Raw genomic sequence first — 57,671 nt, 5'->3', positions numbered from 1 at the left:
CGAAGTTTGATATTATTGAATGGGAAGACATTACACTTCAACTTAGAGAATTCTTAAAATCTTATGTTGAAGACGGTAAAACAATTCTAAACGATGATGCTCCAAAACAGTTGAAAAAGACAGAAGAAGCCATTGAGCAAAAATTTGAAGCTTTAGACGACACCTCCAAAAACATCGTCAATATTCTTGAAGAATATATAAAACCTGCCGTAGAAAGTGATGGTGGTAATATAGAATTCAAATCTTATGATGCTACGACAAAAAAGGTAGAAGTATTACTACAAGGTGCATGTAGTGGCTGTCCTTCATCTACATTTACTTTAAAAAATGGTATTGAAACGATGTTAAAAGACATGTTAAATGACAATTCTATTACAGTAGATGCTATAAATGGCTGACATATATTAACATTATAGTGACAAAATTAAATTTTATGTGTTTGATTTTCAGAATCTGAATATTTTTTTTTATATATTTAGAACATAAACCCTAACCCTAAAAATTTTGAAACTAAATAGATATTATATTCTTGCACTAACTTTCTGTTTAATAATTACAGAAGCAAATTACGCACAAACAACGAGACGAAGTACTGAGGGCCAGACTCTATCGAGTAGAATTGATAAAGTTCAGCATAATATGTTACTTAACGGCGCAAATTTAGCAAATGCCAATGGTTCACCGTTTATAAATGATGAATTTGAACTTGTAAAATTTAAAAAACTTGGTAACAGGGTTTTTCTAGCCCGTTATAATGCAAATCTAGGGGAAATGCAGCTCAAGCGAGAAAACGACACCATTGCTCTTGATAATACTAAAAATTTAGAATTAACATTTACACAAAGTAATAAAGTATATAAAACACATAGTTATACAAACAAGGAAAATATTTCTAAATGCGGTTTTCTTGTAGTATTAATGGAAAATGACTCATTGGCTCTTTTAAAAGAAGAGCTCGTTAAATTCTATGATAGAAAGCCACCATCTAATAGTTATGAAAAAATAAAACCTGCAGAGTTTAAAAGGTTAAGTGATGTTTATTATTACAGACAAGGAGATAAAGTGTCTTTATTACCTCAGAAACGAAAAGATTTTTTAAAATTATTCCCTCAACATTCTAGTGAATTAAAAGATTATATCAAGGAAAATAAAATTAGTCTCAAAAAGGATGAAGATTTAATTACTTTATTTGAGTATATCAACACATTATAATCTACATAATTAAAAACAGAATTAAATTCTGCTACAATTAAATAAATTCTAATAAAATAATCTGCTTAGACATCTAAAATATGTTTTCGCAGGTTATTTTTTAGTCGTAATAATACCATTAGAATATTATTTTTCACTGGTTATTTACTTCAATTTATAACAACAGATGCAAAATGGTTATAGTAAAGCAATTCCAGCACTACACATGCTCTAAATGGTTAAAAATTCATTAACTTTATAGAGATACTTAATTTCAATTAGGTGTTATTATTGTCTTTATTAACAAGTCAAAACTAAAACCTTAATTATGAAAAAGTGTTTAATAAAATTTTTGATTGCATTTATCTGTTTAGGGGCATCTAATATGGTTGTTTCTCAAAATCAAGGTTTAAATTTGGCCGAAATAGATTTAAACATTAAAAATCGAAGTAAAACCGTTGAAGCAGAAGGCTCACCTTATATCACCGAAGAGTTTCTAGCCTTAAGATTAGAAAATTTTAAAAACAAAATATATAGCGGAAGATACAATGCGTATAATGGAGAAATGGAAATAAAACTGGGTGAAGATAAAATCATTGCTTTAGACAATAATACAGATTATACCATAACATTTATTGCAAGTCTTAAAAAATATAAACCGTATACATATAAAGATGAAAACTTGGATCTTCAACGCGGTTTTTTAGTTGTTGTAAAAGAAGATTCAAGTTTTACTCTATTAAAAAAAGAACAGATAAAGTTTCAAGATAAAGTGAAGCCAAGATCGTCTTATGAAAAAGAAAAAGCTGCTAAATTCATAAAAGAAAGTGACACCTATTATCTAAATTTTAATAATGAAACTAAAATTTTACCTCAAAATAAAAAACAATTTCTAAACTCCTTTCCAGAGTATGAGGTTAAGCTAAAATCTTACATTAAAAAAAATAAGTTAAGTCTTAAAAATGAAAATGACTTAATAACGATTGCCTCCTACTTATCTTCTATTTCTAAAGAATAAAGCTTTTTTTATAAAGACATACTTCATTACACAAGTTCAAATTAACATTCATGTTTTCAATTCTATTTACAACCGTAAATAGCGTAAAAGCATTGTGAATGTTAAATCCATTACTGAAATTTAATAAATGGTTAAATTTTATTAGTTTCGCTAACTCGTTATTTTTTCTAAAAATTTAAGCCTATTATTTTTAGCAATAAAAGTTAATTAAATGTTAACTAAATCACAAAAAACAGAGAACATTATAATAAAAGAGTCCATAAAACGATAATAATATTATATTGGCCTAAGTGTAAGAAAAACACTATAATTTACATTAGAAATATTATTGAATTTAACCTGAATTAAAAAAATAAAATCTTAAAATAAACCATGATACGTATTAAACACCTACTTCCTATAATTTTAATTAGTCTAATTTCTTCTGAAATAAGTTATGCACAATTCCAAAACACCAACGAGACAACGTTACAAAGCAGTCTAGATGGTGTACAATTTGCTGTTAAACATAATAATGATAAATCATTTTATGCCATAGGTTCTCCTTTTATAGATGAATCATTTCAAGTTGTAAAACTTGATAAATTTGGAAACCACCTTTTTGCTGCGAGATATAATGCAAATTTAGGTGAAATGCAGATTCAACGTCAAAATGACACTATTGCATTAAATAATTATGAAGACCTCAAAGTTACATTTGCTTTAAACAATAAAGTTTATCAAACACATAGTTACATCAATAAAGAAGGGGTTTCAAAGCAAGGGTTTCTTGTTGTATTAAAAGAGACTGATTCATTAGCTGTTTTAAAAGAAGAAATTGTAAAATTCTATGAAAAAAAACCAGCAGTTACAGGTTATGACAAAGAAAAGCCTGCAGAATACAAAAGACTAAATGATGTTTATTATTACAGACAAGGAGATAAAGTGTCTTTATTACCTCAGAAACGAAAAGATTTTTTAAAATTATTCCCTCAACATTCTAGTGAATTAAAAGATTATATCAAGGAAAATAAAATTAGTCTCAAAAAGGATGAAGATTTAATTACTTTATTTGAGTATATCAACACATTATAATCTACATAATTAAAAACAGAATTAAATTCTGCTACAATTAAATAAATTCTAATAAAATAACCTGCTTAGACATCTAAAATATGTTTTTGTAGGTTATTTTTTTAGTCGTAATAATCCCATCGGAATATTGATTTTGTATTGGTTGTTTACTCCACATTTAAAACAACAGATGCAAAACAGTTGTAGTAAGTACGCTTAAATAGTATTTAGAGCAATTCCAGCACTACACATGCTCTAAATGGTTAAAAATTCATTAACTTTAAGATTATTAAAAGTTGTAAAGAACAAAAGTCTCATATTGTTCTGACATTTGTTTGTTTTGCACTCAATTCTACATTTTGAGTATCTAAAAATTCTAGATAATAGAATTTGCTTTATTTATCCTTGATCTACATGTACTGTACATTAAAATGGACTAAAAGGCACACAAAACGATGACACTATTAACCGCTAATGCTATTTATAGCTAAATTTCATTGATTTTAAAGTGACTATTTTAAAAAAACAGTTTCTAAAAAATATAAACCTTATAAAACAAATATAAATTATGGCAGTATTAAAAGTTATAGAAGTATTATCTAATTCAGATAAAAGTTGGGAAGACGCAACTAAAAAAGCAGTAAAAGAAGCATCAAAAACAGTAAAAAACATTAAATCTGTTTATGTGCAAGATCAAAGTGCAATTGTTAAAGACAATAATGTTACAGAATTTAGAGTGAACTTAAAGTTAACTTTTGAAGTAAAATAAACGTATTAATCGGTATAAAGTTAACCGACTTTTTTTTAACATAAATTAATTAAACCAACATGGAAACACAAAAATGGATTGACGCAGGCTACAATTTTATTATTGAGTTTGGCCCTAAAGTTATTGGAGCTATACTTATATGGATTATTGGTAGCTGGGTAATTAAAATGCTCTTAAAAGGTGCTACTAAAGCAATGAACAAAGGCAACTATGACGAAAGCCTAAAAAAATTCTTAGTAAATCTTATTAATTGGATTTTAAAAATTCTTCTCATTATTGTTGTATTAAGCACAGTGGGTGTTGAAACAACGTCATTTGCTGCTATTATTGCCGCTGCTGGTTTAGCTATTGGTTTAGCCTTACAAGGTTCTTTAGCAAACTTTGCTGGTGGAGTTTTAATTATGATTTTTAAGCCCATTAAAATTGGAGATTTAATAGAAGCTCAAGGAGAAATTGGAGTGGTTAAAGAAATTGAAATCTTTACGACCAAATTGATTGGTCTTTCTAATAAAGAAATCATTATTCCTAATGGATCGCTTTCTAACGGCAACATTGTAAACTACACAACACAAGGTACAAGAAGAGTCGATTTAGTATTTGGTGTAAGTTATGATGCAGATATCAAACAAACAAAAGACGTATTCAGCAAAGTATTAGCGGCACATCCTTTAATATTAAAAGATCCTGCGCCAACAATTGCTTTATCTGAATTAGCAGATAGCTCAATTAACTTTGTGGTAAGACCTTGGTGTAAGACTGAAGATTACTGGACTGTTTACTTTGAAGTAACCGAAAGCGTAAAAGAAGCATTAGATGCGGCGGGTATTGAAATACCTTATCCACATCAAGTAGAAATACATAAAGAAGCTTAAGCTTTCTTTTTTAAAGCTACAAAATCCTTTAAGTAATAAGGTTCAAAATAAGCGACATCTTCGGTGTCGCTTTTTTTGTATTTAATTTCAGCTAAAGATGACATCTCATTAGCAGAAGGCAATTTTCCATCAATAAAAACAGCATTGGGATGCTGAATTAAAGCTTTTGTTTTTGTTACACCACTACCTATAAAATAAACTTTATTCGTCTCAAGAAGTGACATATAGCTTTCTTCTGTGAGAATTTCAGCCTTAATTTCTCTCTCTAGTTCTAAATTTGAATTATATATAGCAGCATACACTTCCATACGCCTAGCATCTAACATAGGAATTATAAACCCGTCATCTATTTTCACTTGACAGGCTAAACTTTCTAAAGTTGAAATGGCAATCAAAGGTTTATTAAGTGCAAAACACAAACCTTTTGCCGAGGATACACCTATGCGCAAACCTGTATAAGAACCAGGTCCTTTACTCACAGCCACAGCATCAATTTCTGAAGGTTTAATTTTTGCAATTTTAAAAACCTCATCAATAAATAGGTGTAATGTTTCTGCATGAGAATAGCCTAAACTATTATCTTCTTTTAAAACTAAAGTCTCTCCATCTTTAGACAGAGAGACCGAACAATTTGTTGTTGCTGTTTCTATATTTAGCACTAATGCCATTGTCAAATATCTATTAAACTATTCTTCTGTACTGTCTGAAGAAGCTGAGTTTTTATTCTTTTCCTCTATTAAATCACCTGCATTAAGCATTTTAGAAACCATATTATAGGGTCCTGTAATGATTTTATCATCTTTGTTTAAGCCTGAAATAATTTCGATATTAGTATCATCTTGAATTCCTGTCTTAACAACTCTTAATTTTGCCTTACCATTTTCATTAACAAAGACACACTCAAACTTCTTTTCTTCCTCTTCTGTATTTTCATCTTCAACAACACGCTTACTATAAGGCTTCTTAGTAGAACTGGTATCTGTTTTAATTACAATTGCGCTAATAGGCACAGAAATAGCATCTTTACGCATTTTTGTAATTATATCTACAGTTGCTGTCATTCCTGGTCTAAAAGGCGAATAGGACTCTGGTTTTCCTTCTGTTAAATCTCTATAAGACTCTTCAATTATTCTAACTTTTACTTTAAAATTTGTGACTTGGTCTGCCGCTAGAGTTCCTGCTGCTGAGTTAGCGATCTCTGTAACAACACCTTTAAACTTTTTCTTTAAATAGGCATCTACTTCAACAATGGTAGAATCTCCAATATTAACTTTTACAATATCATTTTCATTAACATCTACCTCAACTTCCATATTATTAAGGTTAGCTACACGTAAAATCTCAGTACCAGCCATTTGCTGCGTTCCAACAACACGTTCTCCCAATTCTACACTTAGAAGTGAAATTGTTCCACTCATTGGCGCATAAATTGTTGTTCTGTTTAAATTATCCTTAGCTTCATTTACTGTAGCTGCTGCACTTTGCACATTGTAGTATGCTGAGTTTTTTCCTGCAACGGCACTTTCATACGTCGCAATAGATTTATCCCAATCTGCCTTAGAAATAACTCCCTTATCAAAAAGAATTTTACTTCTATCGTAATCTGCTTTAGCTTGTTTTAAATTAGCTTCTGCCTGTTCTAAACCTGCTCTAACATTTTGATAAGATGCTTGCGAACGACTCACTGCAGACTGAATTAAATCTGGATTTACTCTAACTAACAAGTCTCCTTTTTTAACTTCTTCTCCTTCTTTAAAAGGTAATTCTAATATTTCTCCAGAAACTTCCGAAGATATTTTCACCTCTATTTCTGGTTGAATTTTCCCAGTAGCAGATACCGTTTCTACAATATCTTTTAAAGTTACCTCCTTAACAATTACACTTTTGAAATTTCCCTTTTTACCAAACCATCCCATTTTAGATCCTGCTACTAAAAGAACAAGGGCAAGAATGAAAATTCCAATGATAATTTTTAATGTTTTACTCATTTTATTCTAATTTAAATCTGTTATTGGTAAACCGAAATAAAATTCTAAAATTTTAAGTCTAAAAATATAATCATATTTTGTACGCACAACATCTGATTGAGAGTTCTCGTAAGTTGCTCTAGATTGATTAAAATCAAAAGCATTTGACAAACCAACATCATAACGTTCTTTTGCGTATTCAAAAGCTAAACGACGCGCTTCTTCGGTTTGTAATGCTGCTTCATATGCCTTTTTAGAGTTTTTAGCATCGTTATAGGCTTGATAAACCGTAGATTCTAAATCTATTTCTGTTTGTTCTAATTGGTATTTTAAACGCTCTACATTTACTTTGCTACGTTTTACATTATTACGCACGTTAAATCTATTAAAAATAGGAACATTTAACTGTAATCCTACAGACGTACCATCAAATATATATAACTGGTCTACAAAAGGAATATCTCCTCCTGTAAGAGGGTCTATTTGTGTACTTGCCCAACGTGTATTGTAACCTAAAAACCCAGAAAGAGTAGGATAATAACTGGTTCTTGCCAATTCTAAATCTTTTTGTGCTAATTCAAAACTGGTTTGAGCAATCTTAATGTCATTAACCTCTTCTTTTGCTTTTGCAACAATTTCAGAAGCATCTTTATCTAAAATATCTGCTGGCACCAAACCATAATCATCATCTGCAATGTCAAAACTTTCATAATCTTTTAATTGCAGTGTTTGCGCGAGTCCCAACTTAGATAAAAATAGTGCATTCTCAGCTGCTATAATTTGCTGAGCTTGTGTGGCATCTGTAGCTCTTATCTCTAACAAATCACCTTGTGGTAAAACACCTGCATTAACTAATTCTTGCGTGTTCTCAAGATTTTCTTTTGTCAATTTGTTTTGAGATTGTAATACTTTTAGCTGCTCTCTATTAGCTAAAATTTGTAAAAATGAATTCGCTACAATTAATGAAATATCATCTTTCATTTTCTCTAAACGATACTCTGAAGCAATTTTATTAATTTTTGCTCTTTGAAGTGTTTTCCAATTAGATAATCCAGAAAATATATTAATACTTGAATTTAGACCACTAGAAGCTGATTTAAATGTATTGTTTTCAAATTGATTTGTTGCAGGATTAATGTTTGCACCAGTATTTATATTGTAGGAAACATTAGAGTTAAGATTAGGCAAAAAATTGGAAGATGCCTGTTTCTTGTCAATGTCTGCTAAATCAACATCTAAATCTGATTGCTTAATGGAAATGTTATTTTCTAATGCATAATTAACACACTCAAGAAGTGTCCATTTCTTATTTTGTGCTTGTGCTATAACTCCTAAAAAGAGGAATATTATTATGATTTGTTTTTTCATGATGCCTATTTGTCTATGTAAATCTTAAAGTGTTACACTAAATGTTAAAAATTATTATTGTGCATATTTAGGGATTCCTTGTACTTGGTTCCAAATTTTTATTTTGTCGGTTTTTGAAACACCACTTTTAACTTCAACAAAAATACCATCGCTAATCCCTAACTCTATATCTTTTCTTTCAAATTTCTGATCACCAACCTCTACCTCTACGTAAGGTTTTTTGGTTTCGTTATCATATTGCACTAAAGCTTCTTTGATTGCCAAAACTTTTTCTGCTTTTTCTAAAATAATAGAAGCATTGGCACTTAAACCTGCTCTAATAAATGTAGAATCCATTTTTTTAAGTGACCCTTTTATTTCAAATTGAATGGCACCATTTTCTGCCACTCCTTTTGGAGCAATATAATCTAACACTGCATCAAACTTTTTATCTTCAATAGCACCAACAGTAATTTCTAATGGTAAGCCTTCTTTAATTTTGCCAACTTCACTCTCATCTACTTTGCCTTCAAAAATCATTTGCTTTACATCTGCTAATGATGCAATTGACGTTCCTTCATTAAAATTATTAGCTTCAATAACCTGATTTCCCGCTTTTACAGGAACGTCTAAAACCATACCTGAAACAGTTGCTCTTACTTGTGTTTGTGCAATATTTCCTAAACCAGATGTGGTACCCGTTTTAATAATATCATAGTTTTGTGATGCTGAATTTAAATTAATTTTTGCTTGCTCTACACTTTGCTTTGCTTGCAAATAAGCATTATTGATACCTTCAAAATCATTTGCAGAAATCACTCCTTTTTCGAACAATGCCTTTTGTCTATCGTAATTAGATTGCTGAGTTTGTAAGTTTATTTTTGCTGTTTGAAGTGCTGTTTGATTACTAGCAATACTGTTTTTTGCACTTGTTAAAGACGAAGCATTTGGTATTACCTTTATTTGCGCTATAAGATCACCTTGCTCTACATACTCACCTGCTTCAATAAACACTTCTTCTATAACACCTGATATATTGGGCTTAATTAAAATTTCTTCTTTTGGCACAATACTTCCAGTAGCTACAGTTTTAACAATAATAGTTTCTTCTGTTGGAGATTCTGAAGTGTAAGTTATAGGATCTTCTTGATTCTTTTGCCACAAATAAAAGAGAGAGATTCCAAATACAGCTACAATGGCGATTAGTATAATTACGGTTTTAGTTCTTTTCATGATTATGATTGATATAATTTTATTCTTTTCTTAAAGCGTCTACAGGTTTCATTTTTGTGGCACTATTTGCTGGAATTAACCCCGCTAAAACACCGGAAACTATTAGTATGATTAAAGCTGTAAATACGACCTGCATACTTACACTTGGATTTGCAAAATTGTCTACTGGGCCAGCATTATCTAAAATAATATTCATCACCCAAATGACAAACGCTGCAAATGAAATCCCAACCATACCAGACAGTATTGTTAAGATAAGACTTTCTTGTAAAATTTGTGATTTTATACTCCATGGACTTGCCCCTAAAGCACGCCTTACTCCAATTTCTTTGGTACGTTCCTTTACTACAATAAGCATAATATTACTAATACCAATGATACCAGACATTAAAACTAAGGCTCCTACAAAATACCCAACTAAACTTAGTATTGAAAACAACCCGTTAATACGCTCAAATTGTTCTGACAAATCAAAATGACCAATAGCTCGTTCGTCTGTTGGATCTACCTTGTGTCTAAATTTCATTAAATCGAAAACTTGTTGTTTTAGCGATGTAATACTTACACCATCAACTGCTGTTATTGCCATCCAACCTACATTTTCGCCTCTATTAAATGCTTGACCAAAGGTTGTAAATGGTATGTATATAGTGCTTGCGTCTTGCTCTCCATCCCCTTGACTATTACTCATTTTAAAAGTGCCAACAACTAAAAAATTAACACCATTGACTTTAATATAAGTTCCTAAAACCTCTTCTTCTTTATCATACAGTCCTTTTACAACACCAGTACCTATAACACATACTTTTCGTTTGGCCTCTATATCTGAATAACTAATAAAACGTCCTTGAAGAATGTCCATAGGCTGCTGTTTAATAAACTCTGGATAATCTCCATAAATTTCAAATGCACCTGTTTTTGTACCTCTAGTAACGTTATTAGCACCATTATATCCTCCTAATTGATTTCTAGGAGACACATATTTTAAATTAGGAATCTCAGATTTTATTGCGGCAACATCTCCTATTTTGTAACTAAAATAACGTCCTTTTGGCAATCCTTTATAAGGTTTAGAGGTGCCTTGAGTCCACATAAACATAGAATTGGTTGCAAAATCACCAAAATCTGCAGTTACACCATTTTTAAGCCCATTGGTTAAAGCCAACAACAGTACTAAGATTGTGATGCCCCAGAACACGCCAAACGCCGTTAGAAACGTTCTAAATTTATTAGCGTTTAAAGCTTCAAGTATTTCATCCCAACGGTCTCTACTAAACATATTATTCGTCTCTAAGTGCTACAATGGGTTTAATTTTTGCCGCTCTATATGCCGGAATAAATCCAGCTAAAGCACCTGCAAATACTAACAAAAACACTGTGGTTATTGCAATATTAAAATCTACTTGTGGGTATTTAATAAAGTCACTTTCTATTAATGGTCCTACAAGTTCTAGCAATCCGAGTCCAAAAATTAACCCAAACAAACCAGCAAACATTGTTACAAAAACAGCCTCTTGTAATATCATTCCAACAATAGACATTGGCAAAGCCCCTAAAGCTTTTCGGATTCCGATTTCTTTAGTTCGTTCTTTTACGATAATAAGCATAATATTACCAACACCAACAATACCAGCGATGATTGTACCAATACCTACAAACCAAAATACAGCTTGTATAGTTGCTACTAAAGAATAGATTTTTTCGGCCTGTTCTAGAGTGTTATTTACTCTAACGGCACTTACGTCATCTGGAGCAACTGTATGAATTTCTTTAATTTTTCTTTCTATACCTAAAGCAATAGCATTAGACATGGCTACAGCTTCATCAAAATCATCTGCCATCTTCACAGTAAAGGCCATATTTCTAATGTTATCTCCAGCATTAAAAACTTTTTGAGCCGTACTAACAGGAATGTAAACCTGACCTTCTTCTCGATCTCCACCTGGATCAAAAAAAACACCTACGACTTTAAAGTTCATTCCGAAAATTTGAACATTTTGATTTATTGGATCTTCACCTTTAAAAAGGTCTTGTTTTATTTTGTTCCCAATAACAGCCACTTTTTTGCTTTCATTGATGTCTGATTGATTAATAAATCTCCCTGATCCAATATCTGCATTTTCAATAAATTGATTGTCGGGTAAGGTACCTCGAACTCTGTAGTTGCCTGTTTCGTTATTATAAGATATGGTTCCGCCCCAAATCATATAATCTTTTGTTCGGTAATCTAAATAATCATCATATTCATTTACAACGGCATCAAAACTTGAGTTTTTAAGTTGAATATAGCGTCCAGGGTTTAAGCCCTTGTAACCTTTTGTTGTAACACCTGTCCAAACAGAAACTCTGTTGGTTGCATCTTGTTCAAACTGTGATTTTACACCGTTTGCAATGCCCTGACTAAAACCAAGAAGTATAACTAAAATAAAAATACCAGAAGCAACAGATAAACCTGTTAAAAACGTTCGCAATTTATTTTTGCTTAACGTTTCAAAGATTTCTTGCCAACGTTCTAAATCAAACATGTGCTGATGCTCTAATTTGTTCTACTGGACTATCATCAATGATTAAACCATCCTTAAGATTAACGATGCGTTTAGTCATATGTGCAATATCGTCTTCATGAGTGACGACTAATATTGTTTTCCCTTCGTCATTAATTCCTTGAATAAGCTCCATAACCTCATAAGACGTTTTGGTATCTAAAGCTCCGGTTGGCTCATCTGCTAACAATACTTTAGGATCACTAGCCAATGCTCTCGCAATAGCAACACGTTGTTTCTGACCACCAGAGAGTTCGCTTGGTAAATGGTGAGACCATTGTGCTAAACCTACCTTTTCAAGGTAATGCATAGCTCTTTCGGTACGTTCTTTTCGCTTAACACCTTTGTAGTATAACGGCATAGATACATTATCTAATGCGCTTTTATAATTGATAAGATTAAATGACTGAAAGATAAAACCTAGAAATTCATTTCTATATTTGGCCGCTATTTTTTCATTAAGATTTTTAATAGGAACATTATCTAGAATATACTCACCTTCATCGGCCTCATCTAGCATCCCAAGAATATTCAACAATGTAGATTTACCTGAGCCTGACGACCCCATTATAGAAACGAGTTCTCCTTCTTTTACATCAAAATTAATACCTTTTAAAACGTGAAGCGAATTGCTTCCCATATGGTAAGATTTATGTAAATCCTTAATTTGAATCATAATTATGGTTAGTTAGCGAGTGTAATTTTAAGAAAATTCATTAGGCTTTTATGCCAATAAACTGTTAATACATATACATGTACTTACAGCTAAGACTCTTAAAAAGGTAATATGTTACAGAGTTTCCTCTGTATTTTTTGCTTTTTGTGGTTTATTAAATTTTCTGTAAATAATAAAACCAATTGTCCCAACCAAAATATAAGGCACAGCCATTAAAAAGACAATTCCATCGTTAATACCTTCTGCTGCAGATTGATCTTCACCACTTTCTAAAACAGCTCTACACATAGCACATTGCGCATTAGTTCTTAGAAAGAAAAATAAAGAAAATATGAGAAATATAATTTTACGTTGCATAATTATATATAATAAGGCGAAATCATTAAATATACTATAACGCCTGTTACAGCGACGTATAACCACAATGGAAATGTGATTTTTGCGATTTTTTTATGTCGCTCTATATTATTAGTTATTGCCCTAACATAGGTAATTAACACAAAAGGAATCACAACGATTGAAAGTACAATGTGTGTAATTAATATAAAATAATAAATGTATTTAATAACACCTTCTCCTCCAAATTTTGTAGAATCGCTCGTCATATGATAAGCAACGTAAAGCACTAAGAAAATAACGGAACTCCAAATAGCGGTAGTCATTAAGTTTTCATGAAGTACTATATTTTTATTTTTTACAGCAAAAAAAGCTAAGATTAAAATTATTGCAGTTAAACCATTTATAGTAGCGTAAATTGGAGGTAAAATTGTTAACGGCTCTACATCAAAACCAAGTTTACGGAGATTAACACCAAATAAGGCTGCAACCACTAATGGAATAACGATGGATAATACAACAATCCATTTATTATACTTTTTTTCTTTTTCTATATCTACAGAACTCATAACTACTCTTTTAACAGTTTAGCAATATCTTCTTTTAAAATACTTATTTCTTGCCCAATGCCATCTTCATCAACGCCAACTGCTTCAGGAACTAATCCATTATAAAAGATTAAAGGGTTTCCAAAATTATCTTTTCTTGATCTTATAAAGCCTTCTTTATCTATTAAAGCAAAGTTTCCTGAATGTTCAAAGCCACCTTCTACACTCTCGTCTTTTGCAGTGTATAAATTAAACCCTTCGTTGGCTAGTTTGTATATAGCAACTTCACTACCTGTTAGAAAATTCCAGTTTGGATTTGAGATATCGTATTTTTCTGCATAAGCCTTTAAAACTTCTGGTGTATCAATATCTGGTGTGATTGTAAAAGAGGCCACACCGAAATCTTTAAAGTCTTTAAATTCATTTTGAACTTCTACTAAATTTCTGTTCATTATAGGGCAAATGGTTGGACATGTGGTAAAAAAGAACTCTACGACATAAACTTTTCCTAAATAATCTTCATTGGTAATGATTTTACCATCTTGATTTATAAAACTAAATGCTGGCACTTTTTTGGGTTGCCCATTAATTTCTAAATAGCTTAAATCACTTTTATTTTGCTTTGTGTTTTTTTCTTCTGTAGTAGCGTTTGAAACATTTTTACTCCGACTTTCGTCTCTGGTAATATCACCTTCGCTAATACGGTCTATTATTTTTGGAACAAAGATAATTCCAAAAACTAAAATAATAAATGCAATACCTATGTATGAATAATTAGTTTTTTTACTCATTGTCTTTTTTTATTTCTTTACTTCTTCTTGTATTAGAATCATCAAATTTACCTTCGCGTTTTTGACGGTATTCTGTAAATAGAACTCTAACATCGTCACTCATCATATTCTTAATTTCGGAAACCTCAATGGTATTATAAGAATAAACACTAAATGCTGGTTTCTTATCTTCTATTTCCCTTTCTGTCCTCCCATCAATTCTACCACGCTGATTTAAGTCTTTATCTATGATAAACACATTGTTTGTTGATAAATCTTCAGATAATCTTTCTTTTGATTTCAAGGTATTAAAGAGCATTTTTATTTCGCCTTCAGTGCCAAATGCGTAATGCCAAAACTTTAAATCTTCGTAAGTATTAATTTCTTTTTTTAATGCTTTTACATCCTCTTCTGTACCTTCTGGAACAACAATTACAATTTGGAAGTTCTTAAAGCCTTTAAATTTATCATACACTAATTCTTTTAGGTTTGATGCCGAAATCATTTTATCTAAAGGGCTTTTACCTAAAAAACCTAGAACAGTAATATGATTTTTTAATACAATAGAATCTGCTCTATCTGTGTAGAACCCTTTAGTATCAGAAACCTTTTCGTTTACAACATTTAAAGGCTCGTAATTGTGTTTAGCGGGGTAGAGCATCAATAAAAATGCAACTGGTAAAAAGAATAATATACCAAGAACTATATTGCGTTTTACTTTGTCTGCTTTCATTTTTTGAAGAATAAAATCCTAGTTCTTAAGTGCTTTTATCAACTGCAGAATTAACCTTAGTTTAGCATAAACTATTAGATTGCAAAAATAAAAAAGGTGGTTTAGAAAAACCACCTTTTAATTGTATTTAACACTTTGATTTATCTTAGTGTATAAACTTTATTTTGTTTTAAAAATCTCTCTTAATTAAACTATCTGTTCCATTGTATACTTCAAAGACATAACCTCCTTCTTGTAACAAAATAAAAATTAAATAACAGATAAGAAAAACACCTGTCCATACAACCATTTTTCTCATACTACCAGTTTCATCTCTCATGTGCATGAAATCCCAAGTAATGTAATATGCTTTTACAATGGTTAATAATATGAAGATAAGGTTTAACGGTTTCATGTAAACGATTGGTGAAAACAGTATATTACCTAATGTAGCAAAGAATCCACCTTCAAAAGGGCTCATCCAAGTATGCATCAAAACATCTGGTTTATAAATCCCTAATACAACTTCTATTAAGGTTACAAAAGTTAAGAATCCTAAAACTCCCCAAATTTTTTGTGTGTTAGATTTAAACTTCCAACGTCCTCTAAATATTTCTAATTTATGCTCGTGTGCCATAATTTAATCTTAATTTCTTTTTATACTAAATAGAAGAATGTGAATACAAATACCCATACTAAATCTACGAAGTGCCAATATAATCCAACTTTTTCAACCATCTCATAACTTCCTCGACGCTCATACGTTCCTAAAACAACGTTGAAGAAAATAATAATGTTGATTATCACTCCTGATAGTACGTGGAAACCGTGAAAACCAGTTATGAAGAAAAAGAAATCAGCAAATAACGTTGTACCATATTCATTGACTTGTAAGTTAGCTCCTTTTACAACAAGCTTACCATTCTCTTTTATTTGTTTCAATGATTCTGCTCTAGACAATACTGTTTTATGACCATTCTCATCAAGTAGTTGATTTCTAACTAAAACATTTTCGTTAGCCATTAAACCAGCATAAATTTCATTTACAGAATAAGGCGGTAATGTAGCTTCATCTACAAACCAAAGTCCGTTTTTACGCTCATGTGCAGCACGATCACTTTCTTGTGCTATGGCAATATCGTCGATTGAAACTCGTTTGAATTTCTGTTCACCATCAACTGTTACATATTCACCAAACTGTAAGATATTCCCACCTTTTGTTTGTACAGCACCATAATCTCCTTGAATAAAGGTTGCCCATTCCCAAGCTTGAGAACCAACGAATATAGCTCCACCAATAATGGTAAGAAACATATATATGGTTACTTTGGCTTTGTTCATGTGGTGACCAGCATCAACGGCTAACACCATAGTTACTGAAGACATGATAAGTATAAAGGTCATAAATGCCACATAAATCATTGGCAATTCTTGACCATGTAAAAAAGGTACGTGAGTAAACACCTCATCTGCAATAGGCCATTCGTTAATGAACTTAAATCTCGAAAAACCATACGCTGCCAAGAAACCTGAAAATGTTAATGCATCAGATACAATGAAGAACCACATCATCATTTTTCCGTAACTTGCTTTAAGTGGCTCATTGCCTCCTCCCCAAGTTTTTTCTTCTGTACCAGTAGCTACTGTAGAATCCATAGAATTTATTTAAATTTTAAGATTGGACAAAAATAATCAAATTATATATCTAAAAAAATATAAAAACAAAAAGAGCACAAGCCAAAGCATATCTACGAAATGCCAAAAATTGGCTGCGAGTTCAAAACCCAACATATTGTTGGAGTTATACTTTTGTTTAAAATGATTATAAATTACAACAATGATACATATTAAACCAGCAATGACGTGCGCTATGTGCAATACTGCAATAATATAAATGTAAGACATTGTAATATTACTTGTTGGTCCTGTAAAATTATATCCTGTTGCAATAATCTCACTAAAACCAGCAAATTGACTGTAAACAAATGCAACACCTAAGCCTAATGTTACTAATAACCAAAGTGTTACCATTTGCATATTATTTTGTTTAAGTGCTTTTTTACCTAAGATAAATGTTAAACTACTTAGTAAAATAAGAATCAAACTGATTAAAAATGCATTAGGCAACTCATAGTTAACCAACCAGTCTTCATTTAATCGTTGTTTGCTACTTACAATAAATGCACTTACTAATCCGGCAAAGGACATTATTAAAGAGCCAATACCAAACCATAGCATCATCTTTTTAGATCTTGCTCTTTTTTCTTGTTGTGTTCCTTGTGTTAAATCCATTATCTCAAAAATTTATCAGCAACATATATAATTTGCAGTAGTGTAATGTAAAACACGCTTGATAGCATGAGTTGTTTTGCTGTTTTTACAGAACGATCTTTAAACAACTTGAAGGCATATACCAACATTATTAAACCAATTAGAAATACCAAAACAGCTCCAACAACAGACAATTTTAAATCTCCTGTAAATCCAAATACAGGTATTATTGATGCAATAATTGTCCAAACGCTATACATTATAATTTGCACGGCTGTTCCCTTATCTGGTTTTCCTGTTGGCAACATATGAAAACCTCCTTTTTTATAATCTTCGTGTAAAAACCATCCTATAGCCCAAAAATGCGGGAATTGCCAAAAAAATTGAATCGCAAATAAAGTTCCTGGCTCTATTCCAAAACTATTTCTAGCAGCAACCCAACCTAACATAAAAGGAATAGCGCCTGGCAAAGCACCAACAAAAACAGCTAAAGACGTTTTTGTTTTTAAAGGCGTATATACACTTGTATATAAAAATATAGAAATAGCACCATACATTGCCGTTTTTGGGTTAATAATGTACAATGTAACTATACCTAAAATAGTAAAAGCTGTTGCTATTATAAATGCGGTATTTACGGTCATTCGACCAGCAGGAATAGGCCTGTTTTTGGTTCTATCCATAAGCGCATCTAAATCGCGCTCAATAATTTGATTATATGCATTAGAAGCACCAACCATAAAATAACCACCAAAAGCCAATAAAAGAAGTGTTGTAAAATTTATAGTTTCGGCACCCAAAAAATAACCCGCAATAGATGAAAAGACGACACTTAAGGACAAACCCATTTTGGTTATTTCCTTAAAATCTGTTACAACAGAAGCTGTTGCTATCGAAGATTTTGTACTGCTCAAACTCTATTTTTTTTGTTCTTTTAAAAGCGACTGCAAAGATAGTCTGAAAATTGATTCTAACCAACGCAAAAACCTAGTTTTATCTAGCTAATCTTCAAGCCTATGCTTTATGAAGAAGCTTAGCTTGTTCTAGTTTTAAAAAAAATTGTCACTAAAAATCATTATACCAATTAAACAAGTCTGTTCTAAAACCTAGACTAAACCAAACCGAACCAGAACGTACCGTAGAAGCATTGACTGCATCTGGATTAAAATCTCTATAGATAATATTAGCAAACATCTTAAGATTTGTTTCCGGATTTAACAAATAACCAGCCTGCAACTCTGCCATAAAACTATTGGTTTTGTTGCCTTGTCCAATTTCTATTCCTGTATTGGCATTACGATCATTATAATCTCTATAAATATCACCTCCATAAGACACACTATCATCTGTAGTATTATAATCTAACCCTCGCTGCCCTATTATCATTTTAGCATCGCCAAACCATCGCTTATAGTTATAACGTCCAATTAATACAAATTCTCTAAAGTTTGCTCCCCAAAGATGCGCCATTGGCTGATTAAAATGTCCATAATTTAAAACTTGAGTATTATGAGAATAAGTATAAGGTCTCACTTGGTTATACTCTGCTTGAATTAATAGATCATCTACATTAAAAGCATTAAAATATTTAGCACCTACCTGAAATCCGAATTTATTTTTCCAACTTTTTTCACCAGCTTTTACATCTGCTAAAGAGAATTCATCTAAGACAAACTGCCCATATAAATTTACTTTATTGTTCCATTTATATTTTGAACTTAGTCCTAAAATTGCATTTCCAGCACCTTGACCAGTTTGAAACTCTATGGCTCTAAAAAAGATAATTGGGTTTAAATAATTAACATCAAAACCTCTACCATTGGTATCTGCCCACATTACAGATTCAAACAGTCCAAGATTTAATCGTTCTGATACATTCCAACTCAAATAATGATTTGCCATGTATTTGGTTAGAAAAGCATCATCAACCACAACTTCATCTCTAACATCCTTTAACCACATCCATGTACTCGTATATTTTAATTTCCAAAAAGTCGCATTCAATTTTAAAAATGGATAAGGACTAGCAACATCACTTTGCAACAACGATCTGTAACCATCTCCTATAAAGTTTTTACCATGACCAAATTGAATATTCAGAAAATCAGCAGGAGTATAGGATAAATAAGCTTCTGCTACAGGGTAATCATAAGAATTATCTTTAAAACGCTTGGCTATTCCACGTCCAGGAATAATAGCAGGATCTGGCCCATAAGCTTTCAAACTTTCAGCATATCTATTGTAATAATCTGCAAAACGACCTTGACTTTCATAAACTGAAGCCGTAAGATTAAAACGTTTACCTAAACCTGCTTGTATATAAATTCCTCGTGTATTATTATATGTAGAACTAAAATCGGCCTCACTATCTTTTCCCACTTGTAAATCTAAAATAGGATCAACCGTAAACCAATAATCCTCTCCTTGGACCTCTACTAAATGTTCATTAAACAGTTTTCTTCCTAACCACGAATCGGTATCTTTTGCTAAACTTTCCTTTTTAGCTTTAATATCGTAGTACCTAGCAACATCACTATACACAAATGGTTTTGCTGCCGTATGACTATTGGTACCAATAGCATTCATTTCTGCATCAAAACGCGCATAATAAGAGTGCGTAAAAGGTACATTTAACTCACTGCTGTATTCTAATTTTTCATAAGGTTTTAATCCTTCTACAAGCACATCAAACTCATCAGACAATGTTGCATTAAGGCTATCTTTTTTTGTGAGTTGGTTTATTTCTTCTGGAGAATCAATTTTTCTAACTGGCTTTGTTAATGGTATTGCTATAGATATGCTATACTGTACAAATGTTGGATTGCCATTATAGGTTGCAGGTTTTATCTTTGGAAGAGAATCGAATACACGTTGACTTTCAGCTTTTAACTCTTCATAAATAGCATCAGAATAAATAACTTTAAATTCACCTTCACGGCTAACTTCAAACAAAATTTGAACCTCTCCTTTATAAGATTCATCTAAAACAATTTGTGGTGTTTTAAAATTCTCATAGATAAACGTATTTAGCGTAAAATTGAAGCATGATTTTAATTGATTTACATCTTCGGAATTACATTCACTAAAAACAGGAGGTTTTTCGTAAGTTACTATGGATTGAGCATAACCAAAAGTGGTCGTTAAAAGAACAGCAAATAGCACAATGCGCTTCATAAAGGACTAATTTTTAATGTGCGAAAGATACTTAATTTTTTTAGTAACCTAGAAACCAAATGCCGTATAAAAAAACCGTTATTCTAAGAATAACGGCTATAACATATTACTAACAACTTGTTTTACTAATTTCTAGCATCAAAAACTATAGGCAATGTATAGATAACACCTACAGGAACTTGGCGTTGTAAACCAGGTTGCATTTTTGGAATTTTATTGATTACACGTTTTGCTTCACTTTCTAAAGCGTGATGTGGCCCTCTTATTTTAACATCGGTAACGTTACCATTTTTATCTATGGTAAATTGTGTTGTAATTTTTTGTCTTCCAGAAATACCATAATCAGATCCAATATCTGTATTGAATTTGCTACCGACTAACTTTGATATTTTATCCGACATACATTTTTTTCGCTCACTATTTGTTTTCTTTCTTTCGCACCCTGGATACACTGGTACTTTTTCAATTAAAGCAAATGGAACAAAAACCTCATCTACAGGGTCATCATCACTAGTATGAATATCTTCAATATTTACTATTGGTTGATCTGTTACCTTTGGTTCTTCTGGTGTTTTAATAATAGTTTCTACAACTGGAGTGTCATCTTCTACTTCCTTGTACACATCAGTTAAATCTTCGGTTGGTGCAGGTTCAGGAGCTTTGGGCTCTACAACCTCTACAATAAAAGGCTCTACATAATCTATAGAAATAGGCTCTGCTTTGGCCGTATCTTCTACAAGATTAAATTTCTTTTCTTGAAACTGCATTTCAAAAAGTGCATAGGTTCCTAGCAAACAAAGTATCAGCCCTATTTGGAAATAAAGGGTTGAATTTTTTTGTAAATTTGCCTCATGCTTTTGTGACTTCTTTGCTTCAGTAGTGCTCTGACCAGCAGTACCGAAGTCTTTTTTAGAATTTTTCATAATATCTATGATTTAAATGTTAATATTATGTAAAAGTCACAATAAGCATACCAAAACGAAAATCCCGTCCAATTAATTTTGAACGGGATTTTTATATTTGATAGTATTTTATCTACTACTTAGTCTTGTACTTGGAATACAATTGGTATAGAGAATGGCATTACCACTGGCTTACCTCTTTGTTTCCCTGGTTGCATTTTAGGCAACAAACTAATAACACGCTTTGCTTCTTTCTCTAATCCTGGATGCGGACCACGAGCACCGATACTAGTTATATTACCTGATTTATCTACTTTAAACTGCACAAAGATTCTTTTTTTACCTGGAGGTAAACCTAAATCACCAGCTAAATCTGTATTAAACTTTTTACCGATAAATTTATTGACCTTTTCATTCATACAGGCTTTTTTAGCTGCATTCCCTTTTTTCTTTTCACAGCCAGGAAAAACAGCCACATTTTCAATAACTGAGAATGGTACCTCTAAATCTTCTTCAACCTCTACAACTTCTACCTCTTCAACTTCAACAATTTCTGTTTCCATTTCTGTTTCTGTAGATTCTATAACTGTTTCCTCTACTTCTACTTCATCTTCAACAACTTCAATAATTTCTGGCGCAGCTGGTGGTGGTGGAGGTGGTGGTGGAGGTGTAACTATTTGTTCTGTAATTGGTACTTCCTCTTCTAATTCATCATCTAAATTAAGTGAGTCTGCAACAACACCAGATGGATCATACGTTTTATAATTGATTGCCATATAGGTAATACCTAGCATTAAGGCAAGACCAACAGCAAAGTATAATGAGCTATTACGACTTACATCTGATTTCGGATTCTTTTTAAGTTCCATAGTGTTTTTGTTTATTATAACGTTGCTAATTTAACTAAATAATAGTAAAAAAAACAAGGCTTTATGTTATTTTAACTTATATATATTTAATTGACTCGCAATTAACGTACCAAAAATAGCTCCTATACTATTGGCAACCATATCATAAGTCTCATAAGTTCTGTTTGGATTTAAGAGATATTGCAACAATTCTAATATAAACCCTAAAAAAGCTGCTGCTAAGACAATTATAAAAGGAATGTATTTTGCTTTAAAGGGTTTAAAATAAAATACCCATAAAAAAGCCAAACCTAAGTAGGCTAAGATATGATAAATTTTATCATCAAATGAAAACCCCAAACTAGGTACTCCATTTAAACTGATTAAACTCATAATAATTAATGTCAACGTATAAGCAATTGACACTAACAAAAGCATTTTTTTAACCACTTATAAGTGCTTTATAATCTTCTGCAGATAATAAGTTCTCTATTTGTGAAGCGTCTGAGAATTTTAATTTAATCATCCAACCGTCTCCATAAGGATCTGTATTTACGTTTTCTGGTTGATCTTCTAAACCTTCGTTAAATTCTACGATTTCGCCAGATAACGGTAAAAATAAATCTGAAACTGTTTTTACAGCTTCAACGGTACCAAAAACCTCTTCGGCATCTAAAGTTTCGTCTAAGGTATCTACTTCTACATAAACAATATCACCTAATTCGCTTTGTGCAAAGTCTGTAATACCGATAATAGCTGTATCGCCATCGATTTTAATCCATTCGTGATCTTTAGTGTACTTTAATTCTGATGGTATATTCATTTTAATGTGTATAATATTATTGAAACAAATGTAATTTTTTAATTGCTTTCATTCAACATTAATTACCAAAATTATATCTTAAGGTAAATCCAGACCTTATAGATGTTTGTGGGAATGATGTTGAAATTGCAAAATCTGAGAACGAATAATCAAAATAGAAAATAGCCGTTAAGTTTTTGCTAAAGGCGTAATCTGCGGTATATTTTAACCCCCAAATGGTTTGTCCTGCAGTAATTTGATTATTCTCTAAATCTAAATATCTAATAATAGTTTTATTATCTCTTACTGAGATATCTGCTCGCATGTTTAAATCGCTCTTAATAATTTGTTTTGGTCCTGCAAGTGCCGAACGAATTCTCAAATCCTTAAAACGATATCCTAAACCAAGTGTATATTCTTTACCTTGAATTTCGGTCATTAAGTTATTATCAAAACTTAGAGATAATGTTCTATCTGTTTTTACTTCTGCTAAGACTTTAATTGAATTTTTCATTTCAAAATCTAAACGAATTAAAGGACTAAACTGTTCTTCTAAGTTAATATTACTGAATAATATTTCATTTTTAAAATTCCCAGATTGATCAACAGCTTCAGTGTTTTCAACTTCATCTGCTCTAAAATTATAATTAGGTGAAACATAGTCTAAATTAGTTCTAAACTGGTTTATAGTATAATTAGATCTATAGCCATGCTGAACAGAGAAACGTCTAAACGTTTTCTTAAACCATGGAATTTTCATTAGGCCTGTATATTTTAATGTCCAGTTTGGAATTGGAATATCTCTAAACGCATCAGTACTCACCTTTTCTGGATTAGTACCTTGATAAGCTGATAAAAATGCTGGTAATAAGACACGCTGACTATTTTTACCAAATCCTAAAGGATAACCTTCTGCATCTAAATTTGCACTATCATTAATATTTATTCCTGCTTGTTTTGCTAGTCTGTTTGCTATAATTAGCCTATTAGCTCTAAAATCGTCAAAGGCTGCAGATTGGTTTTCGTCACTTTTACTGAACGCTGTTTTTATTATAGCTGTAGAAATGTTAAAGTTTCCAAAGGTGTTTGGTGTTAATGGTCTGTAATCTCTAATTCCATCTCCTAATTCACCGTTCTCCACATCCACAATATTTCCGGATGCATCTAAATAATCTTCAACTCTAAAGTTTTCAGTATAATTTTCAGCGTAAGTTCTATTTCCGGTTAAATCTATTTTTAAATCGCGCATAGGCTCAATATTAACCGCATAGTCTAAGCTTTTATTTTGCACCTCTGTATATTGCTGATTAAAATCTGGGAAATTTGTTAACCAACCATTTCTAGCGGCCAAACTTCTAATATCGCTTTGACTTCCAAAAGTATATCCTACAGTAGGCTTAAGTGTACCAATAAAACCAGGTGTTGGCATATAACCAGGAAGGAAAGTACCATTATTTTCTGAATAGTTAAACTGAATACGTTTTACCATGGTAACGACATCAATCATAGTATTATATGCCTTTTTCCCCACACTTAACTTGTTAGGATCTTTACCATCTTCATTGTCTGAAGCAGCGTTACTTGGTGATATAGAACGTCTGTTTGCTGCTGTACTCCTACCTCTTCCTGCACTTTTTGATTTCCCTTTTCTTACCAAACCTAACGTTTTGTATAGGGTTTCCATATTTAAGGTAGAGTTAATGTTGTGTGTGTTAGAATTCTGAATTGAATTTCCTAGGTTGTATGTATTAAAAACCCCTGGATTATCTATATCTTCTACTTGTAAACCTTCATTAAGATCTGATCCTTTTTGCCATTGAAATGCTCCATTATAAGCATAGGTGGCTTTTAAAAAGCTTAAGGCTGGAATTTTATACAACGGCAATTCATAATTAACTTGAAGCTGTTGTGTTTGAAAGTTTGGATCTCCAAAATCGAAGAAACCATCCCAAACATTAAGATCTGGATCTTGAAGTCCATTAATACGATCATCTACAAAGTAATTACGTACAATATTAGTATTAGCTGCTGTGAAATTTAAACTTAGCGCATCTGTTAAGTTATAATTGATAGCGTATTGAAAATCGAACGTATAATTTCTTCTAAATAATTCTTCAATACCTATATTATTGCCTCCTAATTCTACTTCTCTAAACTTTTGCTTGCTAAACTGTCTATTAATATCTGTATTAACTGAAAAATTAGATGGTAATAAATTAAGATTAAAATCTTTTAATATCTTCCAATGTTTACCAGTAAATAGGGAATCGTTTTTCTTAAATGGTTCTACTTTTAAAGGCTCAAAAGAATAGTTATAATTAGCTCCAGCTCTCACGGTTTGATCTAAAGCGTTTTCGATTTCAAAATCGCGATGTTGGACCTTATTATAAGAGTAATTAAACGTTAGATTTTCTACATCATAAAACCGTTTTTTCGCATCTCCTGTTTTTTGTTTTCTTACACCAATAAAGTTGATACTCTGTCGTTTTGTATAATCTTCAGATTGCTCTCTAATACGGTCTTCTTCTGATCTAGAATCTGCTGCATCTAAGCGCGACTCTAAAGTTAAATCATTATAAAATTGATCAAATTTTGGTGTTACCAATTCTTCACTTTGTGCGTAATTAAACGGAATTTGCACTCCCCATTTCTTGGGTAATAATTGACCTAGTTGTATGTTTGTCACAACATCGTATTGTTGAACGTCTTCTAAACTACGTTCACTTGGACCTTGCTCAACACCACCAAAACCAATAGTACTTCGTCTTCCTGTGGCACTAATACTTGCAAAATCCGCAATTTGAGTATCCATACTAGCTACAGCTGCCCAACCGCCTTCATTGTCCATGTCAGACATACGTAATTCGTTAAACCAAACTTCGCCACAAGCATTATCCATTGAATCGCCAAGGTTGCCATTTTTAACACCAATCATTAATACTCTAATGTCTCCAAAATTTGGATTTCCTTTAATAGCAATACGTTGTTGACTTGTATTTATCTCTACATCATCATAAGGCATCTCTTCTGGATTGTTAAATCCGTTTTCATCTAACACTCCATCAACAACATTATAAAACATAGGGTCTGGGTCACTTAAAGTCCCTTGAGAAATACCAAGAGCTTTAATTTTTTGTAAAAACTCTAAAGGAATGTTTATTTCATTCTGGCTTGGCCAGATTTCTTCAGCAGTTGGATTTGCACTTAAATTAGCAGATTTTAATAAAGGAACTTCTATTTGATAATAATTTTGTGTAAAATCATTACCCATTCTTATAAAACCAACTAATTCTCCAGAATCTAGCTGAGATCCTTCTTGTGCTCTGGCATGTAAAAACATACGTAGTTTTTTATACTGACGCATATCTACATTAATATTTTTAAATACACCACGAGAATCTGCAGGCTCTAAGTCACAAGCTTGTATTACTAAAGACTGTTCGTTTTGTCTAATTATACTGTTATTATTGTTAAGTTCTTCTTGTGTTACTCCAGGAGGAGTTTTATAACTTGGATTATCTTGCACACTAACAACTCCTACACTAAACTCAGTTGGTTCATTTTCATGATCTGCAACAGAGTCATCATCTAAAGGCAGTTGATAACGTCTCCAATCACTACGTACTAAATCTAAAGAAGCGAAACGCATAACTGTCTTTTCTGTGAAATTTGACACATATAAACGTGCAAAACGAACAGAGCGTATATCTGAAATACCACCAACACGCTTGGTTTCTTCGTTAATAGGAATTCTAAATTGATACCATTTTACATCACTTCTTACGTCTCCATTAGGTAGTGTTACTGAAAAACCTTGTTTTATATCATTAATATAAGGGTTACCTATATTTAAACTTGAAGGTGTAATATCCAATTCATACTCAAAATAACTATCAATAGTATTCATGGTATTATCTCTATTGATATCCTCTACGTCTGGCTGGGTTGTAGACCCTCTATTGGTATCTGTAAAGACATCTGGTGTATTTCCTTCTAAACCATTGTACTTTTTGTAACGTTCAAAAATGTCTCCATCAGTATTTAAATAGTATGTATAATTATCATTTGAAGGGTCGTCACCAAACTGTCCTCCAAATTCAGCTATTTCTTCTGCATCATTAAATCCATCATAACCAACATCCTGATTTGCACGTTCTGTTCCTGTAGTTCCAAACGTATAAATTAGTGATTGATTTTGTGGTACCACACCTCCAAAGGACGTTCGTGTTAACGTAGAAACATCTCCATCTTCTGGTAAACCATTTTCATATTGTTTTTTACCATCTTTTAAAACATCTTCCGAAATATTACCAAGATTTATAAATAATTTACCTCCAGAATTGGTTGGGTTGTCTAAAAAGGGATCTTGCACCCAAAATTCGATATATTCGACATTAGCTTGTTCAAAATCGGTTGATGTAATAGGTCTCATTATACCTGCCCAACTATCGGCAGGATTATCTATCACATTATCTGCTGCAGCTGGGTCGAAGTTATAAGGACCACGTTCTCTAGGATAATATGCTAAATCTAAAGTATTAATTACTGATGTTTGTCCTTGTACAATATCTTGATTGAAAATTTCGTCAATAAAAACACGACGTGTATATAAATCTGAAATGTCATCATCTGTAATGCCACCTGGACGTTGATTACTATAGAAAATAGGATCAATGGTGTACCAATTTAAAAGTGCTCTTCCGAAACCATTTTCAATTCTCTTATCATTAATTGGATCATTTTCATCTACTCCATTAACCGTAAGTGGCCTACTAGATAAAGACCAAGATAAAGGGCTTAACAAATCTATGGCTCCTTGTGTACCCTCAAAATCATCTATATAAGCGGTGGCTTCTCCATTAAAATCTGCACCATTTGAAGCTCCTGGTAATAAGTAAGCAAATTCACCTCTTAAAGACAAATTAGAAGGGACATCTGTATCTATATTTGGCAATTTATTTACCATACGTGTTAGAAATGGAACTTCTGTTGAGTAATTTCCATTAAAACCAAAAATGGTATTATTAATAGGCTCTGAATTAAAATTGGCTTTTTGTGTTATTGGTCGTTCATTAAGATTTAATAAAGTCGCACCTAAAACAAAGTTTTCGTTGAATTGGTGCTCTACATTAATTCCTGTAAAACGTTTTGTTTGTTGTCCAAAAACGGCATTATTTTCAACCGAAACATTAATTGGTGTGTTTGATGCTTTTAAAGCTTCATCTAAAATCTCTACACGTCCTAATTGATAATTCACTGTATAATCAACCCCCTCAACAAGTTGACGTCCACCTGCAGTTACTCTAACCGAACCTCTTGGCACATTAAAAGCACCAATAGGAATACCACTATCTCCACCACTGCTTTTAAAACGTCCTTTTATTTGAAATTTATTCTTTTCAGCTTCATCTAAGGCTTGCGTCTTTGTGGTCTTATAAAGTAAATCGTAAACGTATTTTTCTTGATTTGGATTGGTATAGGTTGCTGCGTCATAATCTCCTGGGTTTGAAGGATCATCTAATACATCAAATAAATAACGACCAAAAGGTTCTGTTTTTGTAAAAATAATTTTTCCGTTCTGAGATAATACAGTAATTCCTTCTACATAATCAAAGAAACCATCTCCTCGTTCTTGTGGATCATTGTTAAAGTTTAATCGGTCTAAATGAAACAATCGAATTAAAGGTGTTTCTTCAATTACAGTATCATCATCAGGAATATTGGATGTATTATTATCAAAGAGAGGAAACGTGGTCTCATCTATTGGTTTTATATAATTTAATGCTGAAGATTCTGTATAAAAAATATTAAGTTTAAAATCTTCTTGACTGAGTTGAAATGCTCCAGTATCATAAATATTTTTCATCATTAAATCCCAAATTGGCTCATTTACAGATGTAACTGCACTTTTCAACATTTTTAAGATTAAACTTTGATTATTTACAACTTGATTTCCTGAGGTATTTTCATCTACTACTGTAGCCTCTACACCATCGTTTGCAAATTCACCTACCTGATATACTTGTCCTCCAATTGTATATTGAAATGCTACTGCTAAAACTTCATCATTTTGTAAACGTTGATTTAAAGAGATATACCCTAATTCGGTATTTAAAAAATACTCTTGTCCTTCTTGTAATTTTCTTGCAGATTCTAATTTACCGTAATCAAAACCTTCATTTACGTTAACTGTATTTACACCACTTTCTACATTAGTAATATTTCTAACAGCTTCCGTTAAAAAAGAACCTGCGCCTCCTATATTTGTTGGATCAAACGCATTATTTTTATTGTTAGGTCTTGCTCCTGGATTGGTTACAAAATTCGCTGGATATGAGTCAAGCCCTATGTTTTCAATAGTAGATTCACCTAAATCTTGAAATGCAACAATATTTCTAACATTGTCGGTTTGGTTATTTCTATTGGTTACCCATACTTCTGCTCTTGTTATTTGAAGTCCTTGATTATCTATAAAAGGGTATTGTCTTAAGGCTTTATCGTAGTTTTCTCTAAAGTATTGTGCTAAGAAAAAGTGTCTGTTTTCGTCGTAATCTCTTGCAAAAAATTCAAATTCTTCAACAGTACCACCTCCTTCTGCTACTACAGATTTTGACTGTGATTGTTGCTCAGAAAACACTGCTGTAACTCTAGTTTTACCAAATTGCAATTCGGTTTTAACACCAAATAAACTTTGCGCGCCCGTAATTAAAGAACTATTTAATGGCATATTAACGTTACCAACTTCAATTTTTCTAATGATATCGTCTTCTGTTGGAGTGTATTCTAATTTTACAACTTGTTGAAAATCGAAAGTTGCTTCAGTATCATAGTTTGCTGTTACTTGAAGCCTCGTTCCTACTTTACCTAATAAACTTAAACTAATTCTCTGATCAAAATCGAATGTAAAGTTAGTTCTGTTTCTTGGCGAAAAGGATGGATTATCTTGTTTAGAAAACAGCACACCTAAATCAACTTCAACCGAACCTTGAGGTACTACATTTATTGTATTACCACCAAATATTGTTTCAAACAATCCTGAATTCACATAAAACTCTGGTAATAAATTCTTTTGATCTTCTTCTGAACCTTCTTTTTGTCCAGCTTTAGCATCAGCCATTTTCTTGTAATAGGCTTTTAATTTTTCTTGTAAAACCAGCTTTTGAAATTCATCTGGAGTTAGAATTAATGGGTAATTGATGTTAAACGCGCCTATTTTTTCAGTGTATATATAACGATCTAAAATGGGATCGTAAGTATATTTTGCAACAATACTATTTGGGTTAGGCATGTTAAGCTTACCTAAAGCGTATGTTGTTTTAGTTGAATCTTGTTCTGTTTCTGTTTCCGTTTCTTGTGCTAAAACTGAATTACCTATTAGCAACATAAAAGCTAATACGCAATAAAATTGGATGGAAAGTGGTTGCTTATGGATAGTAGTATTCAATTGCATTATAAGTTTTTAAGAGCTTCTTTAATAATTTGCTCTACAAGGGCTTCTGGTTGGGCTTGTAAAATTCTATCAACAACTTTTTCGGATTGTTTTTTATTAAATCCTAAAACGTCTAAAGCAGATAACGCTTCATCTTTGTGCGTATTGTTTGGCTTTAAAGAAAGTTCGTCTATACCATACACTTTTAACACTTTATCCTTTAAGTCTATGATAACACGTTGAGCCGTTTTTGCACCAATTCCTTTTACACTTTGAATTAATGCTACGTCTCCTCCTGCAATACCGTCTTTAACTTGGTCTGGAGTTAGTGACGACAACATTGTACGTGCTATATTAGCTCCAATTCCACTAACAGAAATTAATAGTTTAAAAATTTCACGTTCTGTTTTAGACGAAAAACCATAAAGACTGTGTGAATCTTCGCGAACTTGAAGATACGTATAAAGTCTTAAGTGTTCTTTATCTGGAATCTGAGAAAATGTATGAAGCGATATATTAATAAAATACCCTACTCCATTGCAATCTATAACAACATCTGTCGGATTTTTTTCAACAAGTTTGCCTTCTATCTGTGTAATCATTTATAACGAAAAGTTAAAAAACCAAATGTAATAAAATTATTTTCATTTAGAGGACAAGATTAGCTACTAAGAAAATGTCTATTTCTGCTGTCTTCGCTCTCGTTCTTGAGCATCTACAACTGCAATAGCGGTCATATTTACAATTTCGTCAACACTTGCTCCTAATTGTAAAATATGCACTGGTTTTCGCATTCCCATCATAATCGGACCAATAGACTCTGATTTATTAAGTTCTTTTAATAGTTTATAAGTAATATTTGCAGCATCCAAATTTGGAAAAATAAGTGTATTCACTTTACGACCTGCTAATTTTGAAAACGGAAAAATATCTTGAAGCATTTTAGCATTTAAAGCAAAATCGGTTTGTAATTCTCCATCTACCACCATTTCTGGGTAAGCTTTATGTAAATAAGCTACGGCTTCTTTTACTTTTTCTGCTCGTGGATTTTCTGAAGATCCAAAATTAGAATATGAAATCATAGCCGTTACAGGTTCTATACCAAACATTTTTGTAACTCTAGCTGTCATACGTGCAATCTTAGCCAAATCTTGTGCTGTAGGATCTATATTAATTGATGTATCACTTAAAAACATTGGACCACGTTGCGTCATCATTAGGTTTGTAGTGGCAACCCTTGTTACGCCATCTGCCATACCAATTAACTCTAGCATAGGCTTTACTACCGATGGATAATTACGTGAATACCCCGTAATTAATGCGTCTGCATCTCCTACATTAACCATCATGGCTGCAAAATAGTTACGTTCTCGCATTTTCTTTTCGGCAGAATAGATGGTTACACCTTGACGTTTGCGTTTTTTCCAATAAGCTTTTGCATAGTGGTTTTTGCGTTCTAACTCTTCATCTGACTTTGGGTCGATTATAGGTACATCGGCATCAAATTCAATTTCCTCCATCAATGTGATGATAGTCTCTTTACGTCCTAATAAAATTGGATGAGCAATCCCTTCTTCATAAGCTATTTGAGCTGCTTTTAAAACATCAAGCTGGTCAGCTTCTGCAAAAACTACACGTTTTGGATTTGTTTTGGCTCTTCCTAATAGCAGACGTACCAATTTATTATCTGAACCTAGACGTTCTAATAATGAATTTTTATAGCGATCCCAATCTTCAATTGGTTCTTTAGCGACTCCACTCTCCATTGCTGCTTTAGCAACGGCTGGTGGAACTACTGCTATTAGTCTTGGATCAAAAGGTTTTGGAATGATATACTCTTTACCAAAAGTTAATTTTGTTTCTGCATAAGCTATATTCACCTGTTCAGGAACAGATTCTTTGGCTAAATCTGATAAAGCTTTAACGGCTGCCATTTTCATAGCTTCGTTAATCTTTGTTGCTCTCACATCTAGAGCTCCTCTAAAAATAAAAGGGAATCCTAGAACATTATTAACTTGGTTAGGATGATCACTACGACCTGTTGCCATAATAATATCATCTCTAGTATCTATTGCGAGTTGGTATTTTATTTCTGGATTAGGATTAGCCATAGCAAACACAATTGGGTTTGCTGCCATAGATTTTAACATCTCTGGCGTTACAATATCTGGCTGAGATAGACCGACAAACACATCTGCATTTTGCATAGCTTCATCTAAAGTATCTATTCTACGGTGAGTTGCAAACTCAGCTTTTTCTGGTGTTAAATTAGTTCTATCGTCTCTAATAACACCTTTGCTATCTAGCATTACAATATTTTCGCGCTTAGCACCAAAGGCTTGGTACAATCTTGTACAAGAAATAGCAGCTGCTCCTGCTCCACTAACTACAATTTTGACTTCTTCAATATTTTTATTTGCAATCTCTATGGCATTAATTAATGCTGCTGCAGAAATAATTGCTGTTCCATGCTGATCGTCGTGCATTACAGGAATATCTAATTCTTCTTTTAAACGACGTTCAATTTCAAAAGCTTCTGGTGCTTTTATATCTTCAAGGTTAATACCTCCAAATGTTGGTGCAATATTCTTTACAGTAGCTATAAATTCTTCTACGTTTTCTGTATTAACTTCAATATCAAAAACATCAATATCTGCAAATATTTTAAACAACAATCCTTTACCTTCCATTACAGGCTTAGACGCTTCAGGTCCTATATTTCCAAGACCTAAAACCGCTGTTCCGTTAGAGATAACGGCAACCAAATTGCCTTTAGCGGTGTATTTATATACATTATCTACGTCTTTAGCAATTTCTAAACACGGTTCTGCCACACCAGGAGAATAGGCCAACGACAAATCGCGCTGAGAGGCATATTTTTTAGTTGGAACTACTTTTATCTTTCCAGGAGTTGGTTTTGCGTGATATAATAGGGCTTCTATACGTTTACTTTGTTTGCTCATAATTTGAATGAAATAAGACGCAAAGATAATGATTTTGAATCTTTGTTATAAATAACAAGTGATCTAAAAAATATTCCGATATTTAGTAACTTCTAACAGATGTAACATGATGAGGTACTTGTTTCTACTTACTTTTCTTTTGATAAATTTTGAAGCTTTTACTCAAACTAATATAAAATTCATACTTATTGATGACACAACAGAACAGGTTATACCTTTTGCAAATGTGCTTTTTAGCGAATTAGAAAATAAAGGCACGTCTACAGATATTGATGGAGTTTTTTATGTATCTAATACCATCAAAACAATAACGATAAGCTATGTTGGTTATGAAACAAAGGAAATAAAACTAGACGATATTAATTCTCAAATCATAAGACTTAAATCAAAATTTAGCGAATTAGATGAAGTTATTATCGATGGAGAAAACCCAGCGCATCGTATTATTAGAAATGTAGTTGCTAATAAAGCTATTAATAATCCGGAAAATTTAGAATCTTACACTTACAAGTCTTACGATAAAATTATTGTTGATGTAGATGATAGTAAACCAATGAATGATTCCTTAAAGGAGACTCAAACATTTTTAAAGGACTCTTACTTTTTTATAACAGAAACCATCGCTAAACACAAATATTTAAAACCACGATTTAGTGAAGATAGCATTATTGCGATAAGAACATCTGGTTTAAAAGATCCTAATTTTGCCGTTCTGGCAAATGCATTTCAGCCTTTTTCATTTTATAATGAACATATTGAACTTTTTGAAACGCCTTACCTTAATCCGATTTCTAAAGGGAGTACAAAAAAATATAAATTCAGGTTAAAAGAAGAGTACCTAAAAGGTAAGGATACAGTTTTTGTTATTTCTTTTGAACCAAAGACAAATAGAAATTTTGAAGGCTTAAAGGGGTTACTTTACATCAACTCTAACAGATATGCAGTTGAAAGCGTCGATGCTTCTACATTTAACTCTGGAAAAATTGATTTTACTATTCAACAGAAATATAAATTTATAAATAATCAATATTGGTTTCCTGAACAGTTGAATTTTGTCATTATTTTGGGACAAGGTTTTGGTAGTTTTAAATATGTTGGCAAAAGTTACCTTTCTGAAATTACACCAAATGCGACATTAGAAAAGAAAGATTTTCCGTTTGTATCGCTCACATTGCCTAAAAATGTAGGTGGAAGAGATTCAAAATACTGGGATGATTACAGAAAAGATGCTTTAGACAAACGCGAACTGCGAACCTATGCACTGATTGATAGTATTGGAGACAAAATAAAGCTTGATAAATATTTATCAATTCCTCAAAAGTTATTTGAAGGAAAATATCCTTTAAAATATGTTGATATAGACTTGCTAAACATCATAAGGTTTAATAAATATGAAGGCACAAGATTAGGTGCTGGTTTTTACACTAATGACGACATTCTTAAAAATGTTTCCTTAGGTGCATTTGCTGGTTATGGATTTAAAGATGATACATGGAAATATGGAGGAGAATTAGAGATTGATGTGCCTGGAAAAAAAGATATTTCTTTTAATCTAAAATATGAAAATAGCATTAGAGAGGTTGGTACCTATTCTGGAAACAGAGTTAACAATCCATTTGTATCACGTAATATTATTGCGAGCCAAATGGATGCCATTGAATCTTACAGTATTAGAACAGACATGAAGTTATTGAGAAACATCAACTGGTTTTTGGGTTTTAATACTGCTAAAATAAATCCGTTGTACAACTACCAATTTATTCAAAATAATAATTCGGTAACTGGTTATAATAATTCTGAAGTTACCATTGGTGTTGGTTACCATGTAAATGAAAAACTAATTAATTCCTTTGGTACTACAACTAGACTTGCTAATGACGCTCCGGTTTTAAAACTTATTTATTCTAGAGGATTAGAAGGTGCTTTTGAATCTAATTTTAGTTACAACAAGCTGCGTTTTACGTTAGACCATAGTTTTATGACTAAAGGTATTGGCCGAACAACTTATCGACTCGATTTAGGCTATATAGATACTGCATTACCTTATGGATTACTATTTACCGGAGAAGGGACTTTAGACCGACAAATACCCTTTGTGGTTAAAAATTATTTTCAAACAGTAACACCTTATGAGTTTTTATCCGATAGGTATGCACACTTATTTATTACTCATAATTTTGGAAGACTATTTAATAATAAAGGTTATTTTCAACCTGATATTTTACTTTATAATAATGTGGGAATTGGTGATTTAGACCATAATGAATATCACCAAAATATTGAATTTAAAACTAAAAACCACTTATTTTTAGAAACAGGTTTAGAACTTCATAATTTAATAAAGGTACCATTTCAGAATTTAGGTTATTTAGGAATGGGCTTTGGTGCTTTCTATCGCTATGGTTATCACAATCTTGAGAAGTCTAGTGATAATTTTGCTCTAAAATATTCCGTTGGATTTACTTTTAAGTAAAAAAATTAATCCTTCAAAAAACTAATATTCCGTTCCAAACCAGCAAATTTAGTCCGCTTTACAGCCGATTTCTGAAACACTTTTTTAAACGTATCTTCCGTAATTTCTTCCCAATCCTTTTTGGTCATATCTAATAATTCTGGATGTGGATTAAATAAAGGCTCGTTATGCGGTTTAGAAAAACGATTCCAAGGGCAAACGTCTTGGCAGATATCGCAACCAAACATCCAGTCGTCAAATTTGCCTTTAAATTCTGTTGGAATGTTTTCTTTGAGTTCAATAGTAAAATACGAGATACACTTACTACCATCTACCACATAAGGTTCTGTAATGGCTTCGGTTGGGCAGGCGTCAATACATTTGGTACATGTACCGCAATGGTCTGTTGTGGCGTAATCGTATTCTAACTCTAAATCGATAATTAATTCGGCTATAAAATAAAACGAACCGACTTGTTGGGTTAATAGATTAGAGTGCTTTCCTATCCACCCCAAACCCGATTTTGCTGCCCAAGCTTTATCTAGCACTGGTGCAGAATCTACAAAAGCGCGTCCACCAACCTCACCTATTTCATCTTGAATAAAATACAATAATGATTTTAGCTTATGTTTTATGACGTGATGGTAGTCGTTACCATAAGCATATTTAGACAATTTATATGAATCATCTGTTTGAGTTTCTGATGGGTAATAATTCAACAATAAAGATACCACACTTTTTGAACCTTCAACAAGCAATGTTGGATCTAAACGTTTATCGAAATGGTTTTCCATGTAACGCATTTCACCATTCATGTTCTTATTTAGCCAAGTTTCTAATCGTGGTGCTTCTGCTTCTAGAAATTCAGCCTTACTAATACCACAAGACAAAAAACCAAGGCGTTTTGCTTCAGCTTTAATGATTGTACTGTATTTGGAAGCATTGTTTATCACTAGTGTCGTTTTTCAAACGTTAAAAGTGCATTCTTTGGTTTTAAAGTAATCAAAGGAGTAATATCTATGGTGTTAAACTCAGGATGCATTTTATAGTTTGAAACTAACTCTGAAACGGCAATGATCATTTCGAACATCGCAAAATTATTACCAATGCATTTTCGTGGGCCAGCTCCAAAAGGAAAATATTGTGATGAGAATTTACGACCACCTTCATTAAAACGTTCTGGTAAAAATTCATTAGGTTGGTCCCATAGTTTAGGGTGACGATGTATTTCGTATACCGAAAATAATAAGTTAGATCCGGCTTCAAAATCCATCCCATTAAAAGTATCTGGTGCCTTATTTACACGATCTATAAAATACGCTGGAGGATACAATCGCATAGCTTCTTCTAAAACCTGCTGGCAAACTTTAGACTTTGTTACCAAATCCATTAAGTCATCGCTTTCACTTTTTAATGCCAGACGTTCTTCATAAATTTTATCTTGCCATTCTGGATGCAATGCTAATAATTGCATCGTAAATGTAAGTGCATTTGATGTGGTTTCGTGTCCTGCTGTAAATAGAATCAAGATTTCATCAATGAGCTGTTCTTCTTCCATAGCATTGCCATCGTCGTACCTAGCCTCTAAAAGCATATCTAACAAATCATCTGCTTTTATGTTTGAAGCCCTTCGTTCGTTAACAATGCGTTTTAATATTTGACGTGCTTCGTTGGTGAGTTCGATATGTTTTTCAATTTCACCACTCAAATTAAACCACCAACCCAAATATGGTTGACGTAATTCTTTTACCAACATTTTTTGAGCCTGTTCTGTAATATATTGAAGACGATTAATATCTTCTTGATTTGCGGCACTGCTAAACAAGGATTTCACCACCGTTTGAAATGCCAAATCGTTTAAAATAGGAAAGATATCTATCACTTCATTCGATGTGATTTTTCCGTATTCTAAAAGAATTGCATTTTTAATACTTTCTAAAAGATTTGCTAACTGCTTTTTATGAAAAGCGGGTTGAATGAGCTTACGCTGTTTTTTCCAATGTTCTCCTTCTGAGGTAAGCAAGCCTTTACCAACATACTTCACTAAATCTTCCGTTTGTATCTTAGACTTGGTATAGTTCTTCTGATTCTTTTGAAGAACATATTCGGCAAATGCAGCATCACGAATAAAAACAACGCTGTTTTTAAATCCAATTTTTAACTTGAAAACATCTCCTTGCTCCTCAAAATTTTTATGATGAAATGGCAGTGGATTTTTTAAAATTTCTAATGAATGTTTAATAAATCGACTTAAAGGAACCGTGGGTATATTTTGTTTTAGACTCATATGCTTAAGTTAAAACAAACCTCCTTGGGTTGGTCCTTTTATCTTACCTAGATGTTTATATGCTTGTTCTGTTACTTCTCGTCCACGAGGAGTTCGCATTATAAAACCTTGTTGAATTAAAAATGGCTCATATACCTCTTCTATGGTTTCTGTACTTTCACTAACGGCAGTTGCAATGGTACTAATACCAACTGGTCCTCCTTTAAACTTATCGATGATAGTGGTTAGGATTTTATTATCCATTTCATCCAAGCCATAGGCATCTACGTTAAGTGCTTTTAAGGCAAATTTAGCGATACCAATATCAATTTTACCATTCCCTTTTATTTGTGCAAAATCTCTAACACGTCGTAAAAGCGCATTGGCAATACGAGGTGTGCCTCTACTTCTACCTGCAATCTCTATAGCAGCTTCCATAGAAATTGGCATGTTTAATATGGATGCACTACGTTGCACTATGGTGGTTAATAATTCGGTTTTATAATATTGTAAACGACTTTGTATTCCAAATCGAGCGCGCATTGGAGCAGTAAGTAACCCTGAACGTGTGGTTGCACCAATTAAAGTAAATGGATTTAAGTTAAGTTGAACTGTTCTGGCATTTGGACCAGATTCAATCATGATATCAATTTTATAATCTTCCATTGCAGAGTATAAGTATTCTTCTACAATTGGACTTAAACGATGGATTTCATCAATAAAAAGCACATCACGATCATCAAGGTTAGTTAACAAACCTGCCAAGTCTCCTGGCTTATCTAAAACAGGTCCTGAGGTCACTTTAATGCCTACGTCTAACTCATTAGCTAAAATATGTGCTAAGGTCGTTTTTCCTAGTCCTGGAGGTCCGTGAAATAAGGTATGATCTAAAGCTTCTTCTCTAAGGTTTGCAGCTTGTACAAAAACTAATAGGTTTTCTAAGACTTGATCTTGACCTGTAAAATCTTCAAAGGTTAAAGGTCTTAATTTCTTTTCGACATCTAGTTCTTCTGGTGTGAAGTTATCGCTATTTGGATTTAGGTTTTCGTTCATAGTACTTCCCGTGAAAACGGGAATCTTATTAAGTTACACTGAGCTTAGAAATATAGGTTCTTCGTTTCACTCTGAATGACAACAAAGTCAAAACAAATATAAAGAAAAAGACCTTTGGATAGCTATCCAGAGGTCTTTTCTAATCTATTATGAGTTTCCTGCCTTCGCAGAAATTTGTTTAATGCTGTAATTCCTCTTCACCTTCCATTAAAGGTACATTCTGAGGTACAAAATCTACATCATGTCCTGGTTTACTGTAGTCATAAGACCAACGGTAAACGTGAGGAATAGCTCCTGGCCAGTTACCATGTATATGTTTTACAGGAGTAGTCCATTCTAAAGTTGTAGATCTCCAAGGATTTTGTTCTGCTTTTTTACCAAAGAACATACTTGCAAAGAAATTATACAAATAAATAATTTGTGCTAAACCTCCAATAATAGCAAATATAGTTATGATAACATTTGCATTCGCTAAATCATCAAATAACGGGAAATTAGAGTTTGTGTAATAACGTCTTGGTAATCCTGCCATTCCAATAAAGTGCATTGGGAAGAAAACTCCGTAGGCACAAATTGCAGTGATCCAGAAATGTAAATATCCTAAGTTTTTATTTAGCATACGACCAAACATTTTTGGGTACCAATGATAAATACCTGCAAACATTCCGTAAAGTGCAGAAATACCCATTACTAAGTGGAAGTGTGCAATTACAAAATAAGTATCATGAACGTTAATATCTAATGCACTATCACCTAAAATGATTCCTGTTAATCCACCTGTAATAAAGGTAGACACAAAACCAATAGAAAATAACATGGCTGGATTCATTTGGAGATTACCTTTCCATATGGTTGTTATCCAGTTAAAGGCTTTTACAGCAGATGGGATAGCAATCAATAATGTTGTAAATGTAAATACAGATCCTAAGAAAGGATTCATACCTGAAATAAACATATGGTGCCCCCAAACAATTGTAGATAAGAAAGCAATTGCTAAGATTGAAGCAATCATCGCTCTATATCCAAAAATTGGCTTACGAGAGTTTGATGCCATAATTTCAGACACTAATCCCATAGCAGGTAAGATAACGATATATACTTCTGGGTGACCTAAGAACCAAAATAAATGTTCGAATAATACTGGTGATCCACCTTGGTAGTGTAATACTTCACCTTGAATAAATATATCTGATAAGAAGAATGATGTTCCAAAACTTCTATCCATAATTAATAATAACGCTGCAGACAATAATACTGGGAATGAAACCACACCAATAACCGCTGTTACAAAGAATGCCCAAATAGTCAATGGCAATCTTGTCATAGACATCCCTTTAGTACGTAAGTTAATTACTGTTACTATATAATTTAAAGATCCTAATAAAGATGATGCAATAAATATAGCCATTGAGACTAACCATAAAGTCATTCCTAAACCAGAACCTCCTGATGCCATAGGCAAAGCAGATAGTGGTGGATAGATTGTCCATCCTGCTGCTGCTGGTCCGGCTTCTACAAATAATGAGCTAATCATTATAACACAAGAAATAAAGAATAACCAATAAGACACCATATTAAGGAATCCTGAAGCCATATCTCTAGCACCAATTTGCAACGGAATTAAGAGGTTACTAAATGTACCACTTAACCCTGCAGTTAATACAAAGAATACCATAATAGTACCATGAATCGTCACTAAGGCCAAATAAATATCTGCATCCATAACTCCGTCTGGAGCCCATTTACCTAGTAATGCTTCAAACAATACGTTTGGCTGTTCTGGCCATGCAATTTGCATACGAAACATTATAGACATTAAAACACCTATAACTCCCATTATAGTACCTGTAATTAAATATTGTTTAGCAATCATTTTATGATCAATGCTAAAAATATATTTAGTTACAAATGTTTCTTTGTGATGATGTACGTCGTGATCGTCGTGACCGTGTGTATCTATAGTTGCTGACATAATCTCTATCTATTATCTTTTTCTTTAAAAAATTCTATTAATTTAATGAATTTGGAAAGGTTGTTTGTTCTTTCATCCAAGCATCAAACTCTTCTTGTGTTTCTACAATAATCTTCATCTGCATATTGTAATGTGATGTACCACAAATTTTGTTACATAATAATAAGTAATCAAACTCGTAAACCAACTCTTGTCCTGATTCTTCAATTTCGGCTTTACGTTCTAATCTAAGAGCGTTAATATCTTTAACTTTCTCAACCATATCTGGATTTTGACGCATATCTGCAGTGGTAATTGTTGGTGTAAAACCAAATTGAGTTACCATACCAGGTACACAGTTCATTTGCGCTCTAAAATGCGGCATATAAGCTGAGTGTAATACATCTTGAGATCTCATTTTAAATACAACCGGCTTACCTACTGGCAAATGAAGCTCTGTTACAATAACATCATCTTGAGCATTAGGATCGTCTTCATCGACACCTAAAATATTAGCACGATCTAAGTCTATTAATCTAACATTCGCTTTACCAAGAACATTATCTGCACCACTATAACGTGCTTTCCAGTTAAACTGCTGTGCATATAATTCAATAACCATTGGGTCTTCATCCTCATCGATATTCATAATATCATTCCAAGTGAATAAACCGTAGATTATTAAACCAGCTAAAACAATTACAGGAATTACTGTCCAAATAAATTCTAAAGTGTTATTATCTGCATAAAACAATGCTTTTCTTCCTTTTTCACCTTTGTATTTATAAGCAAAATAATGTAGTAAAAATTGCGTAATAGTCTGTACTATAAATATAACTACCATAGAGATAATCATAAGATTATCGACTTCTACACCATGTTCTGATGCAGCATTAGACATTAATGGTAAATCTCCTAAATACCAAAAACTAAGAATAGTTATAACATAGATAAAAATTAAAAACCCTATCATTAAATAACCATTGATTTTGTTATCATGGTCGTCCGCAATTTGGGAATTTGTTGTGCCTACTTGGGCCAAGTCAAAAATCTTTACCATTTGCCACAAGGCAACAGCTACAAAGAGTACAATTATAATCGTTAATAAAGCAGTCATTATCGTTTCTGTTCTTATTTAAAATTAATAATGGAAATTTTTACTTTCCTTAATAAATGGATTTCCTTTAGCTAGTAATGGATATTTACCTAATGCTGTAAAGACAACAAGCATAAATAAACCACCAAATAATAAAATTGCTCCTATTTCAGGAATTCCAATAAACCATCTATCACCAACTGTTGCAGGCATAATCATATTGAAAATATCTACGTAATGACCACAAAGAATTACAACTCCTGCCATTATTACAAACCAATTTACGCGTTTGAAGTCACTATTCATTAATAATAATAGTGGGAATACAAAGTTCATAGCTACCATACCAAAGAAAGGTAAGTTATAATCTTCAATACGTGTTACAAAATAAGTAACTTCTTCTGGAATATTTGAATACCAAATTAACATGAATTGAGAGAACCATAAGTAAGTCCAGAATACACTAAATCCAAACATAAATTTAGCTAAATCATGGATATGACTATCGTTTACATGTTCTAATAAACCTTTAGATTTTAGGTAAATTGCTATCATGGCAATTGTAGTTACACCACAAACAAGCATACCTGCTAATAAGTACCATCCAAACAAGGTACTAAACCAGTGTGGATCTACACTCATTATCCAGTCCCAAGACATTATTGATTCTGTGTAAATAAAGAATACTAAAAATGCTGCTGAAATTCTGAAGTTCTTTTTAAAGTTTCTGTTATCATTTATATCAGCATTATCTTGAGCAACTGAGAACTTTCTAGAAAAATATTGGTAAGCAGACCAACCTGCTAAAAATACAGCACCTCTTATAAAAAATCCTGTTTTATTTAACCAACCTGATTTCCCTGCGACAAGCGCATCATAATTATCGTGACCTACTGTAGTCATACCATCAGTTAACCAGATAAACAAATGACTATCTGCAACAAATGCGATTATTAATAAGATAACACCACCTGGTAAAACATAAGATGTAATACCTTCCATGACTCTAAACAGTACAGGCGACCAACCTGCTTGAGAAGCATATTGTACAGCATAAAATGCTAATACCCCTAATGCAATCATAAAGAAAAAGAATGCTGCTACATAAAGTGCGGCATAAGGTCTGTTATGAATTTGGTGTAAGACATGTTCTTCATGACTCATTTTGTGTCCTTCCTCAGCATGAGCTTCTTCACCATGTAATTCTGCTTCTCCGTGAGCATCACCATGTGCATCTGCTTCGTGAGCATCACCGTGGTGAGCTTCACTTGCCAATAATTCTTTTACATCTTCTACCGTTTCATAGCTTTTAGAAGATATGAAACCAGAAGTGACGCCAATTGCTCCTAAAATTATAAGAACAATAGCAAATATTCTTAATCGATTTGAAATTTTATATTCCATTTATATAATCTTTATCTAAATCTTACTTTTCTAAATCTGCTTTCAGTTTCTCAACGTAAGCTACTACTTGCCAGCGCTCAGTCTCGTTCAATTGGTTAGCATAAGAACCCATTGTGTTTTTACCGTAATAAATAACGTGGTAAATACTTCCTGTAGTAATTGCTCTTCCTACATCATCGTAAGAAGGAACCCCTAAAATCTTTTCGCGTTGAACCAATTTACCTTTACCATCTCCTTTGTTACCATGACAAATTCCACAGTAAATGTCATATAGTATCTTACCTTCTGTATAATCTACTTGTAAAGAATCTAAAGGACTTTTTAAATTCGCTTTTGCATACGCAAAACCTTCATTTGTATTTTCAATTTCAAAAGGCATAAAATCACCTCTTGGTATTGATCCTTCTGCAGGTAATTGGGCTTCTACACCATTTTTAAATGCGTCAGATTCTTGATATGTTTCATAACCAACTGACTCATACATGTTTGGCATATATTGGTAATTGGGTCTAGAGTTCTTTTGGCAAGACACAAAGCTTACCAATAATACTAATGCTACGATATATTTTGTGGCTATCTTCATATTAATGTGCATCTTCATCTTTATCAACAATATTTATCTCAACAGCTCCTGTTTCTTGTAACAATGCAGTTAATGAATCTTCATTATTATGCACAGCAATTTCCATTAAGAAATGGTCATCTGTAGTTCTTGGGTCAGGGTTTTCTGCTTTTTTAAACGGCCACATTCTACTTCTTAGGTAAAAAGTTATAACCATTAAGTGAGCTGCAAAAAACACTGTAAGCTCAAACATAATTGGTACAAATGATGGCATATTCTCAATATAACTAAAGCTTGGCTTACCTCCAATATCTTGAGGCCAATCTTCAATCATTATAAAATTCATCATTACAATAGCTACAGTTAAACCAACACAACCATATAAAAAAGCTGTTATTGCTAAGCGTGTAGGCGCTAATCCCATTGCCTTGTCTAGTCCATGAACTGGAAAAGGTGTATATATCTCTTCAATGTGATGTTTTTCTGATCTAACCGTTTTGACGGCTGACATTAGTACATCATCATCTGTATAAATAGCATGAATTACTCTCGAAGCTTCCATAGACTATATTAGTTGTTTAATAAATTTTTAGCTTGTCCTGACCAATCATCACGTTCTGCTCTTCCTGGGAAAGAACCTGTAATTGCATCTAACAAGTCATATTCTTTTTTCGTCATCTTACTTACCTGAAGGAATGTGTAAATACCTATACTATTTAACACCTCTTCCATCTTTGGACCAATACCATTTATTTTCTTTAAATCGTCTGCAGTACCTGTTGTGGCATCAAACGCTCCAATAGTACCTAAAAGGTCATTTACTTTAGTAGAATTATCTTCCGATGAAACCACTGGTTTTGTTGGTGTAATAGTATTGGCAGCTAAATTTGATGTTCTAGCATCTGCTCCTGTTCCAACTAAACTATCACCGCGTTCTCTAATGTTTTTATAACGCTCCCCAGATGATTTTAAAATTGTTTTTACTTCTGCTTGTGCTATTACAGGGAATGTACGAGAATACAGTAAAAATAATACAAAGAAGAAACCAATTGTTCCAATAAAAATTCCAATATCTACAAACGTTGGTGAAAACATAGACCATGATGATGGTAAATAATCTCTATGTAGTGATGTTACGATAATTACGAAACGCTCAAACCACATACCAATGTTTACAACAATAGAGATAAAGAAAGAGAACATGATACTTGTTCTTAATTTCTTAAACCACATAAACTGAGGTGAGAATACATTACAAGACATCATTGCCCAATATGCCCACCAATAAGGTCCTGTTGCTCTATTTAAGAATGCATATTGTTCGTACTCTACTCCAGAATACCATGCAATAAATAACTCAGTAATATAAGCCACACCAACTATAGAACCTGTAATCATTATTACAATGTTCATTAATTCTATGTGTTGTACTGTTATATAATCTTCAAGGTTACACACTTTTCTCATAATAATAAGAAGCGTGTTTACCATAGCAAATCCAGAGAATACTGCACCTGCAACAAAATAAGGTGGGAAAATCGTTGTATGCCAACCAGGAATAACAGATGTTGCGAAGTCAAAAGATACAATAGTGTGTACAGAAAGTACTAAAGGAGTTGCTAAACCTGCAAGTACTAAAGATACTTCTTCAAAACGTTGCCAATCTTTTGCTCTTCCAGACCAACCAAAACTTACTAAAGCGTATATTTTCTTTTGGAAAGGCTTAACTGCTCTATCTCGTAACATAGCGAAATCTGGTAATAAACCTGTCCACCAAAATACAAGTGATACTGATAAGTACGTAGAAATCGCGAATACATCCCAAAGTAAAGGTGAGTTAAAGTTTACCCATAACGAACCAAATTGATTTGGTATAGGTAATACCCAATATGCTAACCATGGACGACCCATGTGAATAATTGGAAATAAACCCGCTTGAACTACTGAGAAAATAGTCATGGCTTCCGCAGAACGGTTAATTGCCATTCTCCATTTTTGACGGAAGAGTAAAAGTACTGCAGAAATTAAAGTTCCTGCGTGACCAATACCAACCCACCAAACGAAGTTAGTAATATCCCAAGCCCAATTTACAGTCTTATTAAGACCCCAAACTCCAATACCGGTAGATACGGTATAAATAATACAACCTATTCCCCAAAGGAATGCGACCAACGCAATGCTGAAAACTATCCACCATGATCTGTTGGCTTTACCTTCAACTGGTCTTGCGACATCAACAGTAACATCGTGATACGATTTTTCTCCTGTTACTAATGGTCTTCTAATAGGTGCTTCGTAATGAGACGCCATTCTTTATTGTTTAAATGTTGATTTGTTTAAATGCTAAAAGCTGTTGTTTATTTCAACTTCTAACTATTTAACTTTTTATTTAGTTATTTATGCTTTTGATGTATTTCTCACCTTTGTCTGATAGATTACGTTTGGTTTTGTACCTACGTATTCTAGCAAATGATACATACGATCATCTTCTTTTAATGCTGAGATTTTACTCTCCTTATCATTAATATCACCAAACACCATCGCTCCGTTTCCACATGCCGCAGAACAAGCTGTTTGGAATTCTCCATCTTTAACTTCTCGTCCGTCACGCTTAGCATCAAGAATTGTTTTTTGTGTCTTTTGAATACACATAGAACATTTTTCCATTACACCACGAGAACGCACTACTACATCTGGATTTAATACCATACGCCCTAAATCATCATTCATGTAGTAATCAAACTCATCATTCTTATTGTATAAGAACCAGTTAAAACGACGTACTTTATAAGGACAGTTGTTTGCACAGTAACGTGTACCTACACAACGGTTATAAGCCATGTGGTTTTGCCCTTGACGACCATGAGCTGTTGCAGCAACAGGACAAACTGTTTCACAAGGTGCATGATTACAATGCTGACACATTACTGGTTGAAATGCTACTTGAGGATTTTCTGCAGGATTTTCCATCTCTCCAAAGCCTCCTAAAGATCCATTATCTCCAAATAAACCAGAGAAACCATCTTTTTTAGCATCATCCGATTCAAATGTATCTTGATGAGAATAATATCTATCAATACGCAACCAATGCATATCTCTACTACGTCTCATTTCTGACTTACCAACAACAGGAACGTTATTTTCTGCATGACATGCAATTACACATGCTCCACAACCCGTACAGGCGTTTAAGTCTATTGATAAGTTAAAGTGATGACCTATAGAACGATCAAACTCATCCCATAAATCTACATCTGGAGATGTTACAGGTGTTTCTATATGATTAAGAGATACAACAGGAACTGCATTCCAGTGCTTCTTATCTTTTGTATTAAAGACTTCTAAAGTAGTTTCTTTAATAATATCTCCACGTCCCATTAAAGTATTATGCAACTGTACACAAGCAAATTCGTGCTCACCAGAAGCTTTTTCAATAGTAACGTTTTGAACTGAATTGAAATTTTGGTATAACGGATAAGCGTTAACACCTGTTTTCATTTCTTCTTTTAAACCTTTTGATGTTCTTCCAAAACCGAAAGATAAACCAACAGATCCTTTTGCTTGTCCTGGCTGAATGATTACTGGTACTGTAATTGCTTCTGCTCCATTAACTGAAACTTTTGCATAACTACCATTTAACCCACCATTAGCTACATTCCAATTTTTCAACTCTAACCTATCAGCATCTGCCTGAGAAACTGTTAAGTAATTATCCCAAGTTGTTCTTGTAATAGGATCTGGAAATTCTTGTAACCATGGGTTGTTAGCTTGTTGACCATCACCCATTCCTGTCTTGGTATAAAGCAATAATTCCATTGCGCTACCTTTAGCCGAACTTGCTAAAGCTCTTGCGGCTTCACCACCAGATAAAGCTGAAACTGAACCTCCTGCAACTGAACCACCATTATTAACAGTAGTTGCTGTTGTGTTTGTTACATATTCGTCCTTATCTTCATCTTTTATACCAACTCCTACAGCAACATCATGAATAACGCCACCTAGGAAGGTTCTATCTTTTTTATCTTTTAACGCTGTTGTGGTTTCTGTACTTGTTGAAGAACTATTTCCACCATTCTTTGCAGAACTAGACACGAAAACACCATCTTGAACCGCCTTATTAAATGACGCACCACCTAATATATTTGTTGTCCAATATGATTTTAAGAAGTCTCTATATGAACCTGACTTATCTGTCCAACCCATTAATACCTCTTGAAATTGCTTAGTGTCAAATAACGGACGAATTGTTGGTTGCATCATTGAGTAATGACCAGCTTTCATCTCGATATCTCCCCATGATTCTAAATAATGAGGTGCTGCTGCGATATATTGACAATTAGTTGACGTCTCATCTTGTTTCATTGAGAACGCAATTGACAATTCTGTTTTTGCAAGACCTTCTGAAAAATCAGAAGCATTTGGCAATGTATATATTGGATTAACACCATTCATGATGATAGCTCCAACTTTTCCTGCTTTCATATCAGAAACCAATTGCATAACTGCTTTATCGCTTCCTTGTCTTGTTTTTATTGTTGTTTTAGGGTCAAATGCCTTACTCTTTAAGTAAGTATTTAACTCTAACACTACAGTTTGTGCATTTACATCTTGTATACCTGTAACCACAACGGCATTGCTACCGGCTTTGCTAATCTCTTTAGCTGCTGCTTTAACGGCTGCGTCTAATCCTTCAGGAAGCTTAGCACCACCAGCAGAATTTCCAGTGACTTCACTGTATAATTTAGCTAAAGCTATTTTTTGCTGACTTGGTGTTAATGGCACACGCTTATCTGCATTTGCACCAGATAATGACATATTAGATTCAAACTGAATATGTCTAGACATCTTACCATCTTCAGGAATACGTTTTTTAGCATAAGCAGACTCAAAGCCTCCACCCTGCCAATCTCCTAAGAAATCAGCTCCAATAGAAACAATAGTCTTAGCCTTAGAGAAATCGTAATTAGCCATTCCTCTTACTCCGTACTTTGCTTGGTAAGCATCTAAGGTAGCAGATTCTGAAACAGCATCATAAACAACGTGGTTTACGTTGCCATATTTAGCTTTAAAATCTGCAATCAATTTATTTGTTGATGGACTTGGCAATGTTTGCGTTAAAAACACAATTGCCTTACCATTAAGCCCATTTAATTTTGAAGTTGTTTCGGACATAAACGTCTCCCAAGAGATTTTAGAATCACCTTTCATTGGCGATTTTACTCTAAGGTTATCGTATAATCCTAAAACGGAAGCATTAACTCTCGCATTTGCAATACCACTAGCCCCAGCTTCAGTGTTATTCTCAATTTTAATAGGTCTTCCTTCTCTTGTTTTTACTAAAACACTTGTAAAATCAAAACCATCTGCAATCGTTGTTGCATAATAGTTAGCCACACCAGGAATAATCTCAGTTGGCTGAACTATGTAAGGAATTGACTTAATTACTGGCCCTTCACAAGCCGCCAAAGAAGCTGCTGCGGTACTAAAACCAACGTATTTTAAGAAATCACGACGCGATGTAGACGAAGATTCTAACGATTCTTTGTCTCCTAAAAATTCATCTGTAGGAATTGGTTCCACAAATTCATTTTGTTGTAGCGCCTCAACAATAGAACTATTTTCGTTTAGTTCTTCAACACTTTTCCAGTATTTCTTGTTTGATGACATATAATTTTGAATTACTTCTTATTTAATTTAATAATGACACTTTCCACATTCTAATCCACCCATCTGCGCCACAGTTAACTGCTCAACTCCATACTTTTTAGATAATTCTTCGTGTATCTTAGTATAATATTCGTTGTCTTTAACTTTTACATTTGTTTCTCTGTGACAGTTAATACACCAACCCATAGTTAATGGTGCATTTTGGTACATTATTTCCATTTCCTCAACAGGACCATGACAAGTCTGACATTCAATACCACCAACCTCTACGTGTTGTGAGTGATTGAAATAAGCAAAATCAGGTAAGTTATGAATACGTATCCACTTAACAGGTTTAGAATCTCCAGTATAACCAGTTCCATCCCAACCTACAGCATCGTATAATTTTTGAATTTCCGCATTGTAATCTACCCCATACTCTGTGCCTTCTGCTAAAGTTTCTGGTGCGACTTCTGAAATTGATTTATGACAATTCATACAAACATTTAAAGAAGGAATACCTGAAGTCTTACTTACTCTAGCTGATGAGTGACAGTACTTACAATCAATACCATTGTCGCCTGCATGAATTCTATGCGAATAATGAATAGGCTGAACAGGTTCGTAACCTTGATCTACACCTACTTGCATAAAGTAACCATACACAAAGTAACCACTTGCTAACAAGAAGATAATTGCTGTAACCAATACTAAAAATTGATTTTGAACAAACGCCTTCCATAATGGTGTTCTTTTTTCTTGCGCTGTAAAGACTTCAATATCTTTAGCTTTAGCAAAACGATTTAACGTACGATTTACTAACACTAACGCCATTGCTAATAACCCAAACAATAAGGCTAAAGCACCTAAAATGATATCATTTGAAACACCACCTTGCTGACTAGCACCTTCATTAGTGTTGCTTTCTACAACTACAGGTTCTTTTTTCTCCTCAGCAGTATAAGCCAAAATATCTGAAATATCTTGATCACTTAACTGTGGAAACGGCGTCATAGGAGTTCCGTTATACTCATTAAAGATCTTATTCGCATACGCGTCTCCAGATTTAATAAGCGAAGAGCTATTTCTAATCCAAGCACTAAGCCATTCTCTATCTAAGCCTTGCTCATCTGCCAATCTTGCCTCTACATTACGTAATGCAGGACCTGTCATTGGCTTATCTAGCTTATGACACGCTGCACAATTAGAATTATAGAGCGATTTTCCATTAACTGGATCACCTTCTTGAGCTGTAAGTGAGGTCGAAAATGCAAGCAATAGTGCAAAACAAAGACTAACTATCCTTGAGGTTAAACTACGGTAAATCACTTGTTTCATATAATAAGTTGAATTATCTTCTAAACTTTGGTACGATTTTTTCATTAAAAACTTGAAAAAAGATGTTTATAAAAACTCTGGCAAAAGTAACATTTAAAGTCGATTTTGGAAATCTTAGAGAAGTGTTAATATATAATTTATACCAATTCTAAATAATGTATTTCAAAAATTTAATGATTGAATATTCGTTCCTTAATTACCGACAGCTTGAAGTATAATTGATTACAGCTAAAATGTAGATAAAAAAATCACACATGTTCTTCTGAAAATTATACCTTTGCCAATAAATAATTACTCTATGAAATTAAGAAATAAATCTTTTTGTCTTGTCTTTTTAGGTCTAGCATTATCTATTTCCCTTCATTCGCAAGAAGGAACAGTTAACGTTAGCCAAGACAGTGATATTGATAAATTATTGGAATACAAAAAAGATATCAAAACCTCTAAGGTCTATAAAATACAAGTATTTCAAAGCGTGGATCCTGATAAGGCTGCTCGAGAAAAAGCTAACTTTTTAAACGCTTACAGTGAATGGCCTGTAGAAATTGTATGGAACACTCCAAATTATAAAGTTTGGGTAGGCAACTTTGCTACAAAGTTAGAAGCTGAACGCGCTGGTGTAAAAATTAAAAAGAAGTATATGAATGCTATTATTTTTCAACCTAAAACAGACGACTAAATAGCTTCTAAAACAACTGCAATGAGTCCTTTTAAATAACTCATGTTTTCTAATTTTATCTCATAAAAAAAACCGACAATTACTTGTCGGTTTTTTTATTTGTTATAAGTTATTACTTTAACTTTTTCTTTACTTCTACTTCTTGGAATGCTTCGATAACATCACCAATTACAATGTCGTTATAACCTTTAATTTGCATACCACAATCATAACCTTTAGCTACCTCTCTAACATCGTCTTTAAAACGTTTTAAAGCTTCTAGTGTACCTGTATGAACAACGACTCCGTCTCTAATAATTCTTATGTTAGAATTTCTAAAGATTTTACCATTCATAACCATACAACCTGCAATATTTCCAATCTTAGAAACTTTAAATATTTCTCTAATTTCTGCAGTACCTGTAACCTCTTCTTTTAACTCTGGAGATAACATACCTTCCATAGCATCTTTAAGATCATTAATGGCAGCATAGATAATAGAATACGTTCTGATATCAATTTCTTCCTTATCAGCAATCATTCTTGCATTTCCAACAGGACGTACATTAAATCCAACAATAATAGCATCTGAAGCTGTTGCTAATAAGACATCACTTTCTGTAATGGCACCAACACCTTTATGTATAATATTAACTTGAATTTCTTCAGTAGATAATTTTTGGAAAGAATCTGTTAATGCTTCTACAGAACCATCTACATCACCTTTAAGAATTATATTAAGTTCTTGGAAATCACCAAGAGCAATACGTCTTCCAATCTCATCAAGTGTAATATGACGTTGTGTTCTAACAGATTGCTCACGTTGTAACTGAGTACGTTTAGTTGCAATTTGTTTTGCTTCACGCTCATCTGCAAAGACATTAAACTTATCACCTGCTTGAGGCGCACCATCTAAACCAAGTATAGATACTGGAGTTGCAGGACCTGCTTCCTTAACATCGTGGCCTCGTTCATCTTGCATAGCTTTTACTTTACCACTATTCTTTCCGGCTAAAACATAATCACCAACTTTTAAAGTACCTGCTTGTACTAAAATTGTTGACACATATCCTCTACCTTTATCTAAGTAAGCTTCCACTACTGTTCCGCTTGCCGCTTTATTAGGGTTTGCTTTTAATTCTAGCAATTCAGCTTCTAGCAATACTTTTTCTAATAATTCTTTAACACCAGTTCCCATTTTAGCAGAAATGTCATGTGATTGAATTTTTCCACCCCAATCTTCTACTAAGAGATTCATTTGTGCTAATCCTTCTTTTACTTTTTCAGGATTGGCATCTGGTTTATCTATTTTGTTAATTGCAAATACGATTGGCACTCCAGCCGCTTGTGCATGAGAAATCGCTTCTTTTGTTTGAGGCATTATAGCATCATCCGCAGCAACTACAATAATAGCAATATCTGTAACTTGAGCACCACGAGCACGCATCGCTGTAAAGGCTTCGTGACCTGGTGTATCTAAAAATGCTATTTTTTGTCCATTTTCTAGTTCTACACCATATGCACCAATGTGCTGTGTAATTCCACCGGATTCACCAGCAATTACATTTTCTTTACGTATATGGTCTAATAATGATGTTTTACCATGATCTACGTGCCCCATTACTGTAACAATTGGTGCACGAGGTAATAAATCTTTAGGATCGTCAACAACATCTTCTATTGATTCTTCAATATCAGCTTTAATAAACTCTACATCGTAACCAAATTCTTCTGCAACTATAGTTAAAGTTTCTGCATCTAACCTTTGGTTCATGGTTACCATCATACCAAGAGACATACATGCTGAAATAACTTGTGTTACTCCAACTTCCATCATTGTAGCAATTTCACTAACGGTTACAAACTCTGTAACTTTTATTGTTTTGCTTTCTGCTGCAGCGATTTCTTGATCGATTTCACTTTGTTCTCTGTGTTGATCTCTCTTATCTCTTCTGTATTTAGCGCCTTTTCCTTTATTAGATTTACCTTGTAATTTCTCAAGTGTTTCTCTAATTTGTTTTTTTACATCTTCTTCTGTAGGCTCTTCCTTAACAATTTTTGGTCTGGCATTTCCTCCACGTCCTTTTGGACCTCCTCTTCTATTATCAAACTTAGGTTTTCCACCTGAGTCATTTCCGCCTTTACTAATTCTACGTCTTTTACGCTTATTAGCATCGCCAGAAGCTCCTGGTTTATTGTCTTCTTTTTTCTTTTTAGGTTTGTTGAATTGAGAAAGGTCTATTTTTTTACCTGTGGTAACTGGACCAGTAAGTTTCTTATACTGTGTCTTAATAGTTTCTTCAACTGGCTCAGAAGGTGCTTTAGGCTCTTCTTTTTTAGTTTCTTTTTTAGTAGAAACCTCTTTCGTTTCGGCCTTCTCTACTTTTTCAGTTTTCTCAACCTTTTCTACTTTCTTAACCTCTTCTTTCTTTTGAGGTTCTTCAGGCTTTTCAACTTTTTTGACCTCAACCTTAGGTTTTTCCTCTTTTTTGACTGGTTTTTCAACCTTAGGAGTTTCCTTAACTTCAGGTGCTTTAGGAGCCTCTTCTTTTTTAGATTTTGGCTTTTTATCTAAGTCAATTTTACCAACTTGTTTTGGGCCACTTAACTCAGCTTTAGCCTTAACTACAGATTCTCTTTCTGCCTTTTGCTTTTGCTTTTCTTCAATTTCGCGTTCTCGCTGTTCACGAAGCTCTTCTTTTTCTTTAAGTTTTGCTTCACTAACCTCTTGAGCTTTTTCACGTTTAGATGCATCTGTCTGAAATTCATCAGAAAGCGTGTTATAAACTTCTTGCGAAATTTTAGTATTAGGGCTTTTCTCAATCTCGATACCTTTGGATTCTAAAAAATCCACTGCACGATCTATTGAGATATTTAATTCCCTTAATACTTTATTTAATCTTGTTGTTTGAGCCATAAACTGCCTGTAAAATACTTAAATATATGTTATACCAATATAACTTCAAAATGAAATAATAAAAATCATTTTAAAATTAATCTGATATTATTCTTCAAATTCCTCTCTTAGAATCCTAATGACGTCTAAGATTGTTTCTTCTTCTAAATCTGTACGCTTCACTAAATCAACAACATCTTGCTCTAAAATACTTTTTGCAGTATCTAAGCCAGCTTTGCTAAATTCAGAAATTACCCAACCTTCAATTTCATCAGAGAATTCTTTTAATTCTACATCTTCTTCTGCACCTTCTCTAAATACGTCAATCTCATAACCTGTTAGTTGACCAGCCAAACGAATATTGTGACCACCTCTACCAATAGCTTTTGAAACCTCTTCTGGTTTTAATAACACCTCAGCACGCATATTTTCTTCGTCTAATTTTAAAGACGTTACTCTTGCTGGGCTCAATGCTCTTGTTACAAAAAGCTGAACATTGTTTGTATAATTAATTACATCGATATTCTCGTTTCCTAACTCACGTACAATACCGTGAATTCTAGAACCTTTCATACCAACACAAGCTCCAACTGGATCGATTCTATCATCGTAAGAATCTACTGCAACTTTTGCTTTTTCTCCTGGAATACGTACTACTTTTTTAACTGTAATTAAACCATCAAAAACTTCTGGTATTTCCTGTTCAAATAATTTCTCAAGAAATACTGGTGATGTTCTAGACATCACAATTGCTGGTTTGCTTCCTTTTAATTCAACACTTTCAATAATTCCTCTTACATTTTCTCCTTTTCTGAAGAAATCTGAAGGAATTTGTTTGTCTTTTGGAAGTATAATTTCATTACCATCATCGTCTAACAAAATAATTGCTCTGTGACGAATGTGGTGTACTTCTGCTGTATAAATCTCACCTTCAAGCTCTTTAAAGTGCTTGTAGATATTTGTATTATCATGTTCATGAATCTTAGAAATTAAGTTCTGCCTTAATGCTAAGATAGAACGTCTTCCAAGATCAATTAACTTTACTTCTTCTGCAACGTCTTCACCAACTTCAAAATCTGGCTCTATTTTTTGCGCTTCAGATAATTCAATTTCTTGATTTGGTTCTTCAACTTCACCATCTGCAACAACGATTCGGTTTCTCCAAATTTCTAAATCTCCTTTATCTGGGTTTATTATGATATCAAAGTTATCGTCATCACCATACTTCTTCTTCAATGCATTACGTAATACATCTTCAAGAATTGCCATTAGCGTAACTCTATCTATTAATTTGTCGTCCTTAAATTCTGAAAATGACTCAATTAACGCTACATTTTCCATAATTGATATGAATTAAAATTTTATTTTAACTTTTGCTTCTTTAATATTATCAAAAGCTACATTAGCTTGTTTAGCTACTGTTACTTTTCCTTTTCCAACAGGTTTTGGTTCTCTTGCTTTCCAGCTTAGAACCACTCCATCATCATTTACTTCTGTGAGTTCTCCTTCTAAATTTTGATGATCTAAAGTCTTTACCTCTAAATTTCTACCAATATGCTTATTATACTGTCTAGGCAAAACTAAAGGAGTTGTCGCACCTGAAGATAAAACTTCTAAAGAAAAATCGTGTTCTTCTCTATCTACATTGTGTTCAATTGCTCGACTTATAAACATGCAATCTTCTACTAAGACGCCATTATCACCATCTATTACAATTTTAATAACGTTATCTCCAGACAAAGAAAAATCTATTAAGAAGAGGTCTTGTCTCTCGTCTAGTGCCTTTTGTAATAAGTCTTCTACTATTTTCTTAAACATTATTTGATATAAAAAGAGAGGACTTTTCGTCCTCTCGCTTATTTATTTTTAGTAAACAACGGTGCAAATATACGACATTTATATTAATTTATCCAAGCTATGCAATGTGGAATAATTTTCTTAGATTTAAGGAACTAAATAAATACAACAAATAATGAATAAAATATTAGTTCCTACAGATTTTTCTGAACAAGCTGAAAATGCATTAAAAGTAGCAGCAATGCTTGCTAAATCTCATAATGCCGAAATCTATTTACTGCACATGATGGAAATTCCAACGCAGCAAACCGATCAAGGAAATGCAGAGAGTGATATTCCCGAAACCTTGTTTTTTATGAAATTGGCACAAAAAAGATTTGAAAATCTTATGGCTTCAGACTACTTACAAGGTCTTACAGTACATGAAACCGTAAAAGCTGACATTACATTTAATGAAATTAAAGATTCTTGTAAAGAATTTGATATCGATTTTATTGTTATGGGCTCTCATGGAGCTACAGGGCTTAAAGAAATGTTTGTTGGGTCTAATGCCGAAAAAGTTGTAAGAACTTCTGACGTTCCTGTTTTAGTAATTAAAAATGAGCACGAATCTTTTGACGTATCTGATTTTGTTTTTGCTTCAGATTTTAAAAATGACAACAAAGAAACTTATAAACAAGCCGTAAAATTTGCTAAAGCTTTTGGCTCAAAAATTCATTTATTACTCGTTATTACTTCTGGTAATTTTATGACATCGTATGAAGCTAAATCTAGAATTGAAGATTTTATTTCAGGCGAGACTTTTGACAATTACACCATTACTATTCACAATGATAATTCTGTAGAACAAGGTATTTTAAATGTTTCTAAAGATATAAATGCAGATCTTATTGGTATTAGTACGCATGGCAGACAAGGTATTGCGCATTTCTTTAATGGCAGTATTAGCGAAGATTTAGTAAACCATGCAAAACGCCCTGTAATTACTTTTAAAATATAAAAAAATCAGGGGTCATTGCTAAAAGTTGTGTGTGATGATTAAAAAAAGATTCTGATTTTTGTAAAAAAAAAAAGACTTTTGGACAATTATCTAGAACTACTGAAACTTATTCTTCCTGAATTTTTAAT

Annotated in this window: 46 protein-coding genes (1 of these 46 running past the window's edge); 9 read left to right on the top strand and 37 right to left on the bottom strand. The window is 33.0% G+C overall.

Translation table 11 applies throughout. The features are described 5' to 3' along the window. The 6 genes from VDP25_RS16510 to VDP25_RS16485 all read left to right on the top strand — a co-directional run. Positions 1–398: the 3' portion of a NifU family protein gene (locus tag VDP25_RS16510; RefSeq protein ID WP_334471607.1), read on the top strand. The gene continues 505 nt to the left of window position 1, outside the view; the window shows 398 of its 903 coding nt (coding positions 506–903); its start codon lies off the left edge, out of view; its stop codon occupies positions 396–398. Positions 399–504: 106 nt separating this feature from the next. Next, positions 505–1,212: a hypothetical protein gene (locus VDP25_RS16505; RefSeq protein WP_334471606.1), complete on the top strand. Its 708-nt coding sequence runs from the start codon at positions 505–507 to the stop codon at positions 1,210–1,212. Between the two features lie 307 nt (positions 1,213–1,519). Continuing rightward, complete coding sequence (locus VDP25_RS16500) at positions 1,520–2,209, top strand: hypothetical protein (protein ID WP_334471605.1); 690 nt, start codon at positions 1,520–1,522, stop codon at positions 2,207–2,209. Between the two features lie 372 nt (positions 2,210–2,581). After that, entirely contained in the window at positions 2,582–3,283 is a 702-nt protein-coding gene (locus VDP25_RS16495; RefSeq protein ID WP_334471604.1) for a hypothetical protein, read from the top strand. A gap of 547 nt (positions 3,284–3,830) precedes the next feature. Next, positions 3,831–4,031: a dodecin family protein gene (locus VDP25_RS16490; RefSeq protein WP_215927820.1), complete on the top strand. Its 201-nt coding sequence runs from the start codon at positions 3,831–3,833 to the stop codon at positions 4,029–4,031. A gap of 59 nt (positions 4,032–4,090) precedes the next feature. Then, positions 4,091–4,903, top strand: a complete 813-nt coding sequence (locus VDP25_RS16485) for a mechanosensitive ion channel family protein (RefSeq protein WP_334471603.1) — start codon at positions 4,091–4,093, stop codon at positions 4,901–4,903. Here the strand turns inward: VDP25_RS16485 and tsaB are convergent. From tsaB to VDP25_RS16370, 23 genes are all read right to left on the bottom strand, one after another. Further along, positions 4,900–5,571 carry a tRNA (adenosine(37)-N6)-threonylcarbamoyltransferase complex dimerization subunit type 1 TsaB gene (gene tsaB / locus VDP25_RS16480; RefSeq protein ID WP_334471602.1) on the bottom strand — a complete coding sequence of 224 codons (672 nt, stop codon included), beginning with the start codon at positions 5,569–5,571 and terminating at the stop codon, positions 4,900–4,902. The genes VDP25_RS16485 and tsaB overlap by 4 nt on opposite strands. 18 nt (positions 5,572–5,589) lie before the next feature. Continuing rightward, a complete protein-coding gene (locus tag VDP25_RS16475; protein WP_334471601.1) occupies positions 5,590–6,891 on the bottom strand; it encodes an efflux RND transporter periplasmic adaptor subunit in 1,302 nt (433 codons plus the stop codon). Between the two features lie 6 nt (positions 6,892–6,897). Then, positions 6,898–8,238: a TolC family protein gene (locus VDP25_RS16470; protein WP_334471599.1), complete on the bottom strand. Its 1,341-nt coding sequence runs from the start codon at positions 8,236–8,238 to the stop codon at positions 6,898–6,900. A gap of 54 nt (positions 8,239–8,292) precedes the next feature. Then, the gene (locus VDP25_RS16465) at positions 8,293–9,450 is read right to left on the bottom strand and encodes an efflux RND transporter periplasmic adaptor subunit (protein ID WP_215927829.1); all 1,158 of its coding nucleotides are present in this window, start codon (positions 9,448–9,450) and stop codon (positions 8,293–8,295) included. 19 nt (positions 9,451–9,469) lie between these two features. Beyond that, on the bottom strand, positions 9,470–10,729 hold the full coding sequence (locus VDP25_RS16460) for an ABC transporter permease (RefSeq protein WP_215927831.1): 1,260 nt from the start codon (positions 10,727–10,729) through the stop codon (positions 9,470–9,472). 1 nt (position 10,730) lies between these two features. Beyond that, positions 10,731–11,975, bottom strand: a complete 1,245-nt coding sequence (locus tag VDP25_RS16455) for an ABC transporter permease (RefSeq protein WP_334471595.1) — start codon at positions 11,973–11,975, stop codon at positions 10,731–10,733. After that, the gene (locus VDP25_RS16450; protein WP_215927834.1) at positions 11,968–12,669 is read right to left on the bottom strand and encodes an ABC transporter ATP-binding protein; all 702 of its coding nucleotides are present in this window, start codon (positions 12,667–12,669) and stop codon (positions 11,968–11,970) included. The genes VDP25_RS16455 and VDP25_RS16450 overlap by 8 nt, the downstream gene beginning before the upstream one ends. A 114-nt stretch (positions 12,670–12,783) precedes the next feature. Next, positions 12,784–13,026 carry a hypothetical protein gene (locus VDP25_RS16445; RefSeq protein WP_215927836.1) on the bottom strand — a complete coding sequence of 81 codons (243 nt, stop codon included), beginning with the start codon at positions 13,024–13,026 and terminating at the stop codon, positions 12,784–12,786. 2 nt (positions 13,027–13,028) lie between these two features. Then, positions 13,029–13,574, bottom strand: a complete 546-nt coding sequence (locus VDP25_RS16440) for a DUF420 domain-containing protein (protein WP_334471591.1) — start codon at positions 13,572–13,574, stop codon at positions 13,029–13,031. Positions 13,575–13,576: 2 nt separating this feature from the next. Continuing rightward, entirely contained in the window at positions 13,577–14,344 is a 768-nt protein-coding gene (locus tag VDP25_RS16435; protein WP_334471590.1) for an SCO family protein, read from the bottom strand. Continuing rightward, positions 14,337–15,056: a hypothetical protein gene (locus VDP25_RS16430; protein WP_334471589.1), complete on the bottom strand. Its 720-nt coding sequence runs from the start codon at positions 15,054–15,056 to the stop codon at positions 14,337–14,339. The genes VDP25_RS16435 and VDP25_RS16430 overlap by 8 nt, the downstream gene beginning before the upstream one ends. 169 nt (positions 15,057–15,225) lie before the next feature. Beyond that, positions 15,226–15,672, bottom strand: a complete 447-nt coding sequence (locus VDP25_RS16425; protein ID WP_215927840.1) for a cytochrome C oxidase subunit IV family protein — start codon at positions 15,670–15,672, stop codon at positions 15,226–15,228. Positions 15,673–15,692: 20 nt separating this feature from the next. Beyond that, entirely contained in the window at positions 15,693–16,691 is a 999-nt protein-coding gene (locus VDP25_RS16420) for a cytochrome c oxidase subunit 3 (protein WP_334471587.1), read from the bottom strand. 36 nt (positions 16,692–16,727) lie between these two features. Further along, on the bottom strand, positions 16,728–17,327 hold the full coding sequence (locus VDP25_RS16415) for a cytochrome c oxidase subunit 3 (protein WP_334471585.1): 600 nt from the start codon (positions 17,325–17,327) through the stop codon (positions 16,728–16,730). Beyond that, positions 17,327–18,220: a heme o synthase gene (cyoE, locus tag VDP25_RS16410; RefSeq protein WP_215927843.1), complete on the bottom strand. Its 894-nt coding sequence runs from the start codon at positions 18,218–18,220 to the stop codon at positions 17,327–17,329. Before cyoE ends, VDP25_RS16415 begins: the two co-directional genes overlap by 1 nt. Positions 18,221–18,371: 151 nt before the next feature. After that, on the bottom strand, positions 18,372–20,480 hold the full coding sequence (locus tag VDP25_RS16405; RefSeq protein ID WP_334471583.1) for a gliding motility protein RemB: 2,109 nt from the start codon (positions 20,478–20,480) through the stop codon (positions 18,372–18,374). 125 nt (positions 20,481–20,605) lie between these two features. Next, positions 20,606–21,403, bottom strand: coding sequence for an energy transducer TonB (locus tag VDP25_RS16400; protein WP_334471581.1), 798 nt, complete (start codon positions 21,401–21,403; stop codon positions 20,606–20,608). A 119-nt stretch (positions 21,404–21,522) separates the two neighbouring features. Beyond that, positions 21,523–22,251 (bottom strand): energy transducer TonB, encoded by a 729-nt coding sequence (locus VDP25_RS16395; RefSeq protein WP_334471579.1) that lies wholly within the window; start codon positions 22,249–22,251, stop codon positions 21,523–21,525. A 66-nt stretch (positions 22,252–22,317) separates the two neighbouring features. Continuing rightward, the gene (locus VDP25_RS16390) at positions 22,318–22,623 is read right to left on the bottom strand and encodes a VanZ family protein (RefSeq protein ID WP_215927847.1); all 306 of its coding nucleotides are present in this window, start codon (positions 22,621–22,623) and stop codon (positions 22,318–22,320) included. A gap of 49 nt (positions 22,624–22,672) precedes the next feature. Continuing rightward, a complete protein-coding gene (gene gcvH / locus VDP25_RS16385; protein WP_334471576.1) occupies positions 22,673–23,053 on the bottom strand; it encodes a glycine cleavage system protein GcvH in 381 nt (126 codons plus the stop codon). A gap of 58 nt (positions 23,054–23,111) precedes the next feature. Continuing rightward, positions 23,112–30,482 (bottom strand): T9SS outer membrane translocon Sov/SprA, encoded by a 7,371-nt coding sequence (gene sov / locus VDP25_RS16380; protein ID WP_334471574.1) that lies wholly within the window; start codon positions 30,480–30,482, stop codon positions 23,112–23,114. Next, positions 30,482–31,063, bottom strand: a complete 582-nt coding sequence (gene ruvA / locus VDP25_RS16375) for a Holliday junction branch migration protein RuvA (RefSeq protein WP_334471572.1) — start codon at positions 31,061–31,063, stop codon at positions 30,482–30,484. Before ruvA ends, sov begins: the two co-directional genes overlap by 1 nt. A 78-nt stretch (positions 31,064–31,141) precedes the next feature. Then, positions 31,142–33,424 (bottom strand): NADP-dependent malic enzyme, encoded by a 2,283-nt coding sequence (locus tag VDP25_RS16370; protein WP_334471570.1) that lies wholly within the window; start codon positions 33,422–33,424, stop codon positions 31,142–31,144. A gap of 139 nt (positions 33,425–33,563) precedes the next feature. Between VDP25_RS16370 and VDP25_RS16365 the strand changes: the two genes are divergently transcribed. Further along, on the top strand, positions 33,564–35,897 hold the full coding sequence (locus tag VDP25_RS16365) for a DUF5686 family protein (RefSeq protein WP_334471568.1): 2,334 nt from the start codon (positions 33,564–33,566) through the stop codon (positions 35,895–35,897). 5 nt (positions 35,898–35,902) lie between these two features. Here VDP25_RS16365 and queG read toward each other — a convergent pair whose 3' ends face one another. The 11 genes from queG to VDP25_RS16310 form a co-directional block, all read right to left on the bottom strand. Next, complete coding sequence (gene queG, locus VDP25_RS16360) at positions 35,903–36,829, bottom strand: tRNA epoxyqueuosine(34) reductase QueG (RefSeq protein WP_334471567.1); 927 nt, start codon at positions 36,827–36,829, stop codon at positions 35,903–35,905. After that, positions 36,829–38,163 carry a cytochrome P450 gene (locus tag VDP25_RS16355; protein ID WP_334471566.1) on the bottom strand — a complete coding sequence of 445 codons (1,335 nt, stop codon included), beginning with the start codon at positions 38,161–38,163 and terminating at the stop codon, positions 36,829–36,831. Before VDP25_RS16355 ends, queG begins: the two co-directional genes overlap by 1 nt. A gap of 9 nt (positions 38,164–38,172) precedes the next feature. Further along, positions 38,173–39,195: a Holliday junction branch migration DNA helicase RuvB gene (gene ruvB, locus VDP25_RS16350; RefSeq protein ID WP_334471564.1), complete on the bottom strand. Its 1,023-nt coding sequence runs from the start codon at positions 39,193–39,195 to the stop codon at positions 38,173–38,175. Between the two features lie 178 nt (positions 39,196–39,373). Continuing rightward, positions 39,374–41,167 (bottom strand): cytochrome c oxidase subunit I, encoded by a 1,794-nt coding sequence (locus VDP25_RS16345; protein ID WP_215927865.1) that lies wholly within the window; start codon positions 41,165–41,167, stop codon positions 39,374–39,376. 37 nt (positions 41,168–41,204) lie between these two features. Beyond that, a complete protein-coding gene (locus VDP25_RS16340) occupies positions 41,205–42,263 on the bottom strand; it encodes a cytochrome c oxidase subunit II (RefSeq protein WP_215927866.1) in 1,059 nt (352 codons plus the stop codon). Positions 42,264–42,287: 24 nt separating this feature from the next. Then, positions 42,288–43,646 (bottom strand): quinol:cytochrome C oxidoreductase, encoded by a 1,359-nt coding sequence (locus tag VDP25_RS16335; RefSeq protein WP_215927867.1) that lies wholly within the window; start codon positions 43,644–43,646, stop codon positions 42,288–42,290. A 22-nt stretch (positions 43,647–43,668) separates the two neighbouring features. Beyond that, the gene (locus VDP25_RS16330) at positions 43,669–44,229 is read right to left on the bottom strand and encodes a c-type cytochrome (RefSeq protein ID WP_334471560.1); all 561 of its coding nucleotides are present in this window, start codon (positions 44,227–44,229) and stop codon (positions 43,669–43,671) included. A 1-nt stretch (position 44,230) separates the two neighbouring features. Continuing rightward, entirely contained in the window at positions 44,231–44,770 is a 540-nt protein-coding gene (locus VDP25_RS16325) for a DUF3341 domain-containing protein (protein ID WP_215927868.1), read from the bottom strand. A gap of 8 nt (positions 44,771–44,778) precedes the next feature. Next, complete coding sequence (gene nrfD / locus VDP25_RS16320) at positions 44,779–46,518, bottom strand: NrfD/PsrC family molybdoenzyme membrane anchor subunit (protein ID WP_334471558.1); 1,740 nt, start codon at positions 46,516–46,518, stop codon at positions 44,779–44,781. 87 nt (positions 46,519–46,605) lie between these two features. Then, complete coding sequence (locus tag VDP25_RS16315) at positions 46,606–49,875, bottom strand: TAT-variant-translocated molybdopterin oxidoreductase (RefSeq protein WP_334471556.1); 3,270 nt, start codon at positions 49,873–49,875, stop codon at positions 46,606–46,608. 27 nt (positions 49,876–49,902) lie between these two features. Next, positions 49,903–51,192, bottom strand: a complete 1,290-nt coding sequence (locus VDP25_RS16310) for a c-type cytochrome (protein WP_215928288.1) — start codon at positions 51,190–51,192, stop codon at positions 49,903–49,905. 298 nt (positions 51,193–51,490) lie between these two features. On the opposite strand from VDP25_RS16310, the gene VDP25_RS16305 reads away from it, so the two are divergent. Continuing rightward, entirely contained in the window at positions 51,491–51,871 is a 381-nt protein-coding gene (locus VDP25_RS16305) for an SPOR domain-containing protein (protein ID WP_334471554.1), read from the top strand. Between the two features lie 112 nt (positions 51,872–51,983). Here the strand turns inward: VDP25_RS16305 and infB are convergent, their stop codons facing one another. From infB to rimP, 3 genes are all read right to left on the bottom strand, one after another. Next, positions 51,984–54,767, bottom strand: a complete 2,784-nt coding sequence (gene infB, locus VDP25_RS16300) for a translation initiation factor IF-2 (protein WP_334471552.1) — start codon at positions 54,765–54,767, stop codon at positions 51,984–51,986. Positions 54,768–54,854: 87 nt separating this feature from the next. After that, the gene (gene nusA / locus VDP25_RS16295) at positions 54,855–56,087 is read right to left on the bottom strand and encodes a transcription termination factor NusA (RefSeq protein ID WP_215927875.1); all 1,233 of its coding nucleotides are present in this window, start codon (positions 56,085–56,087) and stop codon (positions 54,855–54,857) included. A gap of 12 nt (positions 56,088–56,099) precedes the next feature. Next, positions 56,100–56,564 carry a ribosome assembly cofactor RimP gene (gene rimP / locus VDP25_RS16290; RefSeq protein WP_334471550.1) on the bottom strand — a complete coding sequence of 155 codons (465 nt, stop codon included), beginning with the start codon at positions 56,562–56,564 and terminating at the stop codon, positions 56,100–56,102. Positions 56,565–56,718: 154 nt separating this feature from the next. Here rimP and VDP25_RS16285 point away from each other — a divergent pair, with 154 nt between their 5' ends. Continuing rightward, positions 56,719–57,543 carry a universal stress protein gene (locus VDP25_RS16285; protein WP_334471548.1) on the top strand — a complete coding sequence of 275 codons (825 nt, stop codon included), beginning with the start codon at positions 56,719–56,721 and terminating at the stop codon, positions 57,541–57,543. Positions 57,544–57,671 lie beyond the last annotated feature (128 nt).

The sequence above is a fragment of the Winogradskyella sp. ECml5-4 genome (assembly GCF_036903175.1).
GTDB classification, from domain to species: domain Bacteria; phylum Bacteroidota; class Bacteroidia; order Flavobacteriales; family Flavobacteriaceae; genus Winogradskyella; species Winogradskyella damuponensis.
This window is presented reverse-complemented; position numbering and strand designations above follow the sequence as displayed.

What these genes read in the sequence shown, in the direction of transcription:
- VDP25_RS16500 (WP_334471605.1), top strand. Translation starts at nt 1,520, where the DNA reads ATGAAAAAGTGTTTAATAAAATTTTTGATTGCATTTATCTGTTTAGGG.
- VDP25_RS16495 (WP_334471604.1), top strand. Translation starts at nt 2,582, where the DNA reads ATGATACGTATTAAACACCTACTTCCTATAATTTTAATTAGTCTAATT.
- VDP25_RS16490 (WP_215927820.1), top strand. Translation starts at nt 3,831, where the DNA reads ATGGCAGTATTAAAAGTTATAGAAGTATTATCTAATTCAGATAAAAGT.
- VDP25_RS16485 (WP_334471603.1), top strand. Translation starts at nt 4,091, where the DNA reads ATGGAAACACAAAAATGGATTGACGCAGGCTACAATTTTATTATTGAG.
- tsaB (WP_334471602.1), bottom strand. Translation starts at nt 5,571, where the DNA reads ATGGCATTAGTGCTAAATATAGAAACAGCAACAACAAATTGTTCGGTC.
- VDP25_RS16475 (WP_334471601.1), bottom strand. Translation starts at nt 6,891, where the DNA reads ATGAGTAAAACATTAAAAATTATCATTGGAATTTTCATTCTTGCCCTT.
- VDP25_RS16470 (WP_334471599.1), bottom strand. Translation starts at nt 8,238, where the DNA reads ATGAAAAAACAAATCATAATAATATTCCTCTTTTTAGGAGTTATAGCA.
- VDP25_RS16465 (WP_215927829.1), bottom strand. Translation starts at nt 9,450, where the DNA reads ATGAAAAGAACTAAAACCGTAATTATACTAATCGCCATTGTAGCTGTA.
- VDP25_RS16460 (WP_215927831.1), bottom strand. Translation starts at nt 10,729, where the DNA reads ATGTTTAGTAGAGACCGTTGGGATGAAATACTTGAAGCTTTAAACGCT.
- VDP25_RS16455 (WP_334471595.1), bottom strand. Translation starts at nt 11,975, where the DNA reads ATGTTTGATTTAGAACGTTGGCAAGAAATCTTTGAAACGTTAAGCAAA.
- VDP25_RS16450 (WP_215927834.1), bottom strand. Translation starts at nt 12,669, where the DNA reads ATGATTCAAATTAAGGATTTACATAAATCTTACCATATGGGAAGCAAT.
- VDP25_RS16445 (WP_215927836.1), bottom strand. Translation starts at nt 13,026, where the DNA reads ATGCAACGTAAAATTATATTTCTCATATTTTCTTTATTTTTCTTTCTA.
- VDP25_RS16440 (WP_334471591.1), bottom strand. Translation starts at nt 13,574, where the DNA reads ATGAGTTCTGTAGATATAGAAAAAGAAAAAAAGTATAATAAATGGATT.
- VDP25_RS16435 (WP_334471590.1), bottom strand. Translation starts at nt 14,344, where the DNA reads ATGAGTAAAAAAACTAATTATTCATACATAGGTATTGCATTTATTATT.
- VDP25_RS16430 (WP_334471589.1), bottom strand. Translation starts at nt 15,056, where the DNA reads ATGAAAGCAGACAAAGTAAAACGCAATATAGTTCTTGGTATATTATTC.
- VDP25_RS16425 (WP_215927840.1), bottom strand. Translation starts at nt 15,672, where the DNA reads ATGGCACACGAGCATAAATTAGAAATATTTAGAGGACGTTGGAAGTTT.
- VDP25_RS16420 (WP_334471587.1), bottom strand. Translation starts at nt 16,691, where the DNA reads ATGGATTCTACAGTAGCTACTGGTACAGAAGAAAAAACTTGGGGAGGA.
- VDP25_RS16415 (WP_334471585.1), bottom strand. Translation starts at nt 17,327, where the DNA reads ATGGATTTAACACAAGGAACACAACAAGAAAAAAGAGCAAGATCTAAA.
- VDP25_RS16405 (WP_334471583.1), bottom strand. Translation starts at nt 20,480, where the DNA reads ATGAAGCGCATTGTGCTATTTGCTGTTCTTTTAACGACCACTTTTGGT.
- VDP25_RS16400 (WP_334471581.1), bottom strand. Translation starts at nt 21,403, where the DNA reads ATGAAAAATTCTAAAAAAGACTTCGGTACTGCTGGTCAGAGCACTACT.
- VDP25_RS16395 (WP_334471579.1), bottom strand. Translation starts at nt 22,251, where the DNA reads ATGGAACTTAAAAAGAATCCGAAATCAGATGTAAGTCGTAATAGCTCA.
- VDP25_RS16390 (WP_215927847.1), bottom strand. Translation starts at nt 22,623, where the DNA reads ATGAGTTTAATCAGTTTAAATGGAGTACCTAGTTTGGGGTTTTCATTT.
- gcvH (WP_334471576.1), bottom strand. Translation starts at nt 23,053, where the DNA reads ATGAATATACCATCAGAATTAAAGTACACTAAAGATCACGAATGGATT.
- sov (WP_334471574.1), bottom strand. Translation starts at nt 30,482, where the DNA reads ATGCAATTGAATACTACTATCCATAAGCAACCACTTTCCATCCAATTT.
- ruvA (WP_334471572.1), bottom strand. Translation starts at nt 31,063, where the DNA reads ATGATTACACAGATAGAAGGCAAACTTGTTGAAAAAAATCCGACAGAT.
- VDP25_RS16370 (WP_334471570.1), bottom strand. Translation starts at nt 33,424, where the DNA reads ATGAGCAAACAAAGTAAACGTATAGAAGCCCTATTATATCACGCAAAA.
- VDP25_RS16355 (WP_334471566.1), bottom strand. Translation starts at nt 38,163, where the DNA reads ATGAGTCTAAAACAAAATATACCCACGGTTCCTTTAAGTCGATTTATT.
- ruvB (WP_334471564.1), bottom strand. Translation starts at nt 39,195, where the DNA reads ATGAACGAAAACCTAAATCCAAATAGCGATAACTTCACACCAGAAGAA.
- VDP25_RS16345 (WP_215927865.1), bottom strand. Translation starts at nt 41,167, where the DNA reads ATGTCAGCAACTATAGATACACACGGTCACGACGATCACGACGTACAT.
- VDP25_RS16340 (WP_215927866.1), bottom strand. Translation starts at nt 42,263, where the DNA reads ATGACTGCTTTATTAACGATTATAATTGTACTCTTTGTAGCTGTTGCC.
- VDP25_RS16335 (WP_215927867.1), bottom strand. Translation starts at nt 43,646, where the DNA reads ATGGAATATAAAATTTCAAATCGATTAAGAATATTTGCTATTGTTCTT.
- VDP25_RS16330 (WP_334471560.1), bottom strand. Translation starts at nt 44,229, where the DNA reads ATGAAGATAGCCACAAAATATATCGTAGCATTAGTATTATTGGTAAGC.
- VDP25_RS16325 (WP_215927868.1), bottom strand. Translation starts at nt 44,770, where the DNA reads ATGGAAGCTTCGAGAGTAATTCATGCTATTTATACAGATGATGATGTA.
- nrfD (WP_334471558.1), bottom strand. Translation starts at nt 46,518, where the DNA reads ATGGCGTCTCATTACGAAGCACCTATTAGAAGACCATTAGTAACAGGA.
- VDP25_RS16315 (WP_334471556.1), bottom strand. Translation starts at nt 49,875, where the DNA reads ATGTCATCAAACAAGAAATACTGGAAAAGTGTTGAAGAACTAAACGAA.
- VDP25_RS16310 (WP_215928288.1), bottom strand. Translation starts at nt 51,192, where the DNA reads ATGAAACAAGTGATTTACCGTAGTTTAACCTCAAGGATAGTTAGTCTT.
- VDP25_RS16305 (WP_334471554.1), top strand. Translation starts at nt 51,491, where the DNA reads ATGAAATTAAGAAATAAATCTTTTTGTCTTGTCTTTTTAGGTCTAGCA.
- infB (WP_334471552.1), bottom strand. Translation starts at nt 54,767, where the DNA reads ATGGCTCAAACAACAAGATTAAATAAAGTATTAAGGGAATTAAATATC.
- nusA (WP_215927875.1), bottom strand. Translation starts at nt 56,087, where the DNA reads ATGGAAAATGTAGCGTTAATTGAGTCATTTTCAGAATTTAAGGACGAC.
- rimP (WP_334471550.1), bottom strand. Translation starts at nt 56,564, where the DNA reads ATGTTTAAGAAAATAGTAGAAGACTTATTACAAAAGGCACTAGACGAG.
- VDP25_RS16285 (WP_334471548.1), top strand. Translation starts at nt 56,719, where the DNA reads ATGAATAAAATATTAGTTCCTACAGATTTTTCTGAACAAGCTGAAAAT.